The following is a 41,606-nucleotide window of genomic DNA, read 5'->3' on the forward strand; positions in this document are numbered from 1 at the left end:
CCTTATCAATTAGATAAGAAACGTTATATCGAAATGGTGCAAAAGGACAGCGAGCGCTCGGAGTGGAACATCCCTTCCTCCTCTTATGATGACTTGTGGAATCTGGACCCGGATCGAACCGCTGCCGCCGCATCAGCCGCTCAATCGCAAGCTGCTGACGCCAAACGTTTTCCGCCACGGCCAGAAAAAGATCTCGTCTGGTTCATTGAGGAATACTCCCCTACTCTTGAGGATTGGCAGCGGGACATTCTATCTATGCTTCGCGATGAGATGCTCTACTTCTGGCCTCAAATCGAGACCAAGATTATGAACGAAGGCTGGGCATCCTACTGGCATCAGCGAATTATTCGCGAGCTTGATCTGACAAGCGATGAAACGATTGAGTTCGCTAAGCTGAACTCCTCTGTCGTGCAGCCATCCCGGCATACCTTGAATCCCTATTATTTGGGCTTAAAAATATTCGAGGATATCGAGCGCCGATTCGATAACCCAACGAAGGAAGAACAAGCACGCTTCGGACGCGTCCCTGGCAAGGGCAGGGAAAAAATGTTTGAGGTACGCGAACTTGATTCAGATATTTCGTTCATCCGCAACTACCTAACGAAGGATCTGGTTAATGATCTTGATCTGTACATTTTCGAGAAAAAAGGCCCTGAATGGAAAATTACCGATAAGTCGTGGGAGAAAATTCGCGATCAGCTTGTTTATTCGAAAGTAAACGGCGGGTTTCCTAGCTTGATGGTTAAGGATGGAGATTTTAATCGTGTGGGTGAGCTTTATTTAATCCACGAGTATGAGGGTATGGAATTGGATCTGAAGTATGTGGAGCGTACGCTGCCTCATGTCGTTCAGCTTTGGGGAAAAAACGTTCACCTGGAGACGTTTGTTGAGGATAAAAAGATTGTGTTTAGCTGTGATGGGAAGAAGACGAGTCGGAAGTTTGTTTGAGTTAAGAGAATAGAGCTTCTTAATTCTGTTTTGAAGAGCTATCATGCACAATGATGAGACAAAAAAAACGATCTCACTCGATGGTATTATCCCCTTTAAGTAGACACTCAAAAAAAACCTCATGTTATCGTGAGGAAAAGAGTGAACTTGGAGGGGATTTTTCTATGGCTAAAAAGGGACAAACATTTAAGCAATATACAGAAGAATTTAAGCTGGCTGCGATGCAGGAATATATGAAGGGATCATTCAGTTATAAGAAAGTGGCTGAAAAGTTAGAGATCAGAAACAGTAGCCAATTAAAGGTCTGGGTGAGGAAATGGCAGAACGGAGAGGCCTTTGACGTACGTGCAGAAAAGACACCTAACCCTCTTACAGGACGTCCTCGCACGATCTTCAGTACTATAGAGGAAGAACGGGATTACCTGAAAGCGCAGGTAGATTACTTAAAAAAGCGGTATCCAAATCTAGTAAAGGAGAAGCTCCGGGTCAGCGAGACAACTATAAAATAGTCGAAGAACTACGCTGTCAGCACGGCATTACACGTCTGTTAGCCATTGCAGGCATACCAAGAGCCAGCTATTACAAATGACGAGCCACGCAGCCACAGCGCGATGCCAGACAAGACCGGGATCATGAGATGAAAGAGCATATGATGGCCATCCATTTCACACATCCTTACTTCGGGTATCCGCGTATGAAGATGGCCTTAAGGGAGATAGGTTACATTGTTAATCACAAGAAGGTATGGCGGCTCATGCAGGCATTGGACATTCAATCGGTCATTCGAAGGAAGCGAAAACAGTCGAATTACACGCCTTCGATCGTGTACCCGAACCGTCTAAAACGCAAATTCCATGCCACAGCACCTCAGCAAAAAATGGTCACTGACATTACCTACATTTCCGACGACAAGAACTTTCACTATCTCTCTGTCATTCAAGATCTATTCAACAATGAGGTTGTCGCTTGGCAATTGTCTGCCCGCAACGATGTGAAACTCGTGCTCGATACCGTCGAGCAGTGGACAAGAAAAAGAGACGTTTCGGAAGCCGTGCTCCATTCGGACCAAGGCTTCCAATATACGTCTCAGGCATACAACACGCGCTTAAAAGCATTCGGCGTTAAAGGCAGCCACTCTCGCAAAGCAACCTGCCTGGATAACGCGTGCATCGAATCCTTTTTTTCGCATCGCAAGACAGAGAAGTTGTATCTCCAACAGTGTAAATCAGGAGAAGAAATTCAGCAAACTGTGGAAGAGTACATCTACCTTTATAACTACCAGCGGTATCAATCTAAACTGAAGCAGCGCGCGCCAATTGAATATCGGTGCGCGCTGGCAGCATAGCTTTTTTCAACTGTCTACTTGACAGGGGTATGACCAATGTCCTAGGAAGAAAAAATCGGCTTTTTTGCAATACATCACGTGGTGCGAAGGCTAGTGCTACGATATACAGTGTAATTGAAACTGCTAAAGAAAATGAACTCAATCCTTTTGTGTACCTCAAGTATCTCTTTGAGCAATTGCCTAATATAAATACAAAAGATCATAAGAGTATTGATGCATTGCTTCCTTGGTCAGATATGCTGCCTGAGATATGTAAAATCCCCAAGAAATAAGCATATTAGAGTCCTCACTTTGTTTCAAGGTGGGGGCTTTTACGATCACTTTTGACTATGGTGCCGCAATCGGAGTTTTAAGAGGTTCTGACACCTAAATTCGGCCTAAAACAACGTGATAGAACTAAGCTTTGTCGATTACTATAGGGTTTTGGCAGCTCGCTTGAGTGAGTACTGTTTTTATGGGTTAACTTGGCTCCGTCCCTTTTTTGCCATTTCCACGTCCTGCGGGTTGGTCGCAAATGAAAATACATAAGCGTAGGCCGTTTGAAGGGCAATTTTGAAAGGACGGGTCGATTTGCGGGTCTTGGTTAAGAGCTGCCCTCCCTGTAGACTGGTTATAACTGCACAAGCTAGTTCAGCCGGGTCAGTCTCGGCCCGAAGATCACCCCGCTCTTTCATCTTGCTAAATCCATCAATAAAGTACTGCTCCCATCCATCAAAAGAATGCACCAGGGCCACCCTGGCTGTCTCGTCCTGGTCGGCTAGTTCGCTAGCCAGTGAACCGAGCGGGCATCCTCCCAAGCTCTCGCTGCTTTCCTTTAAGTCTATAATCGTCGTTCTCCATTTTTCTAGATTTTCCCATGTGTCCAAATGTTCCAGGAGAGGCAGTTGCGCACCCAGCACATTGACGGTTTGCCGCTCAATAACCGCCAGGACCAATTCTTCCTTATTAGCAAAATAGTGATAGAGCTGGCTTTTACTGACGGAAGCTGCGACCCTCATATCGTCCATACTGGTACCCCGGACGCCTTTTTCGTAAACAAGTTGGGCTGCCTGATTCAGAATACGCTCTCTACTGTTCTGCCCGCGTGAAGTTAAAGACCCGTTGTTTGGCATAAGCTTTCTTCCCTCTTCCTTTCTCATTCTTTTTGCAGTAATCTCCTATCCTGAAAGTATAGCACGATTTTCACCAATATTATACTATGAACTGGACTATTTGGTCCATTAATGTTACTATGGACTAAGTAGTCCATTTTGCATCACACACAGTTCAAAATTAGCAAAGCAACCCTAACCTCAGAAGGAGAATACACATGGAACATTCGATCGCACTCGTCACAGGCGCCACCTCCGGGCTCGGTTATGCGGCAGCCCGCAAGCTCGCCATCGAGGGCTACCGCCAGATCATCGTCACCGGGCGCAGCCTGGCCCGGGTTCAAGAAGCGGCCGCTCAACTCGCGGCTGAGACCAAGACACAGGTTTTCACTCCGCTGGAGCTGGATCTGGACGCACCGACCAGCGTTCAATCCGCCCTCGCCGAGCTGGTCAAACGAGGTCGGCCGGTTGATTTCTTGCTGCTCAATGCGGGGCTGGTTCCCTTCAAGCAGCGCGAGATTACCGCGGCGGGCGTCGAGGCATCTCAGGCCCCGCTCATTGGTCATCATGAACTGACTGTCGGGTTGCTCAATGCCGACCTGCTGAGTCCCGACGCACGAATTGTTATCGCCGGCGCGGAGCCTGCCCGAGGGGGCGTGCCGATGTTCAAATACACCGACCTGCCCGCCTTCGCGGCCAAATACCATCAAGGCGACCGAACCGCCGCTGTTGAAGCCCTGATTCGCAACGGGCCGAATGTGAAGTACGTGCCCAACAATGCGTATGCCGACGCGAAGCTGATCATCGCTTGGTGGGTCGCGGCGTTGGCGCGCCGGCTGCCGTCCGGCATGGCTGTGTACGCTGTATCGCCCGGTGGGGCGACCGCCACCAACGTGAAGCGAAGCGCTAGCCCTCTGTTGAAGTATGTGTTTATCCCAATCGTGAACCTCATTCCCGGCATGAACCAGACGCCGGAGACCGCGGCCAGTCGCTACATCCAGGCGTCGGAGTTCGGAACCGACGTCTCAGGGCAATTCTTCGCCTCGGCCAAAGGGAAGTTCTCAGGCCCAATCGAGGTGCAGCTCGAGCCCCACCTCCACGATCGCGCCAACCAGGAAGCCGCGTGGCAAGCCGTCGTCAAGGTCTCCGGCCTCGACTTGTCTTAGTGTCTCCGGCGTCCTTGTCTTATCGTACTAAACAGTTCACAATCAGCTAGGCGCCGCTGGCGTCGCAAGGAAAGTACGCATGGAACGGTACAAAGCGAAGCGGGCGGTGATCATTGGCGGCACGAGCGGCATAGGGCTCGCGACGGCGAAGATGCTGAAACGCATAGCGGCGCACGGTATCCTCAATTACTAGGTAAGCGTCAAATATCCCCTTATGCGGAATTCCGGATAAGGGGATATTTGACGCTTACTCTTCAACAGTAGAATACAGCCCCCAATTTGGATAGTCATTAATAAACCTACTTAACTTATCATTAATTGATAGTTTACTTTTCTTCCGGCAAGTTTACAGCAACCCGAAATAAAATCACCAAACGTGGTTCTAGAAGGCTTCGGACAGCTTTATATCAAGCTGTAAGGTGTGGACTGAAAGAGTCACGTAACAAGAGAATAAGAGCTTATTACGACAAAAAGCGTGCAGAAGGCAAACTATTTAAAGTAGCCGTGATCGCTTGTGTAAATAGACTAATCCATTGGATGTATGCGATTTTGACCAAGAAAAAACCTTTCCGATTGACTGAATAAGATGTATGGGACTTCGGTGTCTGCTACGGAGAGCGTAATGCTCCTTTCTGCTGCGCGCCTTGGGTGAATTCCGGTTTCTTCGCAGCTATGATCGAGATGGGCGATGTCATGGGCACCTTCGCTGGCCATGACCACGGTCACGATTTCTGGGGCGATTGGCATGGCATCCGTCTTTGCTATGGCCGCACGACCCGAAACGCATACCTGGATCGGCCCTTTTTAACAGGAGCGAGGGTCATTTCCTTGAAAGAAGGAGAACGAAGCTTCGATACTTGGCTGCACTTAGAGGATGGAACGATGCTGCCAGAGCAGCCTAAGCATGAGCCTGAGGGACGTACACCGGAGAATGTTGCTATTTACTTAACATAAGCAGCGCCGATTCGATAAGAATCATGGATTTATAGTAATTAACAACAGTTGCAATTCATATAAAGAGTGGCCGATTCAACTGTTCAAACCAATCGCTGCAGGAATTCCAAAGAAATACCTTCAGCATCCGACTGAACCCCACTCTTGCTCTGACAACTACGATGACCAAAGGCGGCGCCGATGTCGTGATTGATGAGGTAGGAATGGACCGCAAGATGAGCGATCTCGAATTTCTAGCCAGCGGTTTGAAACTGCAAGGGCACGATGAGCGCATTTAATCCCTACCTCCTCTTACGATGCTTGTGGAATCTAGACCCAGATCGAACAGCTGCCGCCGCATCAGCCGCTCAATCGCAGGCCACTGACTCCAAACGTTTTCTGACATGGCCAGAAAAAGATCTCATCTGGTTCATTGAGGAATACTCCGCCCATATCCCCGTGTTCGTTTGAATTGAACGAAGGCACCGCCATATGCGGTTCCGACCTTCACCTTATTCACGGGATGATCCCTAAGCAGCGCAACGTGAATATCCGCTCCGGACAAGCTCCGGTCGTTCACTACATGCCGTATATGTACGAGTTAACACGTTTCGCGGGAACTTTCTTTTCGTATTGGTTTGCCGAGAAGAACTCAAGTTGTTGATTAGCTTGTGTCATACGTTGTTCGCTCCTGGTTAGAATTGAAGATCCCCTACTCCATAAGCGGAATAGGGGATTTAGTTTGGGATCAGGGATAGCTACATTCGTTTAAAATTATTATGAAAAGGTAGGAGCAGGGAATTCATCAATTCTCATACGAAGTAAACTATATGGTTTTTCCCGTAGGTCTCTTCCATAATGAAATCTCGCCTGCCGATGTAATTGATTCACAATGACATATAAGTATTGATCGGGGCCAATCGAAAAAGTATCCGGCCATAAAATTCTCGGGTCATGCGCGATGGTTTCCATTGCACCATTCGGCAATATCTTCCGGATACTGTTGTTTTCATAGTCTCCCGCATAAACGGTGCCGTTTGCGCCGGTGATCATTCCATCAGACGCACCTTTTTCCCCCCAATAGTGCACATATTGGGATAAATTCATGTCCTGTATCCTTCTATCTCTTAGGGCTTCTGTTGAGATTGAAAACAGTTGACGGCTGGTTAGCGGAGCATAAAATAAAACCTTTCCATCAGGAGAAATCGCTAAACTATCGGAAGCCAATCTAAATGGGGAAGTCGAGCCGTCCGGGTTTCGATTCATCAAAATTTTACCTTCTACTTTCGGTAAAAAATAGGGATCAGGTGAAGTTGATATTGCCCCATTTAACCGTCTAAACGCGTTCCCATTTTCTAAATCTACGACGATAATAGCTCCTGGCCCTCTGGAAGAAGAATCCGTTATATATGCATAACCTGCTCTTCCAACACGAAAATCCAAACGGACATCATTCAGATAAGTTGTTGGCAAGACAACATCTTCTGTAAAGGTATATACTCTTCTTATTGTATTCGTGCTTAAATCAACAGCAACTAATTTTGCTCCCCCTTGAATAGGTTCAGAAAAATTTGGTGCTCCTGTATCTAGTACCCAAAGTATTCCTCTTCCATCAGCAACGATACTTTGGACACTGACGAAAGACATTACATTGTTGCTAGTATTAACCAAATTTATTTCCAAACTGGGATAAGGCTTCATTTCACCCTCAACAATTTCCGCCACAGTAAATTGAACGTCGTCTCCCCATTTCGGAAAGCAAACAAAAATACGGCCGGTTTCGGAAACGCTGACACCTGTAGGCATAGCCCCATAAAAAGCATGCACCAGTTCAAATTGCCCAAAATATTTTTCCATAGGTAACATAGGTTGCATAATATCCTCCTCATCAAATCCGAACGGATATCAACTATATATGATGAATTTTTTTTGTAGTGCCTGGTTCTTGATAAATTTTTCTATCGTGATGAATGCTACTGCTGCTTCGACCGTACTAATGCCGGTATCTGTTGTTCTCTCGTTAAGTACAAAACGTTGATACGCCCAAAAGGGCTGAACGACCTCGTACGTTTCGTTCATTTCGCCAATTTCGGTATTGATGCCTTTTGACTATGAATCGGCAGCTCATGGATATGAAAATTAAATTTAGAAGAAATTGAATATTCCATCTTAGTATGAGTCATTCTAATTAGGTCAGAAAATCCAAAATATCCAACAGGAGGAATTCATTTGTACCAGTTTCAGTCCAACAATCAGATTTCGCAACAACTTGCTCATGCCGAACAACTTATCCAACAATTGGTGAACCAAACTCAGCAAGCATCAGGGCAATATCAACAATTGTTAAACCAAGAACTCAATAATGCAAAAGCACTGGAACAAATAGCACAACGTGAACAGCAAGCCGCTCAAATTATACAAACCGCTCTGCAAGGCCATCAAACAGCACTTCAGCAATTGCACCAAATCTCAACCATCTGCAACCAATTGGCTCAGTCATCACAAACACAAATGACTGCATATTCAACGATGAACAACCATCAACAACCACAAGGCTTTAACAACTATTCTCATTAAGTCAGTTTGGTGAAATGCGCACCATGATGCAATATTCAATCCAAAGCAACAATATTCGGGGAAAAACTATAATGCCGAGTGAACATTGTCTAGGTTTTTATGATTTGAATGCTAGGATTTTAAAATATAAGCTGCTTCCTGATAGGAAAAACCCTGTTGAAAAGCAGGGTTTTTTCCTGTTTTCGTATAGCCATTTACCAATGATGCGGAGGTTTATTGGAGATGAATAATAAAGAGTTGAATAAACTATCTATTTTTGCCCTTGGCGGTGTATTCGAAATCGGAAAGAATATGTATGTCATCCAATACGCTGACGACATCATTGTCATTGACTGTGGCTCTAAATTTCCAGACGAGAGTCTGCCCGGCATAGATCTAATCGTCCCTGACATTTCCTATTTGATTGAGAATCAAGAAAAAGTACGCGCATTAGTGATCACGCACGGACATGAAGATCATATCGGCGGAATTCCTTATATATTGAAACAGCTAAATATTCCTGTATATGGAACTCGTCTAACACTCGGTTTAATCAAGGGAAAGCTAAACGAACATCGTCTCAAAGGAGCCTTATTTCATGAAATTAAAACAGACTCATTTATTGAACTAGGAAGAAGCTTTCAGCTTTCTTTTTTTCGTACAAACCATAGCATTCCAGATTGTGTTGGTATCGTATTACAGACGCCTGAAGGTACGGTCGTTCATACGGGAGACTTCAAATTTGATCTATCTCCTTCCAATAAACAATTCCCAGACATTCATAGGATGGCGAAAATTGGTGAAGCAGGGGTGCTTGCTTTATTATCCGAGAGCACGAACGCTGAGCGACCAGGCTTTACTCCTTCTGAACGAGTGGTAGGGGAAAAAATTGCAGATGCTTTTCAGAAAGCAACAAATAAAATATTTCTGTCCACCTTTGCTTCCAACATTAATCGCTTACAGCAGGTTGTGGATGCTTCTATTCTAACAAACCGCAAGCTCCTGCTGCTTGGTCGCAGCATGATCAACGTTGTAACGATTGCTCAGGAGCTTGGTTATATCCACATTCCCGAAGGCATGATTATTGAAGCAAAAGAGGCCAATCACCTCCCGAGAGAAAAAGTTGCGGTATTGTGTACGGGAAGCCAGGGTGAACCGATGGCTGCACTCTCGCGTCTCGCTAGCTCCACCTATCCACATACAGAAATATCTTCTGGTGATACTGTTATCCTCGCGTCATCACCAATTCCAGGGAATGAAAAGAACGTTGCAAGCATGATAGACCATCTGTATATGCTTGGGGCTCATGTTATTCATGGATCAGGTGTAGCGACAGGAATGCATGTGTCTGGTCACGGCAGCCAAGAAGAACTTAAACTAATGCTTACGCTAATGAAACCAACCTATTTCATCCCTATCCACGGAGAATATCGCATGTTATACCAGCATCGGTTACTTGCTGAGTCTGTTGGAGTAGAGAAGGATAATATATATATAATGAATAACGGAGATGTTCTTGACCTATCAGGAAATCATGTACAACAAACACGGAAAGTTACAGCAGGTAATACACTTATCGATGGTTTGGGCATTGGCGACATCGGAAACATTGTTTTACGCGATCGAAAACATCTTGCCGAGGATGGCATCCTTGTTGTTGTTGTCACACTTAGTCGTATAGAAGGCTCCGTACTATCCGGGCCTGACATTATTAGCAGAGGTTTCGTATACGTTAGAGAATCCGAAGCTTTATTAGGCGAAGTAGGTCGACTTGTGATGAAAACCATTGCTGACTTACAAGAAAATGGAAATGATGGTAAGTGGTCTATATTAAAACATCGTATTAAAGAATCTACAAGTAAGCTGCTTTATGCAAAAACAAAAAGACGGCCAATGGTTTTACCAATCATCATTGAAGTGTAATGAATCCACATAATTACAAATCCCCTTGCTTCAATTTAAGGCATTGTATTATCCCCTTTAAGTAGACACTCAAAAAACTTCGTGTTGTTACATGAAGATTAAGTGAACCTTAGTGGGGATATTTTTATTGCAATAAAGAGATGTATTTTTGTATCAAATCTTCCCCATGATACAGAATCCAATTCTGCATCCAAAATGGTTGCAGCATGTAATATACTCTCTTATTTTAATTCATCCAAGCATTGAAGCAGCGAATTCACCATGCGAGACATCCTTGCACATCCCTTTGTCCCGATCGATTACCGCGCAATAGTATCAAACTCATCAAGGAATGAATCCTTTCATACTATTTAGGACATGATATCCATTGTGACTACGGTAAATGTAGCAGCTGTCATTAAAACGAAGGAGAGAAATTAAATGACTAAAAATGAAGAACTCAATCGAAATCTTGATTCTGATCAAAATAGCACCAATACGGATGGAGCTGACATCGGAAAAGCTGTAGGTACGGCGGGTGGTATTGCTGCAGGTGCACTCGTAGGCTCTGCTTTGGGTCCTGTTGGAACTGTTGTTGGCGGTATCGTAGGCGCAGCATTGGGAAATAAGGTTGGAGGGGCTGCTGACGATAACAACGACGAAGCACAACGAAAGGATTAAAATGGTTAGTCACCAGCTTCAGTTAGGTATTAGATGTTTGAATGCATTTAAATTGTTTTGAGATGGTTAAAATAAATAATTCTTCACTTCCTAATGCTGCATTTCGAATTAATTCGAATATGCAGCATTATTTGTTTTTAAATTAGGTGAAAATCTAAATATCAATGGCAAAACAAGCTAGTCAAAAAAAAAATTACAAAAACTTGGAGGAACAACAATAAGCAAACATTCAAAATTCACAACAACTCGCTCATGCTGAACAACTTATTCACCAATTAGTTATCATCAGCAAGTCATCTATATAATTCATTAGATACAACTCTTTTGGCGAATGCACAGGCGAGCTGCCTTTCTTAGACATAAAATAATCCATTATCATAAATTTCAGGAGGTCTTAGTGATTAGCATGAAGAAGAAATCAAAAAAACTAAAACCATACATTCGATTGAAAGGCAACCGCATTAAAAGTACATTTAATGAGCTTGAGCTTCTGGAACCTCATCCAAATAAGCAATTAAAGTCTTTACTCCACCATATCTATACTTACTTACCATCTAGCTCCTCTAAATGACTTCTATTCCAATTGGGTTGTCTGGGATAAATCTGTTAATACTATCCCAGCTACCCGTTTAGAAAGCACTACGTTACTTCTCTTGCAACTAGCACCTCCCTCACTCTTTTTTTGCTGCGATAATTTTGGCTTCCACTAAAATTTGATTTGCTGATTCATTACTTGCCAGTGTTCTGCATTTATTTTCCTAAATTCCTTTTGCTCGAAATAAACCTTTAAAATTAATGATATTCATCTTCATCCTATTTTTTAGTCTTATGGCGATATCATCCAATTAGCGATCTCAATGGCTAGCTGATAGCATACCGCTTATCCTGATTATCCTTATCCTTGTCTTTACTTATAAATGGTTTCGTTTTTCAAATCTGTCCTATCTTCTGATGCTTGTGTTCTTTTGTCTTCATACTTATGCGGCACATTATACATATGAGGGCACACCATTTGACCATTGGCTAAAAACATCGTTTCATACAAGAAGAAGCTATTACGAACGAGTGGTTAACAATTAACTTCTCAATTCAAAAAAATGCGCAATGATTAAATGTCATTATTCAGAATGAAAAATTAAATCAGAGGATAAGCTACAGCAATAGCTAAGAAAATAAATTTTATGGTGACTACAGATGATTCGAAAAATAACTTTCCTCCTTCTTCGAGTTTTTGCAATAGCTTTGCTTATTTTGAGCGCTATTGAGGTAACCAATTTTCAAACAACTAATGCCGAACCTTCGCTACCGATCGTAGCTGATCAAAAAGGGTTTTCTATCGAAGTTTATCCTCAACAACACAGATTAATAGTACGGGCACAGGGAAAGGAAATTAAAACTTATATCGTCGCCGTCGGTAATCCGTCCACTCCAACTCCTGTTGGGGAATACCAAGTCATATACAAGGGAGAAAACTGGGGTCCCTCTTTTGGTCCACGATGGCTAGGATTAAACGTCCCTTGGGGGAATTATGGCATTCACGGCACGAACAAACCGTTTTCTATCGGGCAGCATTTGAGTCACGGTTGTATACGTATGCGCAACAATGATGTCATTGAATTATTCGAAATGATTCCACTCGGGGCTAAAGTAACGATATATGGACACATATTGGGGGATCCGAATCATGAACCGAGGGATTTGGCGGAAGGTGACGTCGGAGGAGATGTACAACTAATTCAGTCTCGTTTAAAGAGCTCCGGATACTTTAATGGAATATGTAATGGAAAATTTCGCTCGAATACAACCACGGCTGTAAAACATTTTCAACGTGATCATCATTTGGCGCAGAACGGTGTTGTATCAAATAAGGTGTATGAGGAATTGGGATTGTTAGAATAAAAGAAATGTGAGAACCCAATGACGCATTTTCCGCCACGCCTTTAATGACAATTAATTTTTTGTATAAATTTAAGCTTTACTACAAAACATATCATTGTATTAAAATCGAAACAGAGCGAGGTAATCAAATGAAAAATATTTTATTAATTGGCTTTATCAGCTGTTTAATGATGTTCAATTCAATTTCTGTATCAGCGGAAAGTAACGCTAATACACCGGGACAAGAGCTTCGTTACGATGTCAATCGCGTCACTAATGACACTAATCGTGCATTAAATACAGATGACTATCAAAATTATCGAACCAATAATTACAATACATCTTTGAACGCTAACAACTATAGAACAAATGCAACATCAGATAATCGTGGTTCAAATTGGGGTTGGCTTGGCCTTTTAGGTTTACTTGGATTAGCCGGTGCTAGAAATCGTGCTCGAGATGGTGATCGTGATCGTGCTTAAATGTTGAATTAGATTACTTAAATACCCTCAGTTACACTGGGGGTATTTGTTTGCGATTATTAATGCATTATTTATCTACTCTCGAACACATTAATAAAGTCGTAAATGGGGATAATTGTGCTTGTATGCAAGTTATAAGTCAACCCATAAAAGAGGATAAAACAGCTAGTGTCAAAAATAAATCCTAGCTCTATGGGGTATAATTCTTCTTATTCTAACAATCAATTTATAACCCAGAAAAATGCTCTGATACACTTTGGATATGAAATATAAAGTTGGATATATTATTTCAAATTAGGAACTGAACAAATCTGGGAGGTCAGAATTAATTGATTAAAGAAATAATATTCAAACCTAAGCAACCCAATAATTGTAAAGGTTGTATATGGGGTAATTGGGATGGTCTACGACAATTTTGTTCCAAACAAAATTGTATTAAAATTATGAAATAGTTTAAGGACATCAAATGGCACTACAACAACTACAACAAATCTCCAATATCTGTAACCAAATTTCGCATACACAAACAACTAACTCACAGGTACATGTCTATTCAAACATGAATAGCCAGCAACCATTAGGAGTAAATAACTATTCACATTAAATATATGTTCTTTGTAATCTCATGCGAAGAATGTGTGGAATGAAAATATCTATAGTTTTCTTCATATTAATTGTTATTTGAAAAAAATATGTACCGATAAAACAAAAAAAACCGCGATTTAGGCGGTCATTAATCGGCTCATATTCTTGGCATCCGATAAGAGGATGACCCTTTGATTTCCAAACGAATACCTCCTGACTTTTACAAACCGTTAATCAGATCAGCTTCTTCCAATATTCACGGCTTCGGGCATCCATCTGCTCCAAATCGGACAGTTCGAAGCGGCGTCCTTCATTGTCCGTTACCATCCAGCGGCTTTCCGTTACGGGTTGGATATTTTCATGAAGGTTATCCATGACCAATGCTGCCGGGCCATAATTCGTATCGACCTGCATATACCACTCGCTGCCTCTTTTTCTAACAGTCAGGATTTGTTTAATGACAGGAATCATATAATTTCGGTCAAGCTCTTCTCGTACCGCCTGAAAGCTATCTTCCGCGAGAAGCTTCACATCCTGTATCATTGCAATTTCACGCCCTTCCGCCGAGCGAACCGAGATGAACCTGTCGGGCATTGTATACGGAAAACTGCGAATAAGTGTTACGCGGGCAACCCCCTTACCTTCCTGCTCCAAATGCAAAATACCTTCAGAAGATCGGAACAAACGGATTTGACTCAGCTCCGAGCGGCTTAAAAAGAATAATGGGTTCATCTTATCCGACCTCCGATGGTATTTTCGCTGTTTGTTTTTGCGATTCGACCAAACGATAATAATGCATTTGTTTCGCGTAAAGCTCTTCATGCGTCCCCATTTCAACAATGCGGCCTTGGTCGAGGACTACAAGCCTGTCTGCATGACGTAAAGTGGATAGGCGATGGGCAATCGCGATAGTGGTTCTTCCCAGGATTAAGCGGCTTAACGCTTCTTGAATGAGCCGCTCCGTCTCCGTATCAACAGATGCTGTCGCTTCATCTAAGATCAAAATCTCAGGGTCAAGCAGCAGCGCTCTCGCAATTGCGATACGCTGTTTCTCCCCGCCCGATAAACGGTGTCCACGTTCCCCGACACGCGTATCGTAGCCTTCCGGCAGACGACAAATAAAATCGTGGGCATTCGCGGCGTGGGCAGCTGCGATAATGGTCTCCGGCGGACTATCCGGACGGCCGTAGGCTATGTTCTCGGCAATCGTACCATCGAACAAAAACGTTTCCTGAAGCACGACGCCAATATGCTTCCGGAGACTCTCCTGCCGGATATCTCTCAAGTCGTGCCCGTCAAGCGCAACGCTTCCAGCATTCGGGTCATAAAATCGGCAAATCATGTTTATGAGAGTCGTTTTCCCTGCACCGGAGCGGCCAATCAGCCCGATCATTTCACCGGGACGTATAGTGAGGTTAATATCTTTTAGCACCGGTCGTTCCACTTCATACCCGTAACGTACACCATGAAAGCGGATCTCGCCTGAAACGGAAGTAAGCTCTACCGCGTCCCGCTTATCAGGGACATCAACCTTCGCATCGATGATTTCGAGAATCCGTTCGGCCGATCCAAGCGAGCGGTTAAGCCAGCTTAATAGCTGTCCGGAGGCTTGAACAGGCCCGAAGAACATGAGCAAATAGGTCGTAAAGGCGCTCAATGTTCCGATAGACATGGTGCCGGACATGACCGATCGTCCTCCCAAATACCAAACAGCGATGCCGAACACAGCCGTCAGTACCGTAAAAATCGGAGATACGCCAAGCCAAAGATTACCGAAGGAAATCGTACGATTGATCCAATGATTATTCACCTTGTCAAAACGGTTTTTCTCAGCATTTTCCTGCGCAAAGGCTTTAATGACTCGAATGCCTTGTAGCGCTTCGCCAATCACATTGTTGACATGCAAAGCAGATTGCCATTGCGAATACCAAAGTGAGCTCAGCCTCTTCCACAGCCAATAGAATCCGGCAAACAAGAATGGGGTCGGGATCAGAATCATCGCTGCCAGCTGCCAATTCAGATGGAATAGCATAAACAGGATACCTACGGCGAGCAGCATCTGCGTGACTAGATACACCATGCCGTTTGTCAAAAATTCTTTTAATTCATCGGTGTCATCCTGGATACGGCCGATAAATTGAGAGACCTGGCGTTGATCGAAGAAGCGCATCGAAAACTTCATCAAAGCGCCGAACATATCCCGGCGGATCGCCCCTACCAGTTTCCCGCCTATTCGAACGCCAAGGTAGCTTCGAATGACTTGCATCGCAGCAGATAACACCTGTACAAGGGCCAAACCGCTTGCCAATGCAAAAAGCACGTTCAAGCTTCCAGACGGTTTGGCCACTTCATCCACAATCTTTTTGATCAAATAGGGTGGGATCACTTCAATAATTACGGATAAAACAAGCAGCAGCGCGCTTACCAGCATGGGGCTTCGGTACGGGGTACAATAAGCCGCCAACCTGCGCAGCATGGACCATTTGCTGCTGCAGTTTAAACACTTGCTTGTACCGGGAGAGACGGTTTTGTCGCATTTTGAGCATCTATACGTTTCCGTACTTTCTTCTAGAGCTGGGAGGGCTAGACCTCCAGTTTCGTCCCTTTCCGCCAGCCAGTTCCTTATCGCGGGAACAGCCTGTCGGAAAGGTTCAATGTACGGAAGCGAGAATCTCGCAGCTTCTATCTCGCCATCACCGGTTATAATAAAAAACGATGCTCCGCCAAAAGCCTCGCGAACGGATACATCGATCATGTTATTCTTATGGAAGGTCATGATGGTTTTCCCTTGCCCGTCCACCATTTCCATGGTTAAAGTCTTGAAAACAACCTCGTAATGCCAAAATCGTCGTAGTTTGAAATCCACATCTGCCCTTATACGGAGCCATGGATTCTCCGTATCCTGTTGTTCGACTGCGACGCCGTTAACAGGTTCACCAGCTTCCCGCTTCGCATTCTCCGTTTTCAATTTAAAATACTCCTTTTTTAATGTCACTCTCCGGCAGTTACATATAACGCTCGTTTCTTACTGCGCACCATCGAATCACTTTGTGCCATTTTGGTACACGCAAAGCCAGTAAAGCAAGCAGCCTGGATCTCCAATGATTCGCAGCTTGAAAATGGTTGTTACGGCGAACGCCGGACCATCGACCCAGAATGCTAGTGAACGGTACGGGATCATCCGGCTCATAGCATGTATCTCCCTTGAAGGTAAATAATTCCTTTGACCCGTCCTGCTTTACGGCGTACAGCCGGTGTCCGATCAACGCACCTTGGTCCGTAACAAATAAACAGATATCGCCAATTTTCAGTTTTTCCCGTTGCACGGACAAGAAAGTGCTTACGTTTCCTTCCTTGATCAAGGGATACATGCTGATACCCGCAGAGGGCAGCTCGATCTTTCCGGTTCGCTGGATTACTGCTGACATAATTGGCGTCAAATCATGCATTTATTAGCAGTCCGGCCTCAATCAGCATTTCAACAAACGCCTGAACGTCATCGAGGACAACTTCCATCTCAACGCCATATTCGGTATGTACTTTTTCGGCCAGCTCTGCGACAGTTGGAAATTCGGGAAGAATCGACCAAATATAACCTCCAAGCTCGTTCACTTTCGTGATGGCGTGGGTGTCGATGTTCAGCAGCAGCCACTCGCCATCCAGCTCAGCCGTCTCGATATTTTCCCGTCGCAGCAGTGTTTGGTTTACCATTATCGTCATGATATCACTCCCCAAAAGGTATCGTTTTTCTGAAAATATAGCTCATAAGCCGGTACGCCTTCTGCTGCCTGCTTGCAAAGTGCAATCATCTTTGCCGTTTCCAGCTTGTTATGCTCCCAATAAAAAACCTTATCCAGCAAAGAAATCAGCGCGTCGCCTTTGCGGATATCTACCCGCCTTACATCCTGCGATTGGATCAGAAAATGAATGCCTGCCAAGGGACTGCTTGGAAGCTCGCATGCTTCTTCCATTTCGCTCCGAAATGGGGAATCGTGGATTGTAATCGAACCATCCGGTTCAAACAATAGGAGCGTAGCCTCATCGGAAAGAATAGGACGGGGAACGGAAAGATCAGCTACCGTCGACTTGCCTGCTCCCGATGGCCCGGCGAACATCCAAGCGCGGTCATCCTCCACCACGCATGACGAATGGATGAGCAGCCCTGCGCGCCGATAGATCAGCCAGGCGCTGTAGAGATTGATTAAGGCGTGCTTGAGTGCAAGGTCATCGTGAACATAAATTTTTGCCTGACTGTAATCAGGTGTTGTCACCAGCTTATAGTCCGCACGGATATAGATATATTCGCCGCCGTTCTCTTGAATCTCGACAGGACCGTCGTCGAAAGGTTTCCCGTAAAAGTCGTAGACCTCCACCTGAATGTCAGGCGCTTCAAGATTTCCACTAGCATTAAAGGAACGAAAACGCGCGGTCAATTCATCATATAAAAAGGTAGTTTGAATTTGAAAATCGATCGAACTCCTGCCGACCTGTGTATGCAATGTGTACGTCATTATGCGCCGCCCGTTCTTCAGAAGTTATTCCTGAGAATAAAAAGGGAGCAAACTCGATCGTTAGCTCCGCTTCTCTGATAAAATCTATCATTGCTTTCTAGTTAGCCTCCAATATAATGCCTGCAAAACATAGGTTTAAAATTACGTTTTTGGCACCATTCGTAGCCACCGACTTTATCGCTTGGTCTCGCTGTTCCAAATTCGACAATATGCTGCGTAAGTACTTTAGGAGCTTCATATTTTTTCATTTCATTCACCTCCTTTCAAGGAATTTATGTCATATTATAGTGATAGTCAATGATATTTATGAAATTTAGTAAAATAATACTATGATAAAATGTATTAATACCTGCTTTTTGTATATATAAAACAAGAATATTCGATTTAATTCTTCTTTTGTTTGGCACGAATGGTTCGAATCCAAAATTGTAGTCTTCTCTTATAGATTTTGGCATAGATTTTGCTCATCGGCTCATTCGAATCCGGGACATCTGATCTATTGGCATACTTTAATAGGTCTAACGCATAATCTCTTGGCGGCAGCAGTAAATAACGCAGATGCGCCCACTGTTGTTTAACCGAATCGTAGGCGACGAAGGCAGAAAACAGATGGAAGCCATAAAATCGCCAGTTTCTGATCCCGAATTGGGCATTTCGCATCAGTTCGATATTCCAAAGCGGCCAGCGTCTCCGTACGTTTAGCGGCTTGGTTTCATGCAGCTCGGGAAACAAGTCATAGACAATTGTCAGCGCAATAAGTACTTTGGCATAGTTCCCATCGCTCTTTGCCTGTGCAAAGAGCTGGCCATAGTCTATTTCTGCGCTGCAGCATCTCAGGACGTGCAAAATATCGATAACGTACTTCAGTGATAACATATTATGGTTATAGCCATGAAGGCATAGGTAGTAAAAGGTGTCCTTGGCCGAAAGCTCCTTCACCAATTGATAGGGAGAAATCGGTTCTGCATCCATCCAAAAGCAGCTCATATCCGTATCCGAGACATGTTCGCGCAAAATATTCCAATGCAGCTCCACCCCGAGCAGCGGGAAATCCTCATTCGCATAAAATTTATTCAACAGCATATGGAAATGATCCGCATCGTCTTCTATATACCGGATAAACTCATGGCGCTCCAATAGGGCAACCGCCTTATCCAAATCTTCTGGACGTACAAGCAGATCGATATCGGATGTTCCCCTGCCCGAAAAATGTCCAAAAAAACGTTCAGACAAACGAATGCCTTTCAGCACGATCACTTGAATTCCTGAACGCTCAAACGCATCAAGAAGCTTGTACATCTCGGAGCGGATCAGCATGTTTTGAAACAAAACAGCATCCACGCCCGATTTAATCCTGCTTCGGTGCTCGGAAGGCACGGCCTCCAATAAGCCGCTGCTCTTCAATAAATAATAAACTTGGGGAGCGATTTGGAAAATATCGATATCGTCAATTGCTGCTTTAGCTGTCTCCTCGGAATCAAATAACGGATGTTGGTTTTGGTAGATCCGGCTTATAAGCGTTACTGCTTTCGATTGTTTCATGAGCCGCTCCCTTCACTTTCGTTAATAAACTAGTTTCGGATTTATAATGTCGATTGTGGGGGTATGCGTACGAAGCCAATTGAGAAAATTTTCTAATCTTCGAAGATAAATCGATTATTCGTTGCAAAGATAAAGCGCTTGTCTTCACCGCGCAGTAATAGCATTTCACCACCTATAAAACGAAAAGACCCTCCAAAAAAAGGCAATCAGACTATCTAGACAGTCTTCTAATTCCGATCACCTGTTTGAAGGGAAGAAATAGTATTTTCGTCGCCGTTTGAATCCATCATTCCAACTGGATTGTTTCATCTGTCTTTGCAAATACTTCCCCTCCTACGTTCCTCAATATTCAGTGATGTTCCTATTGAGAAAGCCCACTCCCACTAATAGGTAACTGCATATGATGGGTTTGAGCCTAATTTTAAGGAGTGAATCTTTTGAATAGAATAAGTAATAGATTAGCATGGCAATATCATTTGAAACTGGCTTCAACTTACAAAATGCTTGCTGATAAATATGAATATATGGACCATCCATTGCATCTCTACTATGGCGGCGAATACCGCAAACACTTAAATGAAGTTGAAAAACATTTTCTTGCGTTAAATCAGACACAAAATCCTTCTGAAGATATGATGTTTATTGGTATTGGAGAATTATCAAAATCTTTAAATGGAGAATATTCTGCCATTTACTGCTATGAACAACTGGCAAATCAAGCTCCAACCGCTGATATTAAAAATAAAATACTCGAAATAAGAAATGATGAAATTAGACATTTTAACATGTTTTCGCAAATATACACATGGTTAACTGGAAAACAACCAATTCCAGAAAGAACAGAGGAATGCCAAACAGATTTTCAAAAAGGAGTATCTGTAGCATTTAATGCTGAGCAAGAAACTGTTGATTTTTATCATGAGATAGCAAGAAAAACTGATAATCCTGTTATTAAAGATTTGTTTACACAAGCTGCAGCAGATGAACAAAATCATGCAGTTTGGTTTTTGTATTTTATGAATCACCACTAATTAATTTATCAGAAGCCGATTCCTATTTCTGCTTTTCTTTTTACATGGTTTGGTATCTAACATACAATCCCATATTCCACTTGCTCCTTGTCAAGTTTCTCCGTAATTACGCTGATGCTTGAATCAAAGTAGTAACTCCTTACCTCTTTAAGGCAATAAATAGAGTGATTACATTGCCAGGGTAACAAGCTAATCTAGTCAGCCCATGTACATCAACTATTCATCGAGTTAAATCAAACTAGGTACCTCTTCCCACATTAATTGCATATGTTGTGAGTATTAAGGAATCCTTTAACTTTTGATCTACGCAGGGAGAGAATGACTATGAACAACAATAAAAGCGAATTAAATGGAACATCTGATACAACAGATATTCAGGTTGCTAAACTTGCATTTATTGGAGCATCCATCACGACATTAGGAGATAGTATAACAGCAATCGCTGCTGGTCTTGCCCTAGAAGCATTAGTGAAATCCAGTAACAAGAGTTCTCAAAGCCAAAATAAACATTTAAAACAGTTAGAAACATCGCAAAAACAGTTAGACCATTTATTAACTGAATTAAAACAATTCAAAAAAAACATTAAATAATGCTTTTTAATTTCATTTTTCACAATCCTTATAATTAAAATAGTTCAATTTGTTTCTCATGGAATCACTGGCCTGTCTATTGCTGCAGTAAAAAAGAGCCAATTCTTGATGACCTCATTGAATATTTTTTGTTTAATAGCACCTATAAAATCAAAAAGTAAACAATTTGATATTGTTTATACAAAAATAGCGAGTAAACCAACTTGGTCTACTCGCTATTTTTATTTAATTCATTATGATTTTCTAACTCTAACTTATCGATAAGTTCATTAGCATAAGCTTCTGCCCTCTTATTCATGAAGGTTCCAAGTCTGCTGTTTTCTGCTTCAGCTTCCATCTCTAGTGCTTCCCACTGTTGATCAGTCAGAAACAAGGAGATTTGCCGTTTGCGTTTATTAATTCCTTTTTTTCGTCCAGCACCTATTCGGGTTCCGCCCCGATTCTCTTGTTTTTCAGTCAATTCAAATAACCACCTTTAATCAGCTCATAACCATTGAGTATGTATTCGCTCATAATTGTAATGGGAACGCGTACCGATTGGCGTTCGCTTCAGTCTTAGGTGTCCCTAAGTCAACTATGACTTTTGAGACAGCCCCTTCCTTATTTTTTAGTTATATTACTTATGCAGTTTGAGTAATTAACTGGTAATAAGCAACGCTGCGACAAATGCTTTCTCAGTTTTGTGAATGTCTCTCTCGGAAACCGTCCGGTGCTGTTATAAAATTCAGGCCCCCCGGCTAATTTAACGGGGGCCTGGCTTTAAAGAGGGATAAAGCTTTAATTGCTGGATATCTCGAGCGCTCTAAGCAGGATGACTGCTGCTTGTGCTCTCGTTGCCGTTTGGTTCGGCGCAAATTTATTTCCACCGATGCCCTGAACGATACCTTTCTCAACCGTTGCTGATACTGCCGCTTTCGCCCATGCCGGAATGTCGGCATGATCCGCGAACGCAGTTGCCGCATTGGCTTTTGCGGTCAGACCCTGCGCATTAGCAATCATCGTCACCATCTCGGCGCGGCTGATCTTCGCGTTCGGCCTGAAGCTACCATCGCTATACCCGTTCACGATGCCAGCTTTCACGGCCTGTGCGATGCCTTGCTTCGCCCAGTCGCCGATGCGTTCCTTATCGGTAAACGCCAGTACTGCTCCATTGCCTTCCAGCTTCAGAGCACGGGCCAGCATCACCGCGAATTGGGCGCGCGTTATCTCGCCGTTCGGCCTGAATGTTCCGTCAGCATAACCGTCGACGATGCCCTTCGCAGCCGCTTTCTTGATGCTTGCTTCCGCCCAGTGGCCTGTTACATCGCTGAACGTTGCGCCTGCACCTGTGTTTTCTTCAGGCTCTTTCTTCGCTACGGCGAATACAGCGAACTTCGTGAAGTGATCGACTTCCGCCGTAATCCGATTGCCGCTTACCGTCCCTCCGATTTCCACCCAAACCTTCTTCACCTCATCGTAATAGAAGAGAGAAGCGATCTGATTCGCTCCGACTGTTGCCGAATCGAACGTTATCGTGATCGTGATCGGTTTCAAGAAGTTTTCTGTAAAGTTTTTCAGAATTTCATAGACCGGGCTAAGTAGAATGTCCTTGTTCGTTACGAGCTGCGAGGTTTGGATCACCTTCTCCACCGTAATCGTCAATTGCTTCTCCGATGCTCCGGCTGGAACCACGATGGTGACGGCATTTTTTTCGAACTGGGCCGTCCCACCTGTGCCCGCAGGCAGTGTTTGTTTGCTGTCAGTTGCAGGTGCGGTCGTTCCTCCTCCGCCTGTCGTGGCAGCGGCGCGTTGTACGGTAATCGTGTATACTTTCTTCGTCGCTCCGTCTTCTGCCGTTACGGTTACCGTTACGGCATTGTCACCGACAATCAGGCTGTTGCCGCCTGCGACAGCGACAGTTGCCTTCGAGTCGGACCCAGTTGCCGCTACCGTCACGGAAGTTTGACCATTCGGCACATTCAACGTGTAGTTCAACGTATTGGCGTCAAATCCGTTTATTGTCGTGCCGTCCACTTTCAAATCGCTCAGTTCGGCATTGGAAGACAGCTCCGCTGCCCCGCGCTTTGCGATAACCGTATAGACCTTCGTTGTTTCTCCGTCTTCCGCCGTTACAGTAACCGTTATCGTGTTGTCTCCAACAACCAGGTTGCTGCCTCCTGCGATAGCGACAGTTGCCTTCGTGTCAGATGCATATACCGCTACCGTCACGGAAGTTTTAACGTTTGGCACATCCAACGTGTAGTTCAACGTATTGGCGTTAAATCCGTTTATTGTCGTGCCGTCCACTCTCAAATCGCTCAGTTCGGCATTGGAAGACATCCCCGCTGTCCCGCGCTTTATGATTATCGTATAGACCTTCGTTGTTTCTCCGTCTTCCGCCGTTACAGTAACCGTTATCGTGTTGTCTCCAACAACCAGGTTGCTGCCTCCTGCGATAGCGACAGTTGCCTTCGAGTCGGACCCGGTTGCTGCTACCGTCACGGAAGTTTTTATGTTCGGCACATTCAGCGTGTAACTCAGCGTATTCGCATTAAATCCACTTATTGTCGTGCCGTCCACTGTAAGATCACTCAAATCCGCGTTCGTCATCGGTTCAATTTCGAATTCAGCCGTCAATGAAACCGGGTTTGCCGGCATCGTAAATGTCAGTGGATTTGTTGTGTTGCTTCCATATGCAAGCCCTGCCGCACTCCATTTTACAAAGCGTTGTCCGTTTGGAACAGCCGCAGTTACTATAACCGTCGAGCCTTCCTCAACCTGTGCAGAACTTCCTGCGGCAGCACCGTCTACTTCAACCGTTCCACCGGTAACAGTTAGAGCAGAGATTGTTCCTTCTTCTTCCTCACCAAGATTAAGCACTCGAGGCACGGGAATGCTGTTCGTTTCATCCCAATACCATACGTTCGTAAAGTCCCATCCCAAGGCTTCGAAGGTTGCTTGCTGCGCAAAATCAGCAGCCGACTTTGAAGCAAATGCTGGGATAATCACTGAAGGCAACCCACTAGTGCTTAAACGCGCTCCGTCATAGTAATTGACTTTATTGGAGTCCACGATTGGCCTGCTGCTGGACCAATACCCTGCGATTGGACCAGGAGCAGGTCCATTAATTGCATTGGCTACCACATTGCCATTTAAGGTTTGGAGCAGATTTCCAGCAGAACCGCCCATATCGCCAACCATTGCACCGGAATATGTGCCAAGCTTATTAAACGTTCCACCCACATAGTTATTCAGAATGACGGTTGGCGAAGTCTCATATCGAACGGGAATAGGCGAACCTGCACTGTTCCAACCTGTACCGCCAATCAAGCCTCCAACTGTTGTTCCACTCACATCTGCAGATACGAAGGAATTTAGCAAAGTGGCTGCATGGAGCGTACCTACAATACCGCCAGTAATGCTTCCACCGGTGACTTTACCACTCACATAGCTGTTTTCAATCGTGCCCATGGAAGTTCCTGCAATAGCACCTGTGCTATTGCCACCGGTAATATCGACATTCACCAATTTCAGATTTACGACTTTGCCTCCATTGCCGATGTAGGCAAAGAAACCTGTACTGCTGTTTGTCGTTGAAATTTTGAGATTGCTTATCGTATATCTTTTTCCGTTGAACGTGCCTATAAATGGCTTTGATGTGTCTTTTCCGCCGATCGCGGCAAACTCCACATCCTTCATATCAATATCCGCCGACAACTCGTAATTCCCATCATACGGATATTCAGGCGTACCGAAATTCTGCGACAATGCAACCAAATCGCTTGAAGTTTTGATTGTTATATTATCCGAGCCCCCGCCAAGATCAAGAACGCGAGGCACGGGTGCGTTATTCGTGGCATCCCATTTCCAAATGCTCGTAAAGTCCCAACCCAAAGCCACGTAAGTTGCTTGCTGTGCAAAATCAGCTGCCGACTTCGCTACAAAAGCAGAGACGGTTCCCGAAGGTATGCCGCTTGTGTTTAACTTTGCGCTGTCATAGTAGTTCACTTGATTGGATTCAACGATCGGCCTGCTGCCTGACCAATAGCCTGCGAGCAGCTTCGTAGGATTTCCAATAATTTCAGATGAGAATGTATTGCCATTAAGGGTCTGAAGCACGCTGCCCGAACCGCCGCCCATATCACCGACAATACCACCGGTATATTGAGTTGCACCGATTCTTGCAACCTTACCTCTCACATCGTTATTTAAAATTACATTTCCAACTGTTTGTTGAATAAGCGACCAACCAGAACCGTTATAATTGGTGCCTCCTATTAAGCCGCCTGCTGTGGTCCCGCTAACATCTGCGTTCATGACCGTGTTTTGCAATGTGCCCGCATAAAGCAGCCCTGCTATACCGCCTGTATAACCGGTACCGGTTACTTTGCCGTCCACATAGCTGTTCTCAATCGTACCGCTGGATACCCCTGCAATAATTCCAGTTCTATTCATACCGGTTATGTCTACATTCGCCAAATTTAGATTTACTACTCTGCCACCAGTTCCGATATAAGCGAAGAAGCCCGTGCTAGTGTCAGTGGACGAAATTTTGAGATTGCGAATGATATAACCTTTTCCGTTAAATGTCCCAATAAATTGTTTTGGAACCGTGTCTCTGCCGATCGATGTAAACGTAACATCTGTCATATCAATATCCGCCGACAGTTCGTAATTCCCGTCAAACGGATATTCAGGCGTGCCAAATTTCTGTGACAGTGCAACCAGATCGTTTGCTGTTTTGATTTTTATTTTTGCTGAGCCGCTGCCGGCAAGCGGAGTGACCTTGCCTGTGGCTGTGCTGGTAACAACTCCGTTATAAAAACCTGTTCCCGTTGCAACAGCTCGCAAATATGAACCTACGTCCGCCGCTTTGATCGCGTAATTAGCAGCTGTTGCTCCTGCGATAGTCGTCCAAGACGTACCGTCCTTCGAGATTTCCCATTTGAAGGATGCAGTAGCGCTCGCCGGCGTAATCGAGGCATTCAATGTTTGCCCTTCTTTGGCAAACCCGTTGACGGCAATATTCGTGATCGTAAATTCATCGACTTCCTGCGGAACCGCTGGATAATTCCAGGCATTCAAATCATAAGTACGTGGTTTATTGGTAACCAGCACGTCAACATCCCCGGTTTGCAGTTCATCGTTTTTATCGAAACCTTTGCTTGTCACTCTAATTTGATCAGGCGAAATCGAAATATTGGCAAATCCCCGTCCGACTTCTCTAATATCGACGTACGCAATGGCAGGATTTTCTTTGTATAACGATCCACGGTTGTCATTATTTGCAGAGTAATTCGTTAGATAGGTTGTCCCGTCGCCGTACTCTGCAACGACTTTGCCGCTTGCGAGAAGCTTGGTGCGGGCATAAATATGGTCATGTCCCATCAGCACCACATCAATTCCCGCTTCATCAAAAGCGTTCGTCCAGGAGGCTACAGGAGAGGCCATCCGATATCCGAACAACGTTTTGTGAAACATTCCAACGCGCCATTTGGTCGGATTTTGTTTCACGACAGCTTTCATCCAGTCTTGCTGTGCTTTGATCTGCGCAGCGGTGCTCTGATCCTGATAATCCATCACCAAGAACAGCGTGTCGCCATGTACAAAATAATAGTTGCTGGATTCGAGTTGTAATTTCGTCATACCCGAAACCATTCGTTCCGTGCCTTCGCCGCCACCGTAAAAGGATGCGCCATTTTTAGGCGGATTGTGGCGGCCCAAAAAGTTCTGCAGCGTAGGGTCCACAGGAGTCCAGCTGTTGTTGGCCCAGCTGTTGCCCGCTCCATCGAACTCATGATTGCCCGTCGCCATGTAAAGCGGCACTTTCGAGAACAAATCCTGATTGGCCTCAAAGAATGCATCCCATTCCCATGTGTCGAAACCAAAGTTGACCTGATCGCCCGAGCTCAGGACAAACGCAGCATCCGGAAAATCTGTAAAGGCTTGCGTCAGCGCCTTTTTACTCATTTTATTATAACTATCGAGCGTTGCTGCATAACCTCTGGTATCGTTTGCTTGGGCATCGGAAATCCAGTTGAAGTTAAAAGTATCGATGTTGCTGGCAGGTGTCATGAAGCTGGCAGGCGCTGTAACGCTCGTCACATTTTGAACGCCGTCACCTACGCTGTACACATACTCCGTCCCCGGCTCGAGGACAGCCGTTTGTGCTTTATGGCTTTGGACCGGGTCGACTGAGTATTGCGTCCCTGCGCCTGTATACTTCAAATTCTCAATATTGCTCCTCAAATCTACTGTGAAATTGGTTCCCAAAACAAAATCCGTGAACTTGCCGCCGTTGCTGTCAAAGTCGGATTTTTTCGCATAAAAGAGCTGCGTCGACATTGTTGTTACTGGAGTTACCCAGTTAAAGCGGGCAATGTACTTGTCTTTCACCGTCTTGCGTGTATTCTCATTGAAGTTGTCGAACATAAATGTCACCGAGGCAGGCACTTTGCCGCCGCCTGTTGGCTGGGAGATCTCGTTCCCCGATTTGGTAATGGTGAATTCATCGATGACTCGGAAAGGCTTGTCAGAGCCTGTCGCTTTATAATACGTTTTATAAATGATTGAATTGCTTGTAACCTCAGCTCTGCTATATACACCTGGTGAATAGATGGATCCGCCACCTGGACTTGTTTTGTTGATACGAAGGTCATAGAAGAAGTCGTTCCATGAAGTGTCTTTGGTAGCATTCAAGCTGTACGCATAGTTGTACACCGATCCACCTATGACATAGGTCGGTGCTTCGCCAAACTTCGCTTTTTGAATGCTTCCTGTTCCTGCCGCAGTTGAGATTGTCTTTAATGTGGTTCTGGCATAGGCATGCTCGTGACCGGCGAGAACCAGATCGATACCGGCATCGGTAAACTTTTTACCGATTACATTGTCCACTGCATAGTGGCTTGAGCCCGGGTCATAAGGCGAAGCATGAAGATTTACGACCTTCCACTTTTTGGTCGATGCTGCCGTCTCATCATCCAAGAATTTCCATTGTACGGCGTCATCACTGGAATTCAGACCAAACGAATTAAGAGAGATGAACAAAGCGTCTCCATATTCAAAGGAATACACAGTTCCAGCAGCAGCCGCAGACAGACCGCTTGGTCTCTTCAGAGTTGTATAATTAAATCTGTTTGTATACTGAATGGAATCTTTGTCATAGATTGAATTGTCATGATTACCAGGGGTAGCCATGATCGGCATCGTACTAGAAAGGTTTTGAGCGGCATCAAAGAAATACTGCCAGTGGTCTGAAAAACTCGCATCCTCTACTACATCGCCATTATGGACGAGAAATGCGGCATCCGGATGGTTCGCCTTGATATAATCGTACAAGTCGGCGGTGTTTTGATACGTGCTTGGGGATGTTCCCTGCGTATCAGGAGTGATCAAAAAAGAAAACGGTTTCCTAGCCGCAGGATCTGCAGGCGCAGTAAAGCTGGAGACCGCGGAATAACCGTTGGTTGTGTTTCCTACTTTGTAATAGTATTTGGCTTCTGGTGTCAGATCCTGAACAACTACACGATATGTACGTACCTCTTTAACGTTAACCAGCTTGTTGTCCGGAACGCTGCCAGTCACAGTTGAAGCATTGACTGTGGCAACTTCGGCGCTTTTTGTTGTACCGCCGGCCAAGTCAGGAGAAGTGCCGTAAACAATTTCTGATGTGTTTACCGTCGCGTCCGCAACCCAGTTGAAAGCCATAGCCGTTTTACCATCGGCTGCGCCTCCGCCTATAGCCAGTGTGATTTGCGACGGAATGGCCGCGGGTGGAGCTGCTTGAGCCGGCATAGGCTTTACAATTCCAGTGGCAGCTACCAGCAATACCAGCATTGCCGTCATCCACCTTGACATTTTTTTTCGTACTCTACTCATTTAAAACAAATCCCCTTTCGACAAAGTATGTTTACTTTAACTGAGATTTGTTATATCTAATCGCATGCAACTATAAACATTTGTAAAGTTAAAACATGACCTATGCAGTTCGAATCATTAACTGGTGCAAAAGGACAGCAAGCGCTCGGAATAGAATATCCCTTCCTCCTCTTGTGATGACTTGTGGAATCTAGATCCGGATCGAACAGTTGCCGCCGCATCAGCGGATCATACGCGAACTTAATCTGACTAACGATGAAACGATTGAATTCGCTAAGGTAAACTCCTCTGTCGTGAAGCCATCGATATTTCGTTCATCCGCAACTACCTGACAAAGGATCTAGTTAATGATCTTGATCTGTACATTTTCGAGAAAAAGGCCCTGAGTGGAAAATTACCGATAAGTCGTGGAAGAAAATTCGCGATCAGCTTGTTTATTCAAAAGTAAACGGCGGGTTTCCTTGCTTGATGGTTAAGGATGGCGATTTTAATCGTGTCGGTGAGCTTTATCTTATTCATGAATATGAGGGTATGGAGCTCCATCTGAAGTATGTGGAGCGTACGCTGCCACATGTCGTTCAGTTTTGGGGGAAAACGTTCACCTGGAGACTTTTGTTGAGGAAAAGAAGATAGTGTAGTGTTCAGCTGTGATGGGAAGAAGACGAGTCGGAAGTTTGTATGAGTTAAGAGGATAGTGCTTCTTAACCCTGATTTGAAGAGCTATCATGCATAATACAGAGACAAACAACCCGATCTTACTCGATCGGGTTTTCTATTTTCCGGACAGAGGGAGCTCCCTTTAATACAGAATATTCACTGCCTTATTGAAAAATACAATAACGAGGTACGGTAATTGCGCCAAAAGATTGAATGGATCGAATGATTTTTATGACTCTGTCGGTAATCACTCCAAGCAAATAAAAATTCATCTATATCATCGTTTTGTGCAATTGTTTAGACAATGAACGCAGCGATGATTTTATAAAATATAAAATAATTACTTATGAGAACTTGCTGCTCTTAAGAATTCCTCGATTTCCAATTTATTCGGAATACTAGCTAGAGCACCCTTTCTTGTAACCTTAATTGCCGCAGCAGCAGAAGCAAATCGCAGAGTCTCTTCCGAAATATCCTTCGAACCAGTCGTTGCAGCCAATACTCCTATGAAGGTATCCCCAGCTGCTGTCGTATCAGCGGCTCGTACGTCGAAGGCTGGGACATGCGTAACCGTATCGTTACTATCCGTAAACAATGAGCCTTTATTTCCTAATGTCAGTACGACTTTACCAACTCCTTCATCTCTTAATTTTGCAGATGCTTGAATGGCTTGAATATTATTAGATACGGCAATTCCAGTTAAGGTTTCGGCTTCAGATTCATTCAGAATTAACACATCAATGAAATGAAATATATCCATCGGTATTTGTACTGCCGGGGCGGGATTAAAATAAACACTGACTCCCCGTCTATGTGACTCTTCCATCACATATCTCGTAGTTTCCCAATTTATTTCGTTTTGAAGCATCACAATATCGGCAGAATCAAACAACTCTAGAGAATCTTTTATATCATTTACCGTTAACAACCCGTTAGCTCCCTCAGTAAGAATAATATGATTTTCTCCTGATGCATCTACTGTAATTGAAGCTAGCCCCGAGTTCCCATCTTTATTAAACACAAAATCAGACTGGACTCCAATTCCACGGATTGCAGACAATAACTGCGAAGCGAATGGGTCATTTCCAACAGCTCCAATGAATATAACCTGAGCGCCAGCTAGTGCTGCTGCTGCTGCCTGATTTGCTCCCTTTCCTCCAGGATTATAATCCGTTTTCAAGCTCTTAATCGTTTCACCAGGAAGAGGATGTTTCAACACATGATTTACTACATCCATATTAATACTGCCTATTACAAGTATGTTTGCCACAAGGACACACCTCAAATCATTTTAGGATTCTTTCAGCAGCTACAACCTATTCATATCCGTGTTTTCGTACACATAAAGCTCACTTGGTTGAATCCGATGTTGGCCGGTATGCAGCAGCTCTGGCAAACGCCCCATCCGTTCAGTCAAACGGGAAAGCTTTTGCTCATGAAAATAAGATAACCCCGTATGAATCCGATCCTCAAAAGGCTCAAGCCATCTTGTTTCTAAGCTATTAGAACCAAAATAAACACCTAGCAAAGACCCAGCTGTTGCCCCAAAGCTGTCCGTATCGTTGCCTTGCATCACCTGCTTGCATATCCCATCGCCGACATTTTCTGCGAATCGAAACGTATTAATTAAGGTCCCTATTTCCTGATAAACCTGACAGTGGGAATAATTCGCATACTTATGGTTAATACGCTCATAGGCTTCCAGCCAGTTATCTGCATTTGCAACCATCTGTAGGCAATCCTGAGCAGCCTCATAGAATCGGCTCCTTCTAGGTACGAATTGCAGTGCAGTACTTATAATTTCAATCGGATCGCGAAGCACATGTGCGACAGCAATCGCAGCAGCAATGAACATGGTAGCGTAGATACCGGTACGACGGTGTGTAAAGCTTGCATCCCGCCATGCCAGCTCGGCAGCAAGAGCTGGTTGACCGGGGCAGGCATAGCCGTAAGCATCTGCGCGAATCGCTGCTCCGCATAGTTCCGTGTCCTGTACCAAGAAGTCAGGCCAAGCTTCTATTTCAGCCTGATTGAATATTTCCCTATCATGCTCCAAATAGCTAAACCCAGATCGTAGTAGGATGGCTCTCTCCGGACCCCAAGTTGTACTTATCGGAAGATGATTTATCCATAAATCTCTTATATTTCTTTTTGTAAAGCCTTCGCCGAATTGCTCTAGCACCATCATTCCCATTATTGTGTAATTGATATCGTCATCAGGTGCCACGTAACGAATTTCCCCACGAGCCGTCTCATACCAAGACCAATGACGACGGCCCAACGCATCTAGCATTTCATCAGAAATATAATCGTTCAGCGGCCATTCCCCTACCGATGCAAGCGCTTGATGCAATTCCGAAAGGCTGGGGTTTACCTCAATAGGCTTGCCCAGCATTGAGCCGCATACGGAAGCTAGAAAAGCCGCCTCTACCCGCTTAGAACTGTCCTTTAAATTCAGGATTCCGACCTGACCGAGAGGCCTTGTCGGATCACACTCCTGCCATATCTCCTCTAAATCGTTTGGCTCATAGTAAGTCCAATTATCCCTCATTGGAATGGCAGCCAAACTATGGGCGAAGTCCAAATAGGCGTCATAACTTTCGGGAAGCTGTTCCAGCTTGGCTAAATAACCCGATGTTTGATGACCCTGCTCGAATTTATTGCGTAGAATTCCTTCCAATTGACGTTTAAGAAATGTGAGTGATGGCAACATAATTTTTATCTCCTTTGTCCAATTATTGATCTGCATGACATATATACTCAAATGTGAAGTGCCATTAGTATGAAAACGATAGCAGATGAAAAATCAGCTTACAAGACTATTGGTTATTCCTTTACAGATCCTAACGTAATCCCACTAATAAAAAATCTTTGCAAAAACGGATAAATAATTAAAACAGGTATCATCGCAATAAAGATTTTGGCTGCGTTTAAGGTCTGATTAGAAAGTTCACTCATCTTTTGAATTTGTTCTGCAGTCATCGTTTGCGCATCAATGATGACGACCAATTGTTGGATGTAGGTTTGCAGCGGATAATGATCGGCATTGGACATGAGAACAAGACCGTTAAAAAATTCGTTCCAATGATAGACAATACTGAATAAAGTAACTGTCGCAAGCACCGGAACAGCCAGAGGAGTGAAAATTTTAATAAGCATTTGCCACGGCCCTGCTCCATCCACTAACGCCGCCTCTTCTATCTCCTTAGGCAGATTGCGAAAATAGTTTATGACGAGAATAACATTAAATACCGGTACGCTTTGCCCTAGCACAAGCGCCCAAATATTATTGATCAAGCCGAGTGATTTAATCGTTTGATACCAAGGAATCAGGCCGCCGTTAAACAGCATAGTGAAAACCAAAATCCACATGAATACATTACGAAGAGGCAAATCTTTGGCATTTTTGGATAAGGGATAACCTAATAGAAGGATAATGACAAAATTAAGACTTGCTCCTAATGCAACACGCTGAATTGAAATCCAAAACGAATTAAAAAACTTGCTGTCCCCCATAATTTCTTGATAGGCACCGAAATTAAACCCCACCGGCCATAATCCAACCTGACCTGCGGAAGCCGCTGCATTCTCACTTAACGAGATTACAAGCGTGTACCATAAGGGAAGTACACACAACAGTGCAATACCACCCAGAAGCACGACAAGCAAAACATCAAATGCCTTGGAGCCAAATGTTTTTTCTATAACCATAGTAATGCTCCTTTATATTAAACATGTCGTCGTGAAATTCGGTTCGTACGTTTAAAAAATACGATAATTTGCAAACTTAGCAGCCAAGAAATAGGAAGTCGCAATTAAAGTAAAGCTGATAACAGATTTTAACAGCCCCATTGCCGTTGCTAATCCATACTGCAAATTCAACAACCCCGTTCGATATACCCAGGTGTCAATGATATCCCCGCTAGAATAAACAAGAGGATTATAAAGGTTAAAGATTTGGTCGAATCCCGCATTTAAGACATTTCCAAGACTTAGCACAGTGAGCAAAATAACCGTTGTAATCATGCCAGGCAGTGTGATATTTCTCAAACGCTGCAAGCGCGAGGCACCATCGATCGCAGCTGCTTCATATAAAGAGGGATTGATTCCCGTCAATGCCGCCAAAAAAATAATCGTATTAAAGCCAAACTCTTTCCAGACATCGCTTCCAACAATGATAAAGGGGAACAAATCCGCTCTGGCAAAAAATAAAGTAGGACTTATGCCGAATACAGACATAATAGCGTTAATCGGTCCATTAAAAGAAAAAATATCCAGAAGAATACCAGAAAGAATAACCCAAGATAAAAAATGGGGCAAATAAACAATCGTCTGAATCCATCTTTTCAAGATGGTTACGCGCAATTCATTCAACAACAAGGCAAAAGTCAGCGGTACGATCAAATTCGCTACAATTTTCATCACAGCAATGAAAATGGTATTAAAAAATATCGTTTTACTATCATTAAGCGTAAACATATACTTGAAATTTTCCAAACCAATCCACTCAGAATGAAAAATACCTAAGCCAGGATTAAAATCCTGAAAAGCGATAACAATCCCAAACATAGGAACGATACTGAAAAGAGCCAACCAAATAAATCCGGGTAGGAGCATGAGATAGTAATGCTTGGCATAACCCTTGGTTTTCATATTGTGAATCACTTCCATTCTCACTTGATCAAGGTGAAACGGCTGTTGCCGTCAGTTGGCGGCGCAGTGCGTTTCATTCCGAGAAATATAAGACTTCTTAATCATTTATAAGCTAACAAATTTATAAATTCTTATATTTTTAAAGAAAGGCGACAGATTTCACTGACGCCTCTAGGGATTTTACTGTTTTGCAATTTCGTCTACTTCTGCTAGAATCTGATCTCCGCCTTGCTTCTTCCAATCGAGTACAAACTGATCAAATGAATCTAATGGCGCAGCACCCATAATAATTTTGAGGAATGTTTCTTTTTCCAATTTATCTAATGCAGCCCATTTTCTTTCCATCGTTTTTGTCTGTGAATAGGTAACGCTATAAGTTTTCTTATACGGCTGCTGCAATGGCGATATACCTACAAATGTAGAATACATTCGTTTCCATACGCCTATATCCGCATTCGGATTCCAATATTGAATATCATAATTGTCGTAAGGTTCTAATTTAACTTTTTTGATATTTTCAGCATCAGCCTTTAATAAATTATATCCGGGAAGATCTAGCTCTTCCGGTTGTTTCGTACCTGCTAAAACCTCTTTTAACATATTATAGGTAACATCCATTACATCCATCGAAGCATAAACCAAACGCAATGGATAATTGCTAATCGCAACATTCACATCGAATTTTGATTCGTCGCGATACAAAAGATTTTGCATTTTAATTGCTGCTTCAGGATGCTCGTAGCCCTTGCGGACAACAAGATATTGATTCGACGGGTTACCCATATGTGGAGTGAATTCACCCTTACTATCAAGAGGTACAGCATAAGCCTGCCAGTTAGCTTCTGGGTTGTTCTTGATCGCATCCGCTAACGGGCCGTACCCGCCTGACCACCATACACCAAAATAAATGCCCGCGGTTCCATTCTTGATCAATTCCTGAGCATTCTTACGAATACTCATTTCCTTGTCAATTAAACCCTTTGCATAAAAATCACGCAGTTTAGAAAGCGCCTGCTTCGTTTCTGGCTGAATAGAACCATACGTTGTTTTCCCCTCAGAATCCTTCACCCAAAATCCAGGATAGGAATGAAAAGAAGCGAACACGGGATCAAACCCATAATTGTTATTATTCGGATTCATAAAATCCGCATTGATAGTTCCTCCCAATTGCGGGCCCGAGATAGCGACCGTATCTGCCTTTCCATTACCGTCGGGATCCTGTTCCACAAAAGCCTTAGCCACCTTTTCCAGATCATCTATCGTTTTTGGCGGCTCTAGACCTAGCTTATCTAACCAATCCTTGCGGATCCACATGTAATGGACCATATCTGATTCCGGTGTTACATTTGGCAAGGCATACATTTTCCCATCTACTGTAACTGATTTGAGTGCGAGCCCATTCGTTGTTTCAACGATGCCTTTAATGGTGGGCGAAGCATATTTATTATAAACATCAGTTAAATCCTCAAGCTGGCCGCTCTTTACCATTTGCCTAAACTGCGTCTCTTTCACAACCATCGCATCAGGCAAGTCGTTACTGGCAATGGATAAATTGATCTTCTGTTCGTAATCTTTGCCTCCAGCAGCCTGCCAAACAATTTTCGTATCTATGTTCAATTGTTCTTTAATATAACGGGTATACTGGTTGTTCTCAGGAGATTCCCCGTCTGGCAAGCTTTTATCCGACGCATCAATTTCTTTTCCAATTCTAATTGTGATAGGTTCCTCGGATTTTCCAAAAGGATCTGCTTCTTCTTGTATCTCTTCAGTTTGTGCTCCTTCCGTTGAAGGCTTTGATGGTTCTTTGGAAGTGCCTGAATTACTGCATGCCGGTAATACAACTAACATAGCTGCAAGTAACATTTGAATGCATTTTTTAGACTTGCTCATGCGTGTTCCTTCTTTCACTTTTGAATTTGTCCACACCTAAAAGGTAACACACAAAAGCTTCTCGTTTAGATAGACATAAGTACCACGTTTAGAGAGGTAAATGACCGAAGATTAGCAAGGTTTTGTGGTTCTTTTCTTAGCTATTTATCATTTCTCCTCCTATTTCCCGGTCATATCTCTACCTATATCATGCGTTTTATCATACGCTTGTCGGTATTTACTCGGAAGCATATCCGTTTGCTCTCGAAAGGTGCGGCTAAAATATTTTTCATCCATATAACCAACGTTTTCTGCAATCCAAAGAATGGTCTTGTTGGTATAGAGCAGAAGCTCCTTTGCTTTCTCGATGCGAACCTGTCGTAAATAGTCGCTAAAATTCATACCAACAATTTCTTTAAAGCATTGGCTAAAATAGCTTCGACTCATGTTGACTCTTTTAGCAATGTTAGCCGCAGTAATCTGCTGATTCATCTCTTCATGAGCGATATGAACAGCTTTAATGATGCATTCCACAACCTCTTGGGAAAATGTGGGTTTAACAATGGCGCTGCGGATCATATTACGTATGGTTATAAACCATGTATCCACTTGATCCCAGGAATCAAAAGAAACTGGCAGCTGAATTTTTAATATGCCCACAGGAGAAAATATAAGATTCCATTTATCGATTAACGAATACAGCAGCCCAAGCAGCATCGCCTGAGGCAGCCGCATCATCTTCAAAGTATAGAGTTGATGATTAAATAGACTGTCTTGATAAATCCATTTATAAGACGACCATTGCTCCTTCGCATGATTCATGCTTTCTTCAGACCTTGCTTGCTTGTGATTGTCCCCCTCTTGCAGCAAAATAGACTGAACGCTAGAATGCGGATCATAGTCGTAAAAGAAATCCTTCTCTCTATATTCTCTTAGCCGACGATGTACATCTTTATGACATTTACCATAAAGACCATTAAGCTTGATTAGATTCCAACCCGGTTTAGTACAGATGACCTGTGAAAGCCGTTCCAGCCATAATTCGTTGGATTGCTCTAGCGGTTGCATCCAGAACCAAAGATTAATATCCACCTCAACTATGGATTGGTCTGTCTTATTGCTCCATTCTTTTACCCAATACTCTCCAACAGCCTTGTTATTAGAAAGCAATGCGTAGCCTCGATCCATTGAAAAAAGCTCATTTGCATTTGGATCTCTTTTTTGTTCCTGCATAATTCGGTTGTAGATTCTTTCAAGTACTTCCTCAAAGCGCTCTTTTTCAAGCTGAACTTTAGCAATGTAATCAATCGCGCCTAATCTAAGCGCCTCTTGGATGTACTCAAAATCCTGATGAAGCGTCAAGACTACAGTATAGATATGAGAGAACTCTTTACGGACCCTTTTTATTAATTCAATCCCCGACATCACAGGCATAGCTAAATCAGTAAGCAGTAAATCAACACGATTGGATTCCAAAAATTCCAATGCTTTTTTGCCGTTACTTGCTTCACCTACAACCTCCATATCGAAATTCTCCCAAGGCATTGCCGAAATAAGTCCCTTTCGAACTAATTTATCATCATCAACAATCATCACTTTAATCATGAATTGGTTCAACCTCCAAGAGGGGCAAGCTTAAGAAAATGCTTGTCCCTTTCCCTAGCACACTATTAATTTTCAACTCTGCCCGCTCGCCATATTGAGATTCAATCATGCGCTTCACATAGTTCATCCCTATGCCCATGCCAACCTTATTGTTTTCAACTTCTGAGCTGTTTAACAACTTTTCAATGGTTTCTTCTGACATCCCTGACCCGTTGTCATGAATGGAAATATTGATCATTTGTGTTAATTTCACATCAACTCGAATGAAGCCCTCATCACTTAAGCCATGATAAAGGGAGTTTTCTACGAGTGGTTGCAGGATGAACCGAGGAATCGGCATTTTCAATACCTCTTCATCCATATGAATCTGCACATCAAATTGAAAATCATAACGAATTTGCTGCAAAATAAGGTATTGCTTCAACGCCTCTAGCTCCTCTTGAATCGTTGATGATTGTCCAAGCTTCCCCAAATTATAATGCAGCAGTTTATTTAATGACGATACAAGACGATCAATCTCGTTCTGCCCGTTCATGACAGCCAGCCAGTGCACCGTATCCAACGTATTCATCAAAAAATGAGGATTGATTTGATATAGCAGCTTCTCGACCTCAAGATCCGCTCTGCGCCTCTCCTTCTGTTCAACCTCCGCAAACAAATCCCAAATTTGAACTTTCATTTGCCGAAATTGATCCAGGAGGAAGTCAAACTCTGGTATTCTAGTTCTTGCTATACCTGTCTGAATTCCATTTTGAGCCATCAGCTTAATTTCTTTATTGAAACCGCTCAATGGTCGATACACCATTTTCCACAATAGCCATGCCATGAATAGACTCATCACCAAAAAAACAATCGAAAATAGCAGGATTTGAACGAACCATCGATTCATCTCCTTGTTATAATCGGCTTTAGGGATCACGGAAACAATGCTCCATCCTTGACTGCTTACTTTCCTAAACCATTTATATCCATTATGTGTTCCGAAAGGCTTTCCCTCTTCAATGCCAGGGAACGTTGTATCTATTACAAAGGCATCCGGTAATTCGCTATAGGCAATTCTACCATCATTATCAAGAAATATATGGGAGTTATTCCCACCTGTTTGATCATTGCTAAGGATGCTTTGCGTCAAATGTAATCCTGTTTCTATGTAAACATAAACATCATTTCGATTAGGCAGATCGACTTTTCTTAAAGCAGACAGCACATATTGATTTTCGAATCGGTTATTGCTCATATGCGGTCCATAATAGGAAATTCCAGAATACTTGGCAAGTAATGGCGATTTTTCTGGGAAAAAGTTATCCTTGACTCCCAAATTTTCAAGATCATAGGAATGATCGTTTTGGAAATAATACAAGGTTAATCCGATACTCGGATTCGTAAAAGTAATGAGGCTTAATTCTTCCTTCAAATTGCTTATCATTTTGTAGCGCTCGAATGGTTTGCGATCCGCACTTGCTAAAAATTCATCTAATTTCTTGCCTACACTGCCTTCAAAAGCAAGCTGTTGGGATACATGATTTAAATTACTGATCGTATTCTCTAACGAAAGCTCTACTTGATTTAAGTTGCTTTGAATGCCACTTTGAATTTTATTGGTAAGAATGGAGTAGATGGTATAGTAAGAAATCAGGCCTATACTAATAAACGGAATCAATGAGCTAAGCAAGAAGATAATAATAATCCTCTTCTTCAAGGTCAGGTAATCATAAAGAAATGCTTTGAACTTTCTCCTCATGCTGAAAAACATCGAACTGCACACTCCCAAGAAAATAATAAATGCTTAATCAATCAAGTTTAAAGTTCCTCTTTACTATACTCAATGATACCATGACTGATTTCTTGTTATCTGAAATAGAAACTCCAGCAAGGCTAAATTGAAATAGGCAAAGCCTTATTTCTACAGCTTTGCCATCTTTATTTAAACTAGGTGTTTTGCTCTTCGAAAGCCATTTGGCTAATACTAGCTATTAAGGTCGGGCGGAGGTTCCGTCTGGCAGACGAGCCAGCGTCCATGCGGGAACCACGTTCTCACATTGGAATTTAGCAGCCATTTTCTCATCTATATCAATACCTAGGCCTGGTTTCTCGTTCGGGTACACATATCCATCTCTAGATTCAGGTATTCCTGAGAATACTTCGTGAATCTCGTCTTTAAAACCATTCCATTCCTGTATACCGAAATTGATGCTGCTGACATCCAAATGTACGTTTGCCGCATGTCCAACCGGGGAAACATCGCCAGGACCATGCCACGCCGTGCGAATGCCATAAGCCTCACAAAGCGAGATCATCTTTTGGGCTGGTGTGATCCCGCCGATTTGGCTTACGTGGATACGAATATAGTCAATCAAACGTCCTGAGATCAAAGGCATCCATTCGTTCGGATTGTTAAACAGCTCGCCCATCGCGATAGGTGTCGTTGTGTGCTGTCGGATCAGTTTAAACCATTCGATTTGCTCCGGAGGCAGTGCATCCTCCAAATAGAACAACTGGAATTTCTCTAGCTGCTTAGCAAAGCCTACCGCATCGATTGGGGTCAATCGTTCATGGATATCATGGATTAGCTCCACATCCCAACCTATTGTGCTTCGTAAATGCTCGAACATTTCAATAATACCTCTCCTATATACCTTAGGATCATAGTAAGCACCATCCAACGCATGATCAGGCTTCACGATCTTGTGATCACGTCCACCGTACAATCCCATTTGACATCGCACATAACGGTAGCCTTCCTCTAGGCAGGCGCGCACATTTTTTTCTACTTCTTCTTTACTGCTGCCATCGGCATGCTTATAAATTGCTGCACCTTCACGACACTTTCCGCCTAGCAGTTGATATACTGGCAGTCCAGCTATTTTCCCTTTAATATCCCACAAGGCCATATCGACCCCGGACAAAGCATTATTAAATTCCGGTCCATTTCTCCAATACCCGCTGACCATTGCTGTCTGCCAAATATCTTCAATACGGTGCACATCCTTACCGATTAAGAATGGCTTTAAGTGGTCTTCGATTGCCGAAGCTACGGTCAAATAACGCTGTGTAAATGTAGCACAGCCCAAGCCGTACAAGCCAGGCTCTGAAGTTTCAATTTTAACAACAACCAGATTAATTCCCTCTGGTGCAGTCAGTATTGCTTTGACATCACGAATTGTTATCATCTATTTTCTCCTTATCCATCACCATAAAAAATGTCTAAATACATCTTAATTTCACTTTAGAATTTGCTACATCAAAAAGGTAACACAAAAAAGCCCACCGCTGGGATAGACATAGGTAGCACGTTTAGAGCGGTAAATGATCAAAGGTTAACAAGACTTCGCTATTCTTTTCTCAGCTTTCCAGCATTTCTCCCCCTATTTATCGGACATATCTCTACCTATATCCAAACAAAAGCGACCATGCTCAGATGTGCATGATCGCTTAATGGTTTTCCTTTAATTCCTTACTAAGCATTATTATTTATACTTAGCAAAGTCAAAATCACATGGGTTAGCACAAGATCATTAAGATATTTATTGCCATTCCAATAGAGGCGGTCGAACAGTTTATCGATGTGATCCTTGCCATTCAAGAGCATGTCGATCCGACGCTCATTAAGCCTTATCAATTAGATAAGAAACGTTATATCGAAATGGTGCAAAAGGACAGCGAGCGCTCGGAGTGGAACATCCCTTCYTCCTCTTATGATGACTTGTGGAATCTGGACCCGGA

General features: G+C 43.5%; 31 protein-coding genes and 6 pseudogenes. 18 read left to right on the top strand and 19 right to left on the bottom strand.

The genetic code is table 11. The annotated features are described in order from the left end of the window. The 4 genes and pseudogenes from AB4Z45_RS30945 to AB4Z45_RS30960 all read left to right on the top strand — a co-directional run. A partial coding sequence (locus AB4Z45_RS30945; protein WP_441913310.1) for a SpoVR family protein occupies positions 1–948 on the top strand: 948 nt, incomplete at its 5' end. Between the two features lie 164 nt (positions 949–1,112). Beyond that, positions 1,113–1,457 (top strand): transposase, encoded by a 345-nt coding sequence (locus AB4Z45_RS30950; RefSeq protein WP_441913312.1) that lies wholly within the window; start codon positions 1,113–1,115, stop codon positions 1,455–1,457. Positions 1,458–1,561: 104 nt separating this feature from the next. After that, positions 1,562–2,293: pseudogene (locus tag AB4Z45_RS30955) on the top strand (IS3 family transposase); the annotation flags it as partial. 38 nt (positions 2,294–2,331) lie between these two features. After that, positions 2,332–2,565, top strand: a pseudogene (locus AB4Z45_RS30960) (transposase domain-containing protein); the annotation flags it as partial. Between the two features lie 180 nt (positions 2,566–2,745). Here AB4Z45_RS30960 and AB4Z45_RS30965 read toward each other — a convergent pair. Beyond that, entirely contained in the window at positions 2,746–3,432 is a 687-nt protein-coding gene (locus tag AB4Z45_RS30965) for a TetR/AcrR family transcriptional regulator (RefSeq protein WP_441913313.1), read from the bottom strand. Between the two features lie 170 nt (positions 3,433–3,602). Here AB4Z45_RS30965 and AB4Z45_RS30970 point away from each other — a divergent pair, with 170 nt between their 5' ends. From AB4Z45_RS30970 to AB4Z45_RS30990, 5 genes and pseudogenes are all read left to right on the top strand, one after another. Continuing rightward, on the top strand, positions 3,603–4,550 hold the full coding sequence (locus tag AB4Z45_RS30970; protein WP_441913315.1) for an SDR family NAD(P)-dependent oxidoreductase: 948 nt from the start codon (positions 3,603–3,605) through the stop codon (positions 4,548–4,550). 336 nt (positions 4,551–4,886) lie between these two features. Next, a pseudogene (locus tag AB4Z45_RS30975) lies at positions 4,887–5,135 on the top strand (transposase); the annotation flags it as partial. A 63-nt stretch (positions 5,136–5,198) separates the two neighbouring features. After that, positions 5,199–5,504 (top strand): hypothetical protein, encoded by a 306-nt coding sequence (locus tag AB4Z45_RS30980; protein ID WP_441913317.1) that lies wholly within the window; start codon positions 5,199–5,201, stop codon positions 5,502–5,504. A gap of 161 nt (positions 5,505–5,665) precedes the next feature. Further along, positions 5,666–5,780: pseudogene (locus AB4Z45_RS30985) on the top strand (glutathione-dependent formaldehyde dehydrogenase); the annotation flags it as partial. Between the two features lie 238 nt (positions 5,781–6,018). After that, positions 6,019–6,087, top strand: a pseudogene (locus AB4Z45_RS30990) (hypothetical protein); the annotation flags it as partial. A 173-nt stretch (positions 6,088–6,260) separates the two neighbouring features. On the opposite strand, the gene AB4Z45_RS30995 reads toward AB4Z45_RS30990, so the two are convergent. Continuing rightward, positions 6,261–7,358 carry an L-dopachrome tautomerase-related protein gene (locus AB4Z45_RS30995; RefSeq protein ID WP_441913319.1) on the bottom strand — a complete coding sequence of 366 codons (1,098 nt, stop codon included), beginning with the start codon at positions 7,356–7,358 and terminating at the stop codon, positions 6,261–6,263. A 354-nt stretch (positions 7,359–7,712) separates the two neighbouring features. Here AB4Z45_RS30995 and AB4Z45_RS31000 point away from each other — a divergent pair, with 354 nt between their 5' ends. The 6 genes from AB4Z45_RS31000 to AB4Z45_RS31025 all read left to right on the top strand — a co-directional run bounded on the left by AB4Z45_RS31000 (position 7,713) and on the right by AB4Z45_RS31025 (position 12,982). After that, positions 7,713–8,060 (top strand): AMP-dependent synthetase and ligase, encoded by a 348-nt coding sequence (locus AB4Z45_RS31000; protein WP_441913321.1) that lies wholly within the window; start codon positions 7,713–7,715, stop codon positions 8,058–8,060. A gap of 222 nt (positions 8,061–8,282) precedes the next feature. Further along, entirely contained in the window at positions 8,283–9,962 is a 1,680-nt protein-coding gene (locus AB4Z45_RS31005) for a ribonuclease J (RefSeq protein ID WP_441913323.1), read from the top strand. A gap of 420 nt (positions 9,963–10,382) precedes the next feature. Continuing rightward, entirely contained in the window at positions 10,383–10,622 is a 240-nt protein-coding gene (locus tag AB4Z45_RS31010) for a glycine zipper domain-containing protein (protein ID WP_441913325.1), read from the top strand. An 897-nt stretch (positions 10,623–11,519) separates the two neighbouring features. After that, a complete protein-coding gene (locus AB4Z45_RS31015) occupies positions 11,520–11,702 on the top strand; it encodes a DUF2238 domain-containing protein (protein ID WP_441913361.1) in 183 nt (60 codons plus the stop codon). A gap of 114 nt (positions 11,703–11,816) precedes the next feature. Next, positions 11,817–12,521 carry a L,D-transpeptidase family protein gene (locus tag AB4Z45_RS31020; protein WP_441913326.1) on the top strand — a complete coding sequence of 235 codons (705 nt, stop codon included), beginning with the start codon at positions 11,817–11,819 and terminating at the stop codon, positions 12,519–12,521. A 128-nt stretch (positions 12,522–12,649) separates the two neighbouring features. Next, a complete protein-coding gene (locus tag AB4Z45_RS31025) occupies positions 12,650–12,982 on the top strand; it encodes a WGxxGxxG family protein (protein ID WP_441913328.1) in 333 nt (110 codons plus the stop codon). Positions 12,983–13,801: 819 nt separating this feature from the next. On the opposite strand, the gene AB4Z45_RS31030 is transcribed toward AB4Z45_RS31025, so the two are convergent. From AB4Z45_RS31030 to AB4Z45_RS31060, 7 genes are all read right to left on the bottom strand, one after another. Next, the gene (locus tag AB4Z45_RS31030) at positions 13,802–14,299 is read right to left on the bottom strand and encodes a DUF1854 domain-containing protein (protein WP_441913330.1); all 498 of its coding nucleotides are present in this window, start codon (positions 14,297–14,299) and stop codon (positions 13,802–13,804) included. A gap of 1 nt (position 14,300) precedes the next feature. Then, the gene (locus AB4Z45_RS31035; protein ID WP_441913331.1) at positions 14,301–16,535 is read right to left on the bottom strand and encodes an ABC transporter ATP-binding protein; all 2,235 of its coding nucleotides are present in this window, start codon (positions 16,533–16,535) and stop codon (positions 14,301–14,303) included. A 37-nt stretch (positions 16,536–16,572) separates the two neighbouring features. Continuing rightward, positions 16,573–17,016, bottom strand: a complete 444-nt coding sequence (locus AB4Z45_RS31040; protein WP_441913333.1) for a signal peptidase I — start codon at positions 17,014–17,016, stop codon at positions 16,573–16,575. Next, positions 17,009–17,287: a PqqD family protein gene (locus tag AB4Z45_RS31045; RefSeq protein WP_441880541.1), complete on the bottom strand. Its 279-nt coding sequence runs from the start codon at positions 17,285–17,287 to the stop codon at positions 17,009–17,011. Before AB4Z45_RS31045 ends, AB4Z45_RS31040 begins: the two co-directional genes overlap by 8 nt. Beyond that, positions 17,284–18,078, bottom strand: coding sequence for a hypothetical protein (locus tag AB4Z45_RS31050; protein WP_441913335.1), 795 nt, complete (start codon positions 18,076–18,078; stop codon positions 17,284–17,286). The genes AB4Z45_RS31045 and AB4Z45_RS31050 overlap by 4 nt, the downstream gene beginning before the upstream one ends. A gap of 101 nt (positions 18,079–18,179) precedes the next feature. Further along, on the bottom strand, positions 18,180–18,326 hold the full coding sequence (locus tag AB4Z45_RS31055) for a hypothetical protein (RefSeq protein ID WP_441913337.1): 147 nt from the start codon (positions 18,324–18,326) through the stop codon (positions 18,180–18,182). A gap of 136 nt (positions 18,327–18,462) precedes the next feature. Next, entirely contained in the window at positions 18,463–19,620 is a 1,158-nt protein-coding gene (locus AB4Z45_RS31060) for a nucleotidyltransferase domain-containing protein (RefSeq protein ID WP_441913339.1), read from the bottom strand. 437 nt (positions 19,621–20,057) lie between these two features. Here AB4Z45_RS31060 and AB4Z45_RS31065 point away from each other — a divergent pair, with 437 nt between their 5' ends. Then, positions 20,058–20,651, top strand: coding sequence for a ferritin-like domain-containing protein (locus tag AB4Z45_RS31065; protein WP_441913341.1), 594 nt, complete (start codon positions 20,058–20,060; stop codon positions 20,649–20,651). 324 nt (positions 20,652–20,975) lie between these two features. Beyond that, complete coding sequence (locus AB4Z45_RS31070) at positions 20,976–21,242, top strand: translation initiation factor 2 (protein ID WP_441880531.1); 267 nt, start codon at positions 20,976–20,978, stop codon at positions 21,240–21,242. Between the two features lie 208 nt (positions 21,243–21,450). Here AB4Z45_RS31070 and AB4Z45_RS31075 read toward each other — a convergent pair whose 3' ends face one another. Together AB4Z45_RS31075 and AB4Z45_RS31080 are read right to left on the bottom strand one after the other, a co-directional pair. Further along, positions 21,451–21,702: a hypothetical protein gene (locus AB4Z45_RS31075; RefSeq protein ID WP_441913343.1), complete on the bottom strand. Its 252-nt coding sequence runs from the start codon at positions 21,700–21,702 to the stop codon at positions 21,451–21,453. Between the two features lie 317 nt (positions 21,703–22,019). Continuing rightward, on the bottom strand, positions 22,020–29,099 hold the full coding sequence (locus tag AB4Z45_RS31080) for an S-layer homology domain-containing protein (RefSeq protein ID WP_441913345.1): 7,080 nt from the start codon (positions 29,097–29,099) through the stop codon (positions 22,020–22,022). A gap of 218 nt (positions 29,100–29,317) precedes the next feature. Here AB4Z45_RS31080 and AB4Z45_RS31085 point away from each other — a divergent pair. After that, positions 29,318–29,781 (top strand): annotated as a pseudogene (locus tag AB4Z45_RS31085) (SpoVR family protein); the annotation flags it as partial. A 315-nt stretch (positions 29,782–30,096) separates the two neighbouring features. On the opposite strand, the gene AB4Z45_RS31090 reads toward AB4Z45_RS31085, so the two are convergent. The 8 genes from AB4Z45_RS31090 to AB4Z45_RS31125 all read right to left on the bottom strand — a co-directional run bounded on the left by AB4Z45_RS31090 (position 30,097) and on the right by AB4Z45_RS31125 (position 41,053). After that, positions 30,097–31,026 carry a ribokinase gene (locus AB4Z45_RS31090; RefSeq protein WP_441913347.1) on the bottom strand — a complete coding sequence of 310 codons (930 nt, stop codon included), beginning with the start codon at positions 31,024–31,026 and terminating at the stop codon, positions 30,097–30,099. A gap of 39 nt (positions 31,027–31,065) precedes the next feature. Continuing rightward, entirely contained in the window at positions 31,066–32,469 is a 1,404-nt protein-coding gene (locus AB4Z45_RS31095) for an ADP-ribosylglycohydrolase family protein (protein WP_441913349.1), read from the bottom strand. Positions 32,470–32,582: 113 nt separating this feature from the next. Then, positions 32,583–33,467, bottom strand: coding sequence for a carbohydrate ABC transporter permease (locus AB4Z45_RS31100; RefSeq protein WP_339204210.1), 885 nt, complete (start codon positions 33,465–33,467; stop codon positions 32,583–32,585). 51 nt (positions 33,468–33,518) lie between these two features. After that, positions 33,519–34,409 (bottom strand): ABC transporter permease, encoded by an 891-nt coding sequence (locus AB4Z45_RS31105; RefSeq protein WP_441913351.1) that lies wholly within the window; start codon positions 34,407–34,409, stop codon positions 33,519–33,521. Between the two features lie 180 nt (positions 34,410–34,589). After that, a complete protein-coding gene (locus AB4Z45_RS31110) occupies positions 34,590–36,299 on the bottom strand; it encodes an extracellular solute-binding protein (RefSeq protein WP_441913353.1) in 1,710 nt (569 codons plus the stop codon). Between the two features lie 159 nt (positions 36,300–36,458). Then, positions 36,459–37,883 (bottom strand): response regulator transcription factor, encoded by a 1,425-nt coding sequence (locus tag AB4Z45_RS31115; protein ID WP_441913355.1) that lies wholly within the window; start codon positions 37,881–37,883, stop codon positions 36,459–36,461. Next, positions 37,876–39,636 carry a sensor histidine kinase gene (locus tag AB4Z45_RS31120; RefSeq protein WP_441913357.1) on the bottom strand — a complete coding sequence of 587 codons (1,761 nt, stop codon included), beginning with the start codon at positions 39,634–39,636 and terminating at the stop codon, positions 37,876–37,878. Before AB4Z45_RS31120 ends, AB4Z45_RS31115 begins: the two co-directional genes overlap by 8 nt. Positions 39,637–39,856: 220 nt before the next feature. Further along, the gene (locus AB4Z45_RS31125; RefSeq protein ID WP_441913359.1) at positions 39,857–41,053 is read right to left on the bottom strand and encodes an enolase C-terminal domain-like protein; all 1,197 of its coding nucleotides are present in this window, start codon (positions 41,051–41,053) and stop codon (positions 39,857–39,859) included. Between the last annotated feature and the right edge of the window lie 553 nt (positions 41,054–41,606).

Origin of the sequence: Paenibacillus sp. MCAF9, from assembly GCF_052114265.1 — a bacterium.
Classification (GTDB): Bacteria; Bacillota; Bacilli; order Paenibacillales; family Paenibacillaceae; genus Pristimantibacillus.

What these genes read in the sequence shown, in the direction of transcription:
- AB4Z45_RS31005 (WP_441913323.1), top strand. Translation starts at nt 8,283, where the DNA reads ATGAATAATAAAGAGTTGAATAAACTATCTATTTTTGCCCTTGGCGGT.
- AB4Z45_RS31080 (WP_441913345.1), bottom strand. Translation starts at nt 29,099, where the DNA reads ATGAGTAGAGTACGAAAAAAAATGTCAAGGTGGATGACGGCAATGCTG.
- AB4Z45_RS31110 (WP_441913353.1), bottom strand. Translation starts at nt 36,299, where the DNA reads ATGAGCAAGTCTAAAAAATGCATTCAAATGTTACTTGCAGCTATGTTA.
- AB4Z45_RS31025 (WP_441913328.1), top strand. Translation starts at nt 12,650, where the DNA reads ATGAAAAATATTTTATTAATTGGCTTTATCAGCTGTTTAATGATGTTC.
- AB4Z45_RS31070 (WP_441880531.1), top strand. Translation starts at nt 20,976, where the DNA reads ATGAACAACAATAAAAGCGAATTAAATGGAACATCTGATACAACAGAT.
- AB4Z45_RS31045 (WP_441880541.1), bottom strand. Translation starts at nt 17,287, where the DNA reads ATGACGATAATGGTAAACCAAACACTGCTGCGACGGGAAAATATCGAG.
- AB4Z45_RS31095 (WP_441913349.1), bottom strand. Translation starts at nt 32,469, where the DNA reads ATGTTGCCATCACTCACATTTCTTAAACGTCAATTGGAAGGAATTCTA.
- AB4Z45_RS31060 (WP_441913339.1), bottom strand. Translation starts at nt 19,620, where the DNA reads ATGAAACAATCGAAAGCAGTAACGCTTATAAGCCGGATCTACCAAAAC.
- AB4Z45_RS31115 (WP_441913355.1), bottom strand. Translation starts at nt 37,883, where the DNA reads ATGATTAAAGTGATGATTGTTGATGATGATAAATTAGTTCGAAAGGGA.
- AB4Z45_RS31030 (WP_441913330.1), bottom strand. Translation starts at nt 14,299, where the DNA reads ATGAACCCATTATTCTTTTTAAGCCGCTCGGAGCTGAGTCAAATCCGT.
- AB4Z45_RS31100 (WP_339204210.1), bottom strand. Translation starts at nt 33,467, where the DNA reads ATGGTTATAGAAAAAACATTTGGCTCCAAGGCATTTGATGTTTTGCTT.
- AB4Z45_RS31125 (WP_441913359.1), bottom strand. Translation starts at nt 41,053, where the DNA reads ATGATAACAATTCGTGATGTCAAAGCAATACTGACTGCACCAGAGGGA.
- AB4Z45_RS31050 (WP_441913335.1), bottom strand. Translation starts at nt 18,078, where the DNA reads ATGACGTACACATTGCATACACAGGTCGGCAGGAGTTCGATCGATTTT.
- AB4Z45_RS31020 (WP_441913326.1), top strand. Translation starts at nt 11,817, where the DNA reads ATGATTCGAAAAATAACTTTCCTCCTTCTTCGAGTTTTTGCAATAGCT.
- AB4Z45_RS30995 (WP_441913319.1), bottom strand. Translation starts at nt 7,358, where the DNA reads ATGCAACCTATGTTACCTATGGAAAAATATTTTGGGCAATTTGAACTG.
- AB4Z45_RS31105 (WP_441913351.1), bottom strand. Translation starts at nt 34,409, where the DNA reads ATGAAAACCAAGGGTTATGCCAAGCATTACTATCTCATGCTCCTACCC.
- AB4Z45_RS30965 (WP_441913313.1), bottom strand. Translation starts at nt 3,432, where the DNA reads ATGAGAAAGGAAGAGGGAAGAAAGCTTATGCCAAACAACGGGTCTTTA.
- AB4Z45_RS30950 (WP_441913312.1), top strand. Translation starts at nt 1,113, where the DNA reads ATGGCTAAAAAGGGACAAACATTTAAGCAATATACAGAAGAATTTAAG.
- AB4Z45_RS31010 (WP_441913325.1), top strand. Translation starts at nt 10,383, where the DNA reads ATGACTAAAAATGAAGAACTCAATCGAAATCTTGATTCTGATCAAAAT.
- AB4Z45_RS31120 (WP_441913357.1), bottom strand. Translation starts at nt 39,636, where the DNA reads ATGTTTTTCAGCATGAGGAGAAAGTTCAAAGCATTTCTTTATGATTAC.
- AB4Z45_RS31040 (WP_441913333.1), bottom strand. Translation starts at nt 17,016, where the DNA reads ATGCATGATTTGACGCCAATTATGTCAGCAGTAATCCAGCGAACCGGA.
- AB4Z45_RS30970 (WP_441913315.1), top strand. Translation starts at nt 3,603, where the DNA reads ATGGAACATTCGATCGCACTCGTCACAGGCGCCACCTCCGGGCTCGGT.
- AB4Z45_RS31055 (WP_441913337.1), bottom strand. Translation starts at nt 18,326, where the DNA reads ATGAAAAAATATGAAGCTCCTAAAGTACTTACGCAGCATATTGTCGAA.